This window comes from Winogradskyella immobilis (assembly GCF_021887715.1).
Taxonomy (GTDB): Bacteria; Bacteroidota; Bacteroidia; order Flavobacteriales; family Flavobacteriaceae; genus Winogradskyella; species Winogradskyella immobilis.
On the sequence record NZ_JAIQXX010000007.1, the window covers coordinates 115,343 to 160,941 of the forward strand.

44 protein-coding genes (1 of these 44 cut by a window edge) are annotated in these 45,599 nt (G+C 31.2%); 32 read left to right on the forward strand and 12 right to left on the reverse strand.

All coding sequences use genetic code 11. The features are described from left to right. Nucleotides 1–3,398: the 5' portion of a thrombospondin type 3 repeat-containing protein gene (locus K8Z87_RS07295; RefSeq protein WP_227476834.1), read on the reverse strand. The gene continues 289 nt to the left of window position 1, outside the view; the window shows 3,398 of its 3,687 coding nt (coding positions 1–3,398); its start codon is at nucleotides 3,396–3,398; its stop codon lies off the left edge, out of view. A gap of 141 nt (nucleotides 3,399–3,539) precedes the next feature. Here K8Z87_RS07295 and K8Z87_RS07300 point away from each other — a divergent pair, with 141 nt between their 5' ends. The 19 genes from K8Z87_RS07300 to K8Z87_RS07390 all read left to right on the forward strand — a co-directional run bounded on the left by K8Z87_RS07300 (nucleotide 3,540) and on the right by K8Z87_RS07390 (nucleotide 18,783). After that, nucleotides 3,540–4,472, forward strand: a complete 933-nt coding sequence (locus K8Z87_RS07300; protein ID WP_227476835.1) for a bifunctional riboflavin kinase/FAD synthetase — start codon at nucleotides 3,540–3,542, stop codon at nucleotides 4,470–4,472. Further along, on the forward strand, nucleotides 4,469–5,794 hold the full coding sequence (locus K8Z87_RS07305; RefSeq protein ID WP_227476836.1) for an HTTM domain-containing protein: 1,326 nt from the start codon (nucleotides 4,469–4,471) through the stop codon (nucleotides 5,792–5,794). The genes K8Z87_RS07300 and K8Z87_RS07305 overlap by 4 nt, the downstream gene beginning before the upstream one ends. A gap of 166 nt (nucleotides 5,795–5,960) precedes the next feature. Continuing rightward, nucleotides 5,961–7,232 (forward strand): serine--tRNA ligase, encoded by a 1,272-nt coding sequence (gene serS, locus K8Z87_RS07310; protein WP_227476837.1) that lies wholly within the window; start codon nucleotides 5,961–5,963, stop codon nucleotides 7,230–7,232. A gap of 312 nt (nucleotides 7,233–7,544) precedes the next feature. Continuing rightward, on the forward strand, nucleotides 7,545–9,431 hold the full coding sequence (locus K8Z87_RS07315; RefSeq protein WP_227476838.1) for a tetratricopeptide repeat protein: 1,887 nt from the start codon (nucleotides 7,545–7,547) through the stop codon (nucleotides 9,429–9,431). An 88-nt stretch (nucleotides 9,432–9,519) separates the two neighbouring features. Continuing rightward, entirely contained in the window at nucleotides 9,520–9,843 is a 324-nt protein-coding gene (locus K8Z87_RS07320; RefSeq protein ID WP_227476839.1) for a DUF4286 family protein, read from the forward strand. Nucleotides 9,844–9,903: 60 nt separating this feature from the next. Then, complete coding sequence (gene rsmA / locus K8Z87_RS07325; protein WP_227476840.1) at nucleotides 9,904–10,692, forward strand: 16S rRNA (adenine(1518)-N(6)/adenine(1519)-N(6))-dimethyltransferase RsmA; 789 nt, start codon at nucleotides 9,904–9,906, stop codon at nucleotides 10,690–10,692. 105 nt (nucleotides 10,693–10,797) lie between these two features. Then, nucleotides 10,798–12,171 (forward strand): magnesium transporter, encoded by a 1,374-nt coding sequence (gene mgtE, locus K8Z87_RS07330; RefSeq protein WP_227476841.1) that lies wholly within the window; start codon nucleotides 10,798–10,800, stop codon nucleotides 12,169–12,171. Between the two features lie 12 nt (nucleotides 12,172–12,183). Continuing rightward, the gene (locus K8Z87_RS07335; RefSeq protein WP_227476842.1) at nucleotides 12,184–12,555 is read left to right on the forward strand and encodes a cupin domain-containing protein; all 372 of its coding nucleotides are present in this window, start codon (nucleotides 12,184–12,186) and stop codon (nucleotides 12,553–12,555) included. Nucleotides 12,556–12,651: 96 nt separating this feature from the next. Then, the gene (locus K8Z87_RS07340; protein WP_227476843.1) at nucleotides 12,652–13,680 is read left to right on the forward strand and encodes a 2-hydroxyacid dehydrogenase; all 1,029 of its coding nucleotides are present in this window, start codon (nucleotides 12,652–12,654) and stop codon (nucleotides 13,678–13,680) included. Nucleotides 13,681–13,772: 92 nt separating this feature from the next. Further along, a complete protein-coding gene (locus K8Z87_RS07345; protein WP_227476844.1) occupies nucleotides 13,773–14,189 on the forward strand; it encodes a response regulator transcription factor in 417 nt (138 codons plus the stop codon). A gap of 102 nt (nucleotides 14,190–14,291) precedes the next feature. Next, a complete protein-coding gene (locus K8Z87_RS07350) occupies nucleotides 14,292–14,801 on the forward strand; it encodes a DUF4199 domain-containing protein (protein ID WP_227476845.1) in 510 nt (169 codons plus the stop codon). A gap of 5 nt (nucleotides 14,802–14,806) precedes the next feature. Next, nucleotides 14,807–15,265: a DUF1801 domain-containing protein gene (locus K8Z87_RS07355; protein ID WP_227476846.1), complete on the forward strand. Its 459-nt coding sequence runs from the start codon at nucleotides 14,807–14,809 to the stop codon at nucleotides 15,263–15,265. 35 nt (nucleotides 15,266–15,300) lie between these two features. Beyond that, complete coding sequence (locus K8Z87_RS07360; protein WP_227476847.1) at nucleotides 15,301–15,984, forward strand: DUF2490 domain-containing protein; 684 nt, start codon at nucleotides 15,301–15,303, stop codon at nucleotides 15,982–15,984. A gap of 18 nt (nucleotides 15,985–16,002) precedes the next feature. Beyond that, nucleotides 16,003–16,389, forward strand: coding sequence for a VOC family protein (locus K8Z87_RS07365; RefSeq protein WP_227476848.1), 387 nt, complete (start codon nucleotides 16,003–16,005; stop codon nucleotides 16,387–16,389). Nucleotides 16,390–16,438: 49 nt separating this feature from the next. Beyond that, nucleotides 16,439–16,870 (forward strand): hypothetical protein, encoded by a 432-nt coding sequence (locus K8Z87_RS07370; protein ID WP_227476849.1) that lies wholly within the window; start codon nucleotides 16,439–16,441, stop codon nucleotides 16,868–16,870. Nucleotides 16,871–16,913: 43 nt separating this feature from the next. After that, complete coding sequence (locus tag K8Z87_RS07375) at nucleotides 16,914–17,366, forward strand: NINE protein (protein ID WP_227476850.1); 453 nt, start codon at nucleotides 16,914–16,916, stop codon at nucleotides 17,364–17,366. 113 nt (nucleotides 17,367–17,479) lie between these two features. Continuing rightward, entirely contained in the window at nucleotides 17,480–17,803 is a 324-nt protein-coding gene (locus K8Z87_RS07380; RefSeq protein WP_227476851.1) for an ArsR/SmtB family transcription factor, read from the forward strand. 17 nt (nucleotides 17,804–17,820) lie between these two features. Then, nucleotides 17,821–18,309: a DUF6428 family protein gene (locus K8Z87_RS07385; protein WP_227476852.1), complete on the forward strand. Its 489-nt coding sequence runs from the start codon at nucleotides 17,821–17,823 to the stop codon at nucleotides 18,307–18,309. 45 nt (nucleotides 18,310–18,354) lie between these two features. Continuing rightward, complete coding sequence (locus tag K8Z87_RS07390; RefSeq protein WP_227476853.1) at nucleotides 18,355–18,783, forward strand: arsenate reductase ArsC; 429 nt, start codon at nucleotides 18,355–18,357, stop codon at nucleotides 18,781–18,783. Here the strand turns inward: K8Z87_RS07390 and K8Z87_RS07395 are convergent. The 4 genes from K8Z87_RS07395 to K8Z87_RS07410 all read right to left on the reverse strand — a co-directional run bounded on the left by K8Z87_RS07395 (nucleotide 18,772) and on the right by K8Z87_RS07410 (nucleotide 23,505). Further along, nucleotides 18,772–19,779, reverse strand: a complete 1,008-nt coding sequence (locus tag K8Z87_RS07395; RefSeq protein WP_227476854.1) for a carboxypeptidase-like regulatory domain-containing protein — start codon at nucleotides 19,777–19,779, stop codon at nucleotides 18,772–18,774. The genes K8Z87_RS07390 and K8Z87_RS07395 overlap by 12 nt on opposite strands. Next, complete coding sequence (locus K8Z87_RS07400; RefSeq protein ID WP_227476855.1) at nucleotides 19,769–21,601, reverse strand: GNAT family N-acyltransferase; 1,833 nt, start codon at nucleotides 21,599–21,601, stop codon at nucleotides 19,769–19,771. Before K8Z87_RS07400 ends, K8Z87_RS07395 begins: the two co-directional genes overlap by 11 nt. Before the next feature lie 110 nt (nucleotides 21,602–21,711). Continuing rightward, complete coding sequence (locus K8Z87_RS07405; protein WP_227476856.1) at nucleotides 21,712–22,962, reverse strand: aspartate kinase; 1,251 nt, start codon at nucleotides 22,960–22,962, stop codon at nucleotides 21,712–21,714. Nucleotides 22,963–23,004: 42 nt separating this feature from the next. Further along, complete coding sequence (locus K8Z87_RS07410) at nucleotides 23,005–23,505, reverse strand: GNAT family N-acetyltransferase (RefSeq protein ID WP_407704199.1); 501 nt, start codon at nucleotides 23,503–23,505, stop codon at nucleotides 23,005–23,007. 106 nt (nucleotides 23,506–23,611) lie between these two features. Between K8Z87_RS07410 and fbp the strand changes: the two genes are divergently transcribed. After that, on the forward strand, nucleotides 23,612–24,616 hold the full coding sequence (fbp, locus tag K8Z87_RS07415; RefSeq protein ID WP_227476857.1) for a class 1 fructose-bisphosphatase: 1,005 nt from the start codon (nucleotides 23,612–23,614) through the stop codon (nucleotides 24,614–24,616). 114 nt (nucleotides 24,617–24,730) lie between these two features. On the opposite strand, the gene K8Z87_RS07420 is transcribed toward fbp, so the two are convergent. From K8Z87_RS07420 to K8Z87_RS07440, 5 genes are all read right to left on the reverse strand, one after another. Beyond that, nucleotides 24,731–25,654, reverse strand: coding sequence for a hypothetical protein (locus K8Z87_RS07420; RefSeq protein ID WP_227476858.1), 924 nt, complete (start codon nucleotides 25,652–25,654; stop codon nucleotides 24,731–24,733). Between the two features lie 223 nt (nucleotides 25,655–25,877). Beyond that, nucleotides 25,878–26,477 carry a DUF6705 family protein gene (locus K8Z87_RS07425; protein ID WP_227476859.1) on the reverse strand — a complete coding sequence of 200 codons (600 nt, stop codon included), beginning with the start codon at nucleotides 26,475–26,477 and terminating at the stop codon, nucleotides 25,878–25,880. Nucleotides 26,478–26,493: 16 nt separating this feature from the next. Beyond that, nucleotides 26,494–27,294: a hypothetical protein gene (locus K8Z87_RS07430; RefSeq protein ID WP_227476860.1), complete on the reverse strand. Its 801-nt coding sequence runs from the start codon at nucleotides 27,292–27,294 to the stop codon at nucleotides 26,494–26,496. A gap of 614 nt (nucleotides 27,295–27,908) precedes the next feature. Then, the gene (locus K8Z87_RS07435) at nucleotides 27,909–28,169 is read right to left on the reverse strand and encodes a hypothetical protein (RefSeq protein ID WP_227476861.1); all 261 of its coding nucleotides are present in this window, start codon (nucleotides 28,167–28,169) and stop codon (nucleotides 27,909–27,911) included. A gap of 367 nt (nucleotides 28,170–28,536) precedes the next feature. Next, nucleotides 28,537–28,968 (reverse strand): tellurite resistance TerB family protein, encoded by a 432-nt coding sequence (locus K8Z87_RS07440; protein ID WP_227476862.1) that lies wholly within the window; start codon nucleotides 28,966–28,968, stop codon nucleotides 28,537–28,539. 197 nt (nucleotides 28,969–29,165) lie between these two features. On the opposite strand from K8Z87_RS07440, the gene mfd reads away from it, so the two are divergent. The 3 genes from mfd to K8Z87_RS07455 all read left to right on the forward strand — a co-directional run bounded on the left by mfd (nucleotide 29,166) and on the right by K8Z87_RS07455 (nucleotide 34,840). Beyond that, nucleotides 29,166–32,534 (forward strand): transcription-repair coupling factor, encoded by a 3,369-nt coding sequence (gene mfd, locus K8Z87_RS07445; RefSeq protein WP_227476863.1) that lies wholly within the window; start codon nucleotides 29,166–29,168, stop codon nucleotides 32,532–32,534. After that, complete coding sequence (locus tag K8Z87_RS07450) at nucleotides 32,531–33,409, forward strand: DMT family transporter (RefSeq protein ID WP_227476864.1); 879 nt, start codon at nucleotides 32,531–32,533, stop codon at nucleotides 33,407–33,409. The genes mfd and K8Z87_RS07450 overlap by 4 nt, the downstream gene beginning before the upstream one ends. A gap of 126 nt (nucleotides 33,410–33,535) precedes the next feature. Then, nucleotides 33,536–34,840 carry a TlpA family protein disulfide reductase gene (locus K8Z87_RS07455; protein ID WP_227476865.1) on the forward strand — a complete coding sequence of 435 codons (1,305 nt, stop codon included), beginning with the start codon at nucleotides 33,536–33,538 and terminating at the stop codon, nucleotides 34,838–34,840. Nucleotides 34,841–34,908: 68 nt separating this feature from the next. Here the strand turns inward: K8Z87_RS07455 and K8Z87_RS07460 are convergent, their stop codons facing one another. Next, a complete protein-coding gene (locus K8Z87_RS07460; RefSeq protein ID WP_227476866.1) occupies nucleotides 34,909–35,499 on the reverse strand; it encodes a hypothetical protein in 591 nt (196 codons plus the stop codon). 484 nt (nucleotides 35,500–35,983) lie between these two features. On the opposite strand from K8Z87_RS07460, the gene K8Z87_RS07465 reads away from it, so the two are divergent. The 6 genes from K8Z87_RS07465 (at nucleotide 35,984) to K8Z87_RS07490 (ending at nucleotide 42,007) form a co-directional block, all read left to right on the forward strand. Then, nucleotides 35,984–36,985 carry an NAD(P)H-dependent glycerol-3-phosphate dehydrogenase gene (locus K8Z87_RS07465; RefSeq protein WP_227476867.1) on the forward strand — a complete coding sequence of 334 codons (1,002 nt, stop codon included), beginning with the start codon at nucleotides 35,984–35,986 and terminating at the stop codon, nucleotides 36,983–36,985. A gap of 645 nt (nucleotides 36,986–37,630) precedes the next feature. Further along, nucleotides 37,631–37,846 (forward strand): hypothetical protein, encoded by a 216-nt coding sequence (locus K8Z87_RS07470; protein WP_227476868.1) that lies wholly within the window; start codon nucleotides 37,631–37,633, stop codon nucleotides 37,844–37,846. A 22-nt stretch (nucleotides 37,847–37,868) separates the two neighbouring features. After that, nucleotides 37,869–38,126 carry a hypothetical protein gene (locus K8Z87_RS07475; RefSeq protein WP_227476869.1) on the forward strand — a complete coding sequence of 86 codons (258 nt, stop codon included), beginning with the start codon at nucleotides 37,869–37,871 and terminating at the stop codon, nucleotides 38,124–38,126. A 27-nt stretch (nucleotides 38,127–38,153) separates the two neighbouring features. After that, on the forward strand, nucleotides 38,154–38,393 hold the full coding sequence (locus tag K8Z87_RS07480) for a hypothetical protein (RefSeq protein ID WP_227476870.1): 240 nt from the start codon (nucleotides 38,154–38,156) through the stop codon (nucleotides 38,391–38,393). 93 nt (nucleotides 38,394–38,486) lie between these two features. Further along, nucleotides 38,487–39,281, forward strand: coding sequence for a GLPGLI family protein (locus K8Z87_RS07485; protein WP_227476871.1), 795 nt, complete (start codon nucleotides 38,487–38,489; stop codon nucleotides 39,279–39,281). A gap of 35 nt (nucleotides 39,282–39,316) precedes the next feature. Then, entirely contained in the window at nucleotides 39,317–42,007 is a 2,691-nt protein-coding gene (locus K8Z87_RS07490; protein ID WP_227476872.1) for a carboxypeptidase-like regulatory domain-containing protein, read from the forward strand. A gap of 14 nt (nucleotides 42,008–42,021) precedes the next feature. Here the strand turns inward: K8Z87_RS07490 and K8Z87_RS07495 are convergent, their stop codons facing one another. Beyond that, nucleotides 42,022–42,417, reverse strand: coding sequence for a hypothetical protein (locus tag K8Z87_RS07495; RefSeq protein ID WP_227476878.1), 396 nt, complete (start codon nucleotides 42,415–42,417; stop codon nucleotides 42,022–42,024). Nucleotides 42,418–42,551: 134 nt separating this feature from the next. Here K8Z87_RS07495 and K8Z87_RS07500 point away from each other — a divergent pair, with 134 nt between their 5' ends. The 3 genes from K8Z87_RS07500 (at nucleotide 42,552) to K8Z87_RS07510 (ending at nucleotide 45,472) form a co-directional block, all read left to right on the forward strand. Then, nucleotides 42,552–44,087, forward strand: coding sequence for a M20/M25/M40 family metallo-hydrolase (locus K8Z87_RS07500; RefSeq protein WP_227476873.1), 1,536 nt, complete (start codon nucleotides 42,552–42,554; stop codon nucleotides 44,085–44,087). Nucleotides 44,088–44,181: 94 nt separating this feature from the next. Continuing rightward, nucleotides 44,182–44,787, forward strand: a complete 606-nt coding sequence (locus K8Z87_RS07505) for a Crp/Fnr family transcriptional regulator (RefSeq protein WP_227476874.1) — start codon at nucleotides 44,182–44,184, stop codon at nucleotides 44,785–44,787. 46 nt (nucleotides 44,788–44,833) lie between these two features. After that, nucleotides 44,834–45,472 (forward strand): DinB family protein, encoded by a 639-nt coding sequence (locus tag K8Z87_RS07510; RefSeq protein WP_227476875.1) that lies wholly within the window; start codon nucleotides 44,834–44,836, stop codon nucleotides 45,470–45,472. The last annotated feature ends 127 nt before the right edge of the window (nucleotides 45,473–45,599 follow it).

The following is a 45,599-nucleotide window of genomic DNA, read 5'->3' on the forward strand; positions in this document are numbered from 1 at the left end:
CCTAATCCGTCTGCATCCACATCACTTTGATCTGGATTAAACGTTAATGGGCAATTATCCACATCATCTAAAACTCCGTCTCCATCGTCATCTAAATCACAAGGGTCACCAATACCATCGTCATCTAAATCTTCTTGGTTTATATTTGGTATTAATGGGCAATTATCATCTAAATTTAAAATACCATCTCCGTCTGAATCTTCATCACAAGGATCACCTATTCCATCTCCGTCAATATCTTCTTGATTTGCATTTGCTATTGTAGGGCAATTATCGTCTCCGTTTAATATTCCATCTCCATCAATATCGTCATCACAAACATCTCCAACACCATCATTATCCATATCGCTCTGATCTGTATTGGCAATCATAGGACAATTATCTACAGTATCTGGAATAGTGTCACCATCTGAATCTGGACTAGGTGATCCACAGATTTCAATTGCCCAGCTATTTAATTGACCAATATCTTGACTTGCATTATCAGATATTATTAAACTCCAATCTCCACTAGATACGCCTCCATAAAAATTTGACAAATCACCATCGGGGACAAATGATCCTATAAAAGGTGGTACGCCAGAAGCTATAGAAAATGTTGCTTCTTGGTCAAAGACTGTTCCATTATAATTATCACCACTACCACCATTTCTATTAGACAAAATAATACGGTCACCTGCAGGATTTTCAAGCGACAGGATTAAATCACTTACCCAAGTATGTGTAATGTTAACTGTAACATTAATATCTGTTATTATCACTCCACTATTTACAGCTATTGTAGAGCTTATTCCTGTTGCATTATTATCTGGAATATTTATAGGAGTATCACTAGCATTAAACGTTTGGCATTGAATATCAACTGTGGTAAAATTAGCTTCAGAATACGCTCCTACACCACAAATATTTACTGCTCTTACACGCCAAAAATACATAGTGTTAGAGGCAAGGTTCGTTGCAGTATAATTAGGCATACTTACCGTAGCACTTTCTACAATATTGGCGAAATTAGTATCTAAAGCAATATCTATTTCATAAGTTAATGCATTGGTATCTGCCGACCAACTAAACATGGCATTATTAGCCATAACAGTTGTATCTCCATTTGGCGGACTTATCAGATTAATCGTTCCAAAATTAGCATCAAACACATTGAATTGAACTGCAGTTTCTCTAACGATAGATCCAGACGTTCCTACAATAAAAAACGGATAGTTTCCTAATGCTAAGTTTCCTATGCCTGAAATCGTTAATGTTACATTAGTATTATCTGCAACGGCTGAAGTTTGACTAAATGTTGCCGTAACTCCAGAAGGCAATCCTGTAGTAGAAAAGAAAGTCTCTCCAGTAAATCCTAAAAATCTATTATACGTAAAATTGAAAACAGCATCGTCAGGTGTGCAAACATTTATAATATCATTATCCGCTGTTAGCGTAAATTCTGATTCTTCAATAGATATATCCGTAGTGTTAATTGAAAAGAAAATATTATTATCTCCTTCAACCATAATTCTAGCCGTAGAGACATCGGAGCCTACAGAAGGTATAGATACATTTGCAGACCCATTATTAGGAATTGAAGAGGCTAGTGTAAAAGGATAAGTAAATCCTCCATCTATAGATAATAAAATATTAACGTTTGGTGTATTTACTGATCCTCCATCAGTCCCAGCGACATCCCATGTTATCGTTTGTACAGATCCGGCATTCCAGGTTTCAGTTGTTGTTTGCGAAGTTACTATAAAAGGACCAGCATTGGCATCAACAGTAACGCGCATATCATCTACTGCAGATTGTCCGCCAGTAGGAATATTATCTCTAACTGTTAGTCTAAAATTAAGATCTCTAGAAACGGACACTAAACGTTCCCATGTATCAGAAACTCCTCCGTTAGCAATAATATGATCTAATGTTGGGATATACCTTATAGGATCGTTAGTTCCTCTTCGGCTTCTGACTACAGGTCCAGAAGCGGTAACGTCTGTAGGCACACCTGTAGGTCCTAAATCAAATTGTTCCCAAGTAAATGTATGTGATGCTGTACCATCTACATCAGTAGAAGCTCCAATAAGTTTATACGGTGTTGATGCCGGAATAGTAAAAGAATCTCCTGCCTCTGCTGTAGGAGCTGAATTCCCTGTTGCAGTTAATGTTGCACAGGTACTATTGCCTATTGTGATATTGGTAAAAATTTCTTGTAAACTAATTTGATGAAAATAGTCATCACTGTTATTCTGAACATTTTGTGGAGGGCAAATTCCAGCATAACCCATTATGGTCGTCCCACTTGCAGGTTCAAAAGCCGTTGACGGACTCATATCATTTGGCTGACAACTGCCAGTGTTTCCATTCCATGTATGGTTTGCACCAAATTGATGACCTATTTCATGAGCTGCAAAATCGACATCAAAAGTATCCCCAGCTGGGTTTGCTAATCCGGTTGTTCCTCCTCCTTTATTTGTTGTACATACCGACGCTAAAAATGCTACTCCTCCAGAACCTGTAGAAAACACATGACCAATATCGTAATTGTTAGCTCCTATAATACCATTTATGGTATTAGTACTTGTATTAATTACTGCTGAAGTATTTCCGAAAATTGAGTTCCCACTAGTAGATATCAACTGATCATTATTGGCAATTAAAGGCAATGTAATAGCTAATTCTCTCTCGTACACTCCATTAATTCTAGTTAAAGACACTACAATGGCTGCCATAGCCGAAGCAACTGTACCTCCATGAAAATTAGTATATTCAACACTTGTTCCGATTGCTATTCTATAGGTTCTAAGCATTCCGTCATCCGCATTTCTATTAAATGTTTGTAGACTAGATGTTTCATACTTAGCATCAACGACATCACATTGTAAAACATTAGAACTCGATATATCTCCTTTGTTATATACAACATAAGAGTTATTGGTTGCAAAAGGATCTATAAGTTGAGTTGAAGTGTTACTTGTTAATATCATAGCATGCAACCCTAAAGTGGTAATACTAAATCTAATGGTAGAACTCGCGTCTTTTAAACTCTGACCAACATAAGATCTCAATCCTGTATATTTCTCTTGAAGTTGTGGTTCCATCACTGAAGCTTCTATAATCTTAAAAGCTTCAAACTCTCCATTAGAATTTGGGAAATCTATAGTAACTGCATTGGCCCAACCTTGTGCACTTCGCTTAGGTACATTAGCCAATATTTGCTTTAAGCCTTCAATATCTAATCTGTAATAATTAGCCTTATCGGGTTGTGATTGTCTTGCAAGCACTGTACTTCTTGATGCTACATCTTTAGTTGTTTTTGTCCAAAATCTATTATTCTGAGCAGAACCTGTTAAAAAAGATAATAAGAGTATGGTTACTAAAACAAATTTTAGATTCGTATATGTCTTTTTCATTTCTATTAGAAACTTAAATTCTATTTTTTAATTGTCAATTTACTACTTTTTATAATAATGGTTTCAAAATTTATCATTCAAAATTAATTCTTGCTTTTACCTCAATAACTAAAACAAAATGTAATTTTGTGTTTTATTTTTATGATGTCAAAAGAAAATCAAAATTCACAATCTTCATGCCAGAATAGTGTTGTTACCATTGGCACTTTTGATGGTCTTCATATTGGACATCAAAAAATATTGAACAGAGTTTTAGACATTTCAAGAGTCAAAGATTTAAACGCAACTGTGCTAACATTATTTCCGCATCCAAGGATGGTGCTTCAAAAAGACAGCTCTATTAGGCTGTTAAATACAATTGATGAGCGTATTGCATTATTAAAACAGTTTAACATTAAGTGTGTTGTTGTTAAGACATTTACTAAAGATTTTGCTGACCTATCAGCTAGAGACTATGTAAAAAACATATTGGTAGATGAGTTAAACGTAAAACAAATTGTTATAGGTTACGATCATCATTTTGGCAAAAATAGAAGCGCAAATATTAATGATTTAAAAATGTTTGCTAACGAGTTCCATTTTGGAATTGAAGAAATTACAGCTCAAGATATTGAAGACGTTACAGTAAGTTCTACAAAAATAAGAAAAGCCCTAGATCATGGCAATGTCTCTTTAGCCAATTCATATTTAGGATACACCTACTTTTTAACGGGTACTGTTGTTAAAGGAAAACGTATAGGGCGAACTATTAAATTTCCAACAGCCAATATACATATCAAAGAAGATTATAAACTTATTCCTAAAGATGGTGTTTATGTGGTGTCTTCTATAATTGATACTATTACTGTTTATGGGATGATGAATATTGGAAACAATCCTACGGTAGATGGAAAAGCAAAATCTATTGAAGTTCACTTTTTTAATTTCAATACCGATATTTATAATAAAACTTTAAAAATTGAAATGCATACGCGTCTTAGGGATGAACGTAAATACGACTCTGTAGATCTATTACGCCAACAATTACAGCGCGATAAAGAAGCTTCTTTAAATTATATTGAAACTCTAAAATGAAAACTTTTTTATTTAAACATATAGATAATTCCTCTTTAATTGTTTTCAGAATTATTTTTGGGTTGCTATGTTTTTTAGAATCCGTTGGAGCCATTTTTACAGGTTGGATTAAACGTGTCTTTATAGATCCTGAATTTACATTTACATTTATTGGGTTTGAATGGTTACAACCGTTACCAGGAAATTGGATGTATGCTTATTATGCTATAATGGGCATATTTGGTTTTCTAATCATGATAGGTTATAAATACAGAGCTAGTGCCTTAGCATTTGCAATACTATGGTCTTGCACATATTTAATGCAAAAATCATCGTATAATAATCATTATTATCTTTTAATGGTTTTGAGTTTTATTATGGTCATTTTACCAGCACATCGCTATGCGTCGATTGATGTAAGATTAAACCCAAAATTAAAACGTATATCAATGCCTAACTGGTGCAAATGGATATTTGTAATTCAGCTTTTTATTGTCTACACCTATGCTTCAGCTGCAAAATTGTACCCAGATTGGTTAGATGCTTCTGTTGTTGGTTTATTAATGAAAGGGAAGGCAAATTATCCTATTATCGGAGGTTTGCTTCAACAGCAATATGTACATTACTTTATTGCTTATGCAGGAATTCTTTTTGATGGACTTATCATTCCATTACTACTTTGGAAAAAAACACGCAAATATGCATTTTTTGCTTCTATATTTTTTCATTTATTTAATTCCATAGTATTGCAAATTGGTATTTTTCCATACTTATCTTTAGCCTTTACCTTGTTCTTTTTTGACGCTAAAACCATTCAGAATATCTTTTTAAAAAAGAAACCTTTATATGTTGATTCTGAAATTAAAACTCCGAGATACGCCAAAATATTTCAAATTGGTTTTGTCATTTTTTTTAGTATTCAAGTCGGTTTACCACTTCGTCATTATTTTATTAAAGATAATGTGTTATGGACCGAAGAAGGACATCGTCTATCTTGGCGTATGATGCTACGTAGTAAAAGTGGATCAATCTATTTTACAATTATTGACCGTGCTACAAACAATACCATTCCTATTCGTTTAAAAGATCATTTAAGCGCAAAACAATTAAAAAATCTAGCTACAAAACCAGATATGATTTGGCAATTTTCTCAACGTCTTAAACGACAATTTGCCAAAGAAGGAAAAACAATTTCTATATATGTTAGATCCTATGTTAGTGTTAACGGAAAACGATCTCAACGGTTTATCGACCCTAAAGTAGACTTGGCTGAAATAGATTGGAATTCCTTTTCGCATAGTGAGTGGATTTTACCATCAAAACCAGAGTCTTTATCTCAGTAATTACTTAAATTTCTTTTGTAAAATCTATATTTTGTATCCTAAGAATTCGCAAAATTTAGATATACAGAAGTAGCTAGTTAGTTCGTCCATAAAATTTTTTCATTGTGGTTTTAAAAGCACACAATTAAAAATTTCATGTACTTTTGTAGCTTAAATTTTTTTACTCATGTTACAGGTTCCTTTTATAAGAGACAACAGAGATGATATTGTTAAACGTTTAACCATAAGAAACATTGATGCTGCTAAAATGATTGATGATGTTATTGTCTTTGACGAGCAACGTCGTCAATTACAAACACAATTAGACAATGAAAAAGCTGAGATGAACAATTTGTCTAAAGAAATAGGAAACTTATACAAATCTGGCGAAGCTCAAAAAGCTAATATTTTAAAAGAAAAAACGACTCAATTAAAAGATTCTATTAAAGACTTAGAGCTACAGCTTACTAATAAAGCGGATGCTTTAAATGAGTTACTATATAAAATCCCTAATGTTCCAAACCCAATTGTTCCAACAGGAAATACGGATGATGATAATGAAGAGGTGTTTAGAGAAGGAGAAATCCCTGTATTGTTTGAAGGAGCATTACCGCATTGGGAACTCGCTAAAAAATACGATATCATTGATTTTGAATTAGGTAATAAAATTACAGGCGCAGGTTTCCCTGTTTATAAAGGAAAAGGAGCACGTTTACAACGTGCTTTAATTGCCTACTTTTTAGATAAGAATACGGCAGCTGGTTATACAGAATACCAATTACCGCATTTAGTTAATGAGGCTTCTGGTTTTGGCACAGGACAATTGCCTGATAAAGAAGGACAGATGTATCATGTTACTGGAGATAACTTGTATTTAATTCCTACTGCTGAAGTTCCTGGCACCAATATTTTTAGAAATGTATTATTAAATGCATCTGATTTGCCTATTGGTATTACAGGTTATACACCATGTTTTAGACGTGAAGCAGGAAGTTATGGTGCGCATGTAAGAGGTTTAAATCGTTTGCACCAATTTGATAAAGTTGAGATTTTACGTGTAGAACATCCTTCTAAGTCTTATGAAGCCTTAGATACTATGGTCAATCATGTAAAAGGTATTATGCGAGAGTTGAACTTGCCTTATCGTATACTTCGTCTTTGTGGTGGTGATTTAGGATTTACATCTGCATTAACTTACGATTTTGAATTGTTCTCTACCGCACAAGATCGTTGGTTAGAGATTTCTTCTATTTCTAATTTTGAAACATTCCAAGCCAATCGTCTAAAATTACGTTTTAAAAATAGTGAAGGTAAAAACGAATTAGCACACACTTTAAATGGAAGTTCTTTGGCATTGCCTAGAGTTCTTGCTGGTATTCTAGAAAACTGTCAAACCGAAAAAGGCATTAAAATTCCAGAGGTTCTTATTCCTTATACAGGATTTGAATATATCAATTAAAGTTAGTTTTTTCTTTCTTAATGTCGATTAAGTGTTAAAAAATAACGTTATTCAACGATTTTTTAATATTTATTATTGTTTTTATATTGATTTTTAAGAAGTTAGCATTTCAGAATAAACTAACCTACTTATGAAAAATATAAAACGTATTGTATTACTGGTTTCATTAGTAATGATGGCTAGCAAAATTTTGTTTTAAAACAATAGTAAATAATTATAAATCCATAAAATACCTTAACACCTAGTTAAGGTATTTTTTTTATCAAAACATTCACAATATCTAAACACTTCATTTGTTATATTTACACCACTATGCAATTAAAAAAATCAATTGTTATATATATATGCCTTGTTTTTGTTGGCACATTTAGTTTTGCGCAAAACGTAAAGCCAAAAACTCAAGCTCAAATAGAGATTGAAAAAAAGGCTAAAGAGCTCCAACAACTCAGAGAATTAGAGCGCCAACAAGAAATGCAACAATTGCTAATAGCTGACGGTTATTTTAAAAAAGGGGAGTTTCAAAAAGCACTTTTATCTTATAAAAAATTATACGATAAAAAACCTTTTAGAACAGATTACATCTATAAAATGGTAAGCACTCACCAGCAACTCGAAGATTATGATGCTTCAGAAAAACTTATAGATTCTGCTTTACAAAAAAGAGCAAACCCATCACTTTTAATAGAACTTGGTTACAATTATCAACTTAAAGATAGTATAGATATTGCAAATAAATTATACCAAGAGGCTATTAATTTTATTGACGAAAGAGCTACACATATATATGCTATAGGACAAAGGTTTGAACAACATTCTTTATCAGAACAAGCCATTATGGCTTACGAAAGAGCTGCACCTTTATTGCCCGAACGTAATTTTAGTATTCAATTGGCTCGCATTTATGGAGATCAAGGTAACATAGAAAAAATGTTTTCTAACTACATTGATTATATTGCCTACAGACCAGAAAATTTAAATAATATAAAACGTTCTTTTAATGATTTTGTGTCAGAGAATAAAGACAATGAAAATAATGGTATTCTCAGAAGAACATTACTATTACGTATACAAAAACAACCAGACACTTATTGGTACGAGTTGTTGAGTTGGCTTTATGTTCAAGAAAAACAATACAGTAAATCTTTTGCCCAAGAAAAGGCTTTGTATAGAAGAAATCCTGAAAGCTTAGACCGTATTATCGACTTAGCAATAACAGCAATGAATGATGATCAAAAAGATGTTGCAACTACGATCTTTAATTACATTTTAGAAGCGTCTCAAGATACTGGCACTGTGCTTTTAGCGCACCAATATCTTCTAGAAATAGAAACAGATACTGCTTCTAAAAAAGATCTAAAAGCTATTGATAATAAATACCAAGATCTTTTTAATACTTATGGCAAGTTTGAATCTACCATATCGTTACAATTAGCTTATGGAAATTTTTTAGCCTTCTATTACGACCAACCAGAAACAGCTTCCGCATTTTTAAAGCAAACATCTCAACTAGATGTTTCTCCCTATCAAAAAGCAACCATAAAGTTGAAGCTCGCTGATATATTAGTATTACAAGAAAAATTTAATGAAGCTCTAATTTATTATTCGCAGATACATTCTAATCTTAAAAATAGTACTATAGCTCAACAAGCACGATTTAAGGTTGCGAAAACAAGTTATTATAAAGGAGATTTTGAATGGGCAGAATCACAACTTAAAATTCTAAAATCATCAACATCTCAATTAATAGCTAATGATGCTTTAGATTTAAAATTATTGATTTCAGATAACAAATACGAAGACAGTACACAAACAGCTCTGAAGTATTATGCTAAAGCCGATCTATTAGCGTTTCAGAATAAAACGGATGAAGCTATTTCTCTACTCGATAAAATTTTAACTGAACATAAAGGAGAAAGTATTACCGACCAAACCTTATACCAACAAGCTAAACTGTACGAACAACAGAGACAATACGAGAAAGCTGCTATAAACTATCAAACCATAATTAAAGATTATCGCGAAGATATTTTAATCGATGATGCTTATTATTATTTAGCAGAACTCTACAACAACTATTTGGCAAAACCTGAAGAAGCCAAACCGCTTTACGAAAAAATAATTTTTGAGTACGAAGACAGTATCTACTTTGTAGAAGCCCGAAAGAAATTTAGAATGTTACGTGGGGATGCTATTAATTAGTTACTATTAACTAATATCACTACTTAGTCTCTTGACTAAAAAAATATCTACTTTTGCGTCAAATTATAAAAAGCTAACACCCAAACTAATGATAATATATAACGTCACTTCAAATATAGAAGACAGTGCTCATGATGAGTGGTTAATTTGGATAAAAAAACATATTCCTCAAGTATTAGCTACAGGTAAATTTACAGAAGCAAAACTCACCAAAGTTTTAACGGAGGCCGATATAGAAGGACAAACATATTCCGTACAATATAGAGCGCATAGCAGAGAAGCTTTAGATGCGTATTATAAAGACGATGCAGAACGTTTACGCAACGATGGTCTTCAGCGCTTTGCGGATAAAGTATTATCGTTTAGAACAGAATTAGAAATTATTGATGAGTATTCTGTAAACTTTAATTAAGAGACTGTTTTTAGTTTTCCTACCTTAGTCTTTTAATACGTTTCATTAACTATTGTATTTGTGGCAAACCAACACCAAGTCAGAGCAAAAAAACACCTAGGTCAACATTTTTTAACGGACGAGTCTATTGCGCAAGACATTGCAAATAGTCTTTCTTTAAATGGATATAAACATGTCTTAGAAATTGGCCCAGGCATGGGAGTACTCACCAAATATTTACTTAAAAAAGACGTTACTACTCACGTTATAGAAATTGACACTGAATCGGTAGCTTATCTTAAAGCTAATTATTTAAATCTTGCTGATAGAGTTATTGAACAAGATTTTTTAAAATACAACTTAAATCATGTATTTAAAGATGAGCCTTATGCAATTATTGGTAATTTTCCATACAACATCTCTTCCCAAATTGTATTTAAAACGCTAGAATTAAGACATCAAATTCCTGAGTTTTCTGGAATGTTTCAAAAAGAAGTCGCTTTGCGCATCTGCTCTAAAGAAGGCTCTAAAGTCTATGGTATTTTATCGGTACTAACACAAGCATTTTATAATGCTGAGTATTTATTTACAGTACCACCAACCGTTTTTAATCCGCCACCAAAAGTAGATTCGGGAGTATTATTATTAACCCGAAAAGAAAACTATAGTTTACCATGTGACGAAAAATTATTTTTCAGAGTTGTAAAAACAGCATTTCAACAACGCAGAAAAACATTACGTAACAGTTTAAAAACATTTAATCTGTCGGATAATTTAAAAGCAAATACTATATTTGGGCAACGACCAGAGCAATTAAACGTTTCACAATTTATTGAACTGACGTCGTTAATTGAAAATGACACTAACTAATTAGTAGATCATTGCTAAAACGAAGGACTTAGCAATCTCATCAAATTTTGTTTTTGATGAAGTAAATTCCTTTATTAAGTTGGTAATGATAGTAGAATAAACTTTGTGGAAGAACTTCAAGACAACATACAATTTCAACTCACTGATGCCCTTATTGAAAAGGTAGAAATTCTTGTCGAGGATCAAAACGACAAAGAACTCAAAATCCTTTTAAATGAGTATCATCATGCTGATATTGCAGAAATTCTTGATGAATTAGACCTTGAAGATGCTGTTTATGTCATAAAACTTCTAGATTCTGAGTTAACCTCAGACATCTTAATGGAGTTAGATGAGGATGATAGAGAAGATATTCTTAAAAACCTTTCTGCAAAAGAAATTGCCGAAGAAGTAGAAGAACTAGACACTGATGATGCGGCAGATATCATTGCAGAACTTCCAGAAGAACGACAAGAAGCTGTCTTCTCTCAAATAGAAGACCAGGAGCATAAGGCAGAAATACAAGAACTTCTTACTTACGAGGATAATACCGCTGGTAGTCTTATGGCTAAAGAGCTTGTTAAAGTATACGAGACATGGACAGTTGCTGGTTGTCTTCGTCGTATTAGAGGACAAGCAAAAGAGGTAACTCGTGTCCACTCTATATATGTGGTAGATAAACAAGATAAGCTTATTGGCAGGTTGTCTCTAAAAGATTTAATTGTTGCTAAAAGCGATCAAAAAATCGCTGATATTGCTAAAGATAATGTGGATTTTGCACATGTTAATGACGATGATGAAGATGTTGCAAAAGTAATGACTAAATACGATTTGGAAGCTATTCCTGTAGTTGATGACAATCAAATTTTATTAGGTAGAATTACCATTGATGATATTGTCGATGTTTTAAAAGAAGAAGCAGAAAAAGATTATCAATTAGCTGCTGGTCTTACTGGCGATGTTGAAGCAGATGATAGTATTATAGAATTGACAAGAGCACGTTTACCATGGTTATTTTTAGGCTTAGTTGGTGGTGTCGGTGCTTTTATAATCATGTTTTACTTTGAAGAATATCTTCCTAAGCAAGCTGTAATTCTATTTCTATTCACTCCGTTAATTGCTGCAATGGCTGGTAATGTTGGTGTACAATCTAGCGCCATTATTGTACAAGGTTTAGCTAATGATGATGTAAAAGGCAGTATTAATAATCGCTTAATCAAGGAAATGCTTCTGGCAGCCCTAAATGGTATTATCTTATCCTTATTTCTCTTTTTATTTGTTTGGGGTTGGACTCAAGAATTTAATTTAGCATTAGCCATTTCTATATCTCTTATTGTTGTAATTATTGTTGCCGGACTCATAGGAACTTTTGTGCCTTTGTTTTTAGATAAAAGAGGTATTGATCCGGCGATAGCAACAGGACCTTTTATAACAACTAGTAATGATATTTTTGGTATTGTAATTTATTTATTGATTGCCAAATTAATTCTAGGTATTTAATTTAAAATCAACATGAAAGAAAAAGCAATAAATATAAAAGAAAAACACGGTTTATTTTCAAAGCAATGGCATCCACACCGTATTGCCACAGTAGATAATATGCAAGTGATACTCGCTAAAATTAAAGGTGAATTTGTTTGGCATAGTCATGATGATGAAGATGAACTTTTTCAAGTTGTAAAAGGCACATTATACATGCAATTTAGAGATAGAACAGAAGTAGTTAATGAAGGAGAATTAATTGTTGTGCCTAAAGGAGTTGAGCATAATCCGTCTACTAAAGATGGAGAAGAAGTACATTTATTATTGTTTGAAAAAATGGATACTGCGCATACTGGGAATGTTGAAGATGAAATGACACAAACGGAATATCCTTGGATATAATCTATTCCTGCGAAAGCAGGAATCCACTATATAGTTAATTTCAATTTAAAAAATAGATTCCTTCCCGATAGCTATCGGGATTCGTGGGAAGTTAGCATGAAAATACTACATCTAGATAAAAACCATCCATTACTCATAAATCAACTTAATGATTTGGGTTATACCAATCACGAAGATTATACATCTTCTAAAGAAGTTATTGAAGCTAAAATTTCTGAGTATGATGGCATAATTATTCGTAGTCGTTTTACTATAGATCAACAATTTTTAGATGCAGCAACAAACTTAAAATTTATAGGTCGTGTTGGTGCAGGATTAGAAAATATAGATGGTGATTATGCAGAGGAAAAAGGTGTTGCATTATTCAACGCACCAGAAGGAAATCGTAATGCAGTTGGTGAACATAGTCTAGCAATGTTACTTTCCTTATTTAATAAACTCAATAAAGCCGACAAAGAAGTAAGACAAGGTAAATGGCAACGAGAGGAAAATCGTGGTATAGAACTCGATGGCAAAACTGTTGGTCTTATAGGTTATGGCAATATGGGAAAAGCCTTTGCTAAAAAACTACGTGGTTTTGATGTTGAGGTACTTTGTTATGACATAAAACCTAATGTTGGTGATGCTAATTGTAAACAAGTTACACTTGAAGAATTACAAGAAAAATCCGATGTTTTAAGTTTGCACACGCCACAAACGGAGTTAACTTTAAATATGGTGAATACTAAATTTATCAATGGGTTTAAAAAACCCTTTTGGCTCATTAACACAGCGCGCGGAAAAAGTGTTGTGACAGAAGATTTAGTTAAAGCTATAGAATCTGGTAGAATCTTAGGCGCTGGACTTGATGTTCTTGAATACGAAAAAGCATCTTTTGAGAATTTGTTTAGAGCTACTTTAAAAGATGAAGGTCACCTCGAGCGCAGTCGAGAGGTGTCAAAAGGTCTCGACTGCGCTCGACCAGACAATGAACAAAATAGTTTACCTGATGCATTTCAATACTTAATTTCTTCTGAGAACGTGTTACTTTCACCTCATGTAGCAGGTTGGACATATGAAAGTAAAGAAAAATTAGCGCAAACTATTGTAGATAAAATCAAAACTTTTGTCATTCAGAAAGAGTGAGTTTATTACGAACGATTGAAGAATCTAAAAGAAAAAAGAGGCTTCGTTTCTTTGCATTTCGCTCTGAATGACAAACTTCGTATTTTTAAAACATGAAAAAAACCATTCTTGTTTTTTCATTACTTATCATTGCCTTGATTATTTTTTTTCAATTAAGTCAATACTCCATGGTTTCTGGTAATCTAAGAACCGAAATCGGTATTGCTCTTATTGCTATTGTGTTCTTTATTATTGGAGTTTATATTAATAAAAAAACGCTTCATAAATCCGTAAACACGAATTCTGAAATAGATTATAAAAAAATAGAACAACTCGATATTAGTAAACGCGAATATGAAGTACTTCAAAAAATTGCAGAAGGCTTATCTAACAAAGAAATTGCAGAACATTTATTTCTTTCAGAAAGCACCATAAAAACACATGTATCGAGTTTATTAGTAAAACTTAACGCCAAGCGCAGAACTCAAGCACTTCAAATTGCAAAAGAGATTCATATTATTAGAAATTAGTATTTTTAGACTAAAGTATGACGCAATTGGTACTTTAGTATGAGTCTTTAAAACCGCTTCATTATTAATTTTGAAGTCTATTAATCTTTAATTCTTTTTAAAATGAAAAACACAGTTTTAAAATATGGCCTTTATGGTTTACTAAGTGGATTTATACTATTTGGATTACCATTTATATTCGGAATGGGAGTAGATTTTGATTATGGCGAACTTTTTGGCTATACAGCAATGGTGCTCTCATTATTGTTTGTCTACTTTGGCATTAAACATTACAGAGGCAAGGTAAATAATGGTAAAGTAACGTTAGGTAAAGCTATAGGTATTGGCATGCTCATCGCATTATTTTCTGCTGCCGGAGTTGCAATTTTCGATTATATCTATACCACTCAAATAAACCCTGATTTTGCAACTGAATATTATGAGTATTCTGTAAAAAAAATGGAAACAACATTATCCTCTGAAGAACTAAAAATTAAAAGCGCTGAATTAAAGCAGCAAATGGATGATTATGGCGGATCTGGTTTTATGGCTTTCATTATGTTTATATCTGTGGTAATTATAGGGTTTATTATCTCATTAATTTCAGGCCTTATTCTTCAACGTAAAAATTAAGTATTATGCAATACAAAGCAGATTCTCCAGAAGATTATATCAGTCAGTTACCAGATGAGCGTCAGGCATCAATTAAAAAACTTAGAAAAGTTATTTTAAAAAACTTGCCAAAAGGGTTTGAAGAAGGTATGAATTATAATATGATAGGGTTTTATGTGCCACACTCTATATATCCTGCAGGTTATCATTGTGATACTAAACTGCCTTTACCATTTATAAATATTGCTTCCCAGAAAAACTTTGTTGCAGTTTATCATATGGGCATGTACGCAAAAAAAGAACTGTTAAATTGGTTTACAACAGAATACCCTAAACATTGTAAATACAAATTAGACATGGGAAAAAGCTGTGTGCGTTTCAAAAAGACAGAAGATATTCCTTATGAATTAATAGGGCAGCTGGTAGCAAAAATGTCTTCAGAAGAATGGGTTGATATTTATGAAAAAGCGATTAAGAAAAAATAAGTTCTTTATTTTAGCGGATATAAATCTATCCTTTTATGACTCATAAGATCGCTTTATTATTTATAAGTTTATGTATTACTACTAGTATAAGTTATTCTCAAGATCTAGCTGAAGATCAACTAGGTTCTTGGTATGTTTTTAGTGTTAATACAACATTAGATTCTAAGCTAAAATTAAATACACAAACGCAGTTTCGATATTACCAGTTTATAAAAGAATTACAGCAATTTAAATTTAGAGCAGGATTAGAGTATACATTCCATAAAAACTTTTCGGTTAGAGTCGGTTATGCTTATTTTGAAACTGACCCATCATTTATATCTAACCAGCCACCAAAGTTTATTGAACAACGCATATTTGAAGATCTCAATTTAACCCAAAACATAGGGTTTATAAATGTTCTTCATCGTTATCGTATAGAGCATCGTTTTTTTAATAGAGTTGATGGTAATGATACTGAACATTGGATTAGGTATCTGTTACAGTTAAAGATTCCTATAAACAGAAAATTAGTTGTAGATATCTTTGATGAAGTTTTTTTAAACACAGAAAGCCCTGTTTTTGCTCAAAATTGGCTAGGAGGTGGAATTACCTATAAAACAGATAAGAAAATAAATTTTAGAGTTGCGTATTTTAGAATCAATAGCCCTAATCAAAATTTTAATCGTTTAATATTTCAAACCACTTTAAATTTAGATTTCAAAAAACAACAACTTTAATACAAAAATTAAAAATAGATGAAAAAACGTGTTACAGGTATTGGAGGTTTATTTTTTAAAACAAAAGATCCAAAAGCAAGTAAAGATTGGTACAAAAAGCATTTAGGTTTTAATACAGACGATTATGGTTGTACGTTTTGGTGGAAAGACAAAGAAGGAAACGATTGCAGTACACAATGGAGTCCTTTTGCAAAAGACACCAAATACTATGAGCCTTCTAAAAAAGACTTTATGTTTAACTACAGAGTTGAAAATTTAAAGGAATTATTAGTGACTTTAAAAGAAGAAGGTGTCACAATAGTAGGAGACATGGAAGAATACGATTATGGCAAATTTGGTTGGATACTAGATAATGATGGTAATAAAATTGAACTTTGGGAGCCTATAGACAAAGCATTTTTGTAACAAAAATTAAAATCTTGCTACCTATATAATACACAATACTAATACAGAAATGATGACAGAAAAGCAGGAACATATTGAAGACGATATTTATGACAACTTAAATTCACCTAAACCAACTGAAGAAGATAAAACTGAAAAACTTAAAGCTGAGGCTAAAGAAGCTTTTGAAACTGTAAAAGAAAAAGCTTCAGAAATTGCTAACGATGCAGGAGAAAAGTTAGAGGAATTTGCTGATGTTGCTAAAGAAAATCTATCTGAAGCAAAAATTAAAGCAAAAGAATTAGCTAGTGAAGCTGGAGAGAAGTTTGAAGAATTTAAAGAAGATGCTAAAGAAGTTTTGGGTAAAGTGGCAGAAAAAGCTGATGCCTATTCAGAGGTAGCAAGCGAAAAACTAGAGCATTTTGCCGAAGATGCTAAAGAAACTTTAACAGAAGTCAATGAGAAAGCCAAAGGTTTCTTTAAACGTTTGTTTGGCAACTAATAAAAGTTTTCTGTAAATTTAAACACATTAATAATTCATAATTATGTCTGAAGAAAATAAAAATTTAAGCGACGATCTAAACGATATGATCGGAGATGTAAAAGAAAACGCTAAAAAAGCAGCTGATAAGGCTAGTGAATTAGCAGGAGAGGCAAAGGAAAAAGCTTCTGAATTTGCTGAAGAAGCCAAAGAAACAGCTTCTGAATTTGTAGATAGCGCTAAAGAAACCTTTGATAACGTTACAGGTGACAACAAAAAAGTATTAGCAGGAGTGCTAGGCATTTTATTTGGCTCTCTTGGTATACATAAATTTATATTAGGATATAATAAAGAAGGCATAATAATGCTTATTGCAACCGTTGTAGGATGGTTTTTATGTGGTATTCCTTCAATGATAATATATATTATAGGACTAATTGAAGGTATTATATATCTCACAAAATCAGACGAAGAATTCTACAACACGTATCAAGTTGGTAAAAAACCTTGGTTCTAACTATATAGAATTAAAAGCCTGAAAATTTAATTTAGGCTTTTTTTAAATAATACATAATCGCAATATTGCAATATTACTAAAATTGTTTTATCTTTACACCAAAGTAAACACTAATGGGCGCTTCAAAAAATAGTATTCATTCTAATTATTGTATCGAAGTCGCTGAAATTGCTAAAGTATTTTCGCACCCAGCTCGTGTAGCTATACTGCTTTATATTAGCAAAGAAGACACTTGTATTTGTAACGATATTGTTTCTGAAATTGGATTGTCTCAAGCAACCGTTTCTCAACATCTCGAAGTTATAAACAAGGCTGGCATCATCAGAGGGACTTTTAAAGGCAATAGTAAATGCTATGATATCAATATAGAACGCTTTAAAGACCTTCAAGTTTTACTAAATTCCTTTTTTGCTACAACAAAGGCTAATTGCTGTTAAACTAAACATTAAAAATCATGACTACAGAAAACTTATTAAATATTCTAAAAGATCATCAAGGAAAAACATTGTTGTTTGAATACCTTCCTAACCTTTATGTTGCAGGCAACTATCATATTACAGAGGTAAAACACATTGCTGTAGATTCTGTGGATTGTGGCGCCCAAGCAGATTCTTGGAACGAAACTATCATCCAGCTTTGGGAAAGCCCTTCTGAGTCACCTACTAAAAAACACATGTCTGCATACAAAGCATTGAGTATTCTTAAAAAAGTAGAACGCATGAAAGCTTACGATTTAGAGTCTGAAGTAAAGTTTGAATATAGCAATGCAAATTTTCATACGGCACAACTTTTTGTTAATGATTACATCATACAAGATGGTCATCTAATCTTTAAATTAGCCATTGAAAAAACGGACTGTAAAGCCAAAGAGCTTTGTGGTATTCCTGAAACTGTTGATGCAACGATACAAGCCTCTTGTGAACCTGGAAGCGGTTGTTGTTAACAAATTTCTGCAAAGGCAGAAATCTATTTAATTATTGAAATAAATATGAAAAAGAAGAATATACTCGTTTTATGTACAGGCAACTCTTGCCGTAGTCAAATGGCTCATGGTTATCTAAATCATTTTGCTGCAGATCAATTAAACGTTTATAGCGCAGGTATTGAAACACATGGTTTAAACCCTGGTGCTTTAGCAATTATGAAAGAAGATAATATCTCTATAGATCATCATACATCTAACCATGTTGATGAATATGACGATGTTGACTTTGATTTCATTGTTACGGTATGTGATCACGCTAATGAGAATTGTCCTTATATACCTAGTAAAAACGCTTTAAGATTGCATCACAATTTTTTTGATCCGTCTAAAGTTGAAGGTACAGACTCAGAAAAACATGCTGCTTTTTTAAAAGCTAGAAATGAGATTAAAAGCTATTTTAAAGATTTTGTTGCTGAAAATTTAGTTGGTTAAATCTAACCCATAATCTAAAGGCAATGAATCCGCTAAACGTTGTTTACCCATATTTCCTCCAAATAAGACATTTGGGATAGGGTTGTAGTTTCCGTATTTATCAACATTAAACTTATCCACAGATACTTGTATTACAGATTCTACGATATCATTATAGAAAATACCCAACCTGCTTTCTTTTAGGCTAACTGTTTTAGTGCCAAAATCATCAATAGTATCAGAAATTATAAAATAATCATACGGCTTAACTTTATAGCCTTCTTTGCCAAATATGTAGCCTTCTTCAGTGAGTTGCTTCTCATATAAGGCTCTCATAAAATGTTGTATCGATCCTTTATATGTCTTTGCTCTAGCATTGACAATTTTCTTTTTATTTTTATCATTTAGATCTTTATAGAATGATGTTCCTAAATACACTACAGATCTTGCATTAAAACTTCCTAACGTAATCTCAAAATCAATGATATCAAAACTTATTTCGTATTGTAGATTCTTGTTTCTTACTAATATCGGTGTATTAGACCATGCTGTTATAACGCCTTCGCGTTTATTAAATCTAAGTTTAATATCTTTTTCATTTAAAATTTTACACGATTTAGCATTCTCTGATTTCCCTAAAAATTCATTTCTAAACCATCTCAATTTTATTTCTCTAGACATGCCATCATCTGTGTCAATGACAACAGCGTCTAATTGATTAACCGATTCTTTTAGCTCTATATTTAGTTCTGATTGATTTCTATAATTTGATATTAAAACTTTTTCGTAACCTAAATAAGAAATCACTAAAACCGATTGCACAGCTTCTGTATAATCTATAGAAAATTCTCCACTCTCATTTGTTGTCGTTCCTATTGTGGTATTATCAAAATAAACGGAAACCGTTTCTAATGGTTCTTTAGTCGTTGCATCAACAACTTTACCTGTAAGTGTTTGAGCAAATACAAAACTAACACTGCATAAAAAAAACAAAAATGTAAGCTTATTACTTATCATTGGGTTCCATAAATTTACGCTCTAACTCTGCTTGGAATTCTTCCATTACAGGTCGTACTGTGCTTTCCGGCAAGTCTGCAATTTTTATATACATCAACCCATCTACGGCATTATTAAATAATGGATCTACATTAAATGCTACTAATTTTGCATTTTGCTTTATATACTTTTTAAGTAAAACAGGTAAACGCAATGCTCCTGGTTCTACCTCATCAATAATCTTATCAAACTTGTTTAAGTCGGCCTCAGTAGAATCAAACACAAAATCTTTATCTGCATCTTTAAGTTTTACTTTGAACTCCTTTTTAGGATGAACATATTGTGCCACATACGGATCGTAATAATGTGATTTCATAAACTCAATCATTAAACTTTTAGAAAAGTTTGAAAACTGATTACTTATACTAACTCCTCCGATTAAAAATTTATGCTCTGGATAACGTAATGTTGTATGGACAATGCCTTTCCATAATAAAAATAAAGGCATTGGCTTTTGTTGGTATTCTTTAATGATAAATGCACGGCCTAATTCTATAGATTCGCTCATCATTTTATGCAACTCGGGCTCAAAACGAAATAAATCTTGCAAATAAAATCCATCAATACCGAAACGCTCAAAAATTTTAGATCCTAAACCCATTCTATAAGCACCTGCTAATACTTTCTTTTCGTCATCCCACAAAAACATATGATGGTAATACGTATCAAAAGTATCTAAATCTATGGCCTCGTTTGTACCTTCACCTACTTCTCTAAATGTAATTTCTCTTAGCCTTCCAATCTCTCTTAAAATATTTGGAATATTTTCAGCTGCCGCTAAATAGACCTCGTAATTTTTACTTTTAAGCAACCGACCATCTTTCTCCTTTAAAAGGTCAATTTCTTCAATCATAAGGTGCGAATCTACGGGAGTTACTATCCGTTTTGGCGGTGCTTTTGGTGCTTTTAAAGTCGATTGAATGTTATCTAAAATCTTAAGTTTATCTTCAAAAGCATTAGATAGCATATAGGTTTTCTTTCTTAAAAATTCCGAAAAATCTGCTAGGTTTTGATGGCTTTGTTGATCTTTTACTGAAATTGGTCGTCCTACTCTTACTTTTATAATTCGTCGTTTCTGTGTTAAAAGCTCTGAAGGTAATTTAGCCGTTCTAAGTGTGTCGCTAATTTTTGAAAGCCTATAAAATAATCGACTGTTTTTTGCATGAAAATAAATAGGTACTACTGGTACTTCTGCTTTTTGTATCAATTTCATTGCAGCTTCTTCCCACTCTTTATCTACAACTAGTTTTCCGTCTCTATATGTAGAGACTTCTCCTGCCGGAAAAACACCAAGTGGATGACCATCTCTTAAATGCATAATGGCATTTTTAAATCCTCTTATACTACTAGCGACGTCTTTTCTGTCTTCAAAAGGATTAACTGGCATTATATAAGGTTTCAATGGCTCTATTCTATGCAATAAAAAGTTAGCAATAATCTTAAAATCGTTACGCTGCTCTAGCATTAATTTTAATAACAAAATACCATCAATTCCTCCTAACGGATGATTAGAAATTGTAATGTATGGCCCTTCTTTAGGAAGGCGCTTTAAATCCTCGTCTGGAATTTCAAACTTAATCTGAAACTCATCTAAAATACCATCTAAAAATTCTAATTTTTCTAAATGCTTATTACGGTTATAGATTCTATTTAAGGTAGAAATTTTTAAGATTTTCATCAATATCCAACCTGCAAAAGTACCTAGAAATCCATACTTGTCCGCATTGATTGCTTTAGCAACTTCTTTAGCACTTACTAATCCTGAATGAGATGATTTAGACATAAAACAAATGTAATGAATGTTTGCTCGATAATCGAGGTTTAAATAGTTCTATACTTGCTTCGAAACGTTTCTTTTCCTTTAGATATTTCATGAGTTTTTCAAAAAGATAATCACTTTGTTACCATCTGTACAGTCTCTTGAGTTAATTGTTTTAACAACACTGTTTTATCAGTTTCTAACATTTTAATGGCATTTTCATCATAATGCCTTATAGTATATAGATTAACATTATTGACACATGTTACTTTAAATTTTGCCTTTAAGTGCTGCAACAATTTTTCGAGGTTATTGTATATATTATCTACGCAAACTGAAAAACTAATTGCTGAATTTTGAATGACATCTACTTTCATTTTATAAAAATGTAAAAGTCTAAAAATTTCACTAATATTTTCTTCTACGATGTATGAAAAGTCTAAAGAGGATAATGCAATTAAAGTTTGGTTCTTTTTTACAATAAAACAAGGAATTTCTGGATCTAATGACTTCCCTTTTTTAACACAGGTGCCGTTACCTTCTGGGTCTAAAAATGATTTCACATATAATGGAATCTCTTTTTGTTGTAATGGCTGTAATGTTTTAGGATGAATAACTGAAGCTCCATAAAATGCCAATTCAATAGCTTCTCTATATGAGATTTGATTGAGCAACTGCGCGTGCTTAAAGTGCCGTGGATCTGCATTTAAAACTCCTGGAACATCTTTCCAAATTGTAACGTTATTTGCATTTAAACAATAGGCAAAAATTGCAGCCGTATAATCACTACCTTCTCTACCTAAAGTGGTTGTAAAATTATTAGCATCACTAGCTATAAATCCTTGAGTAATATTTAAAACAGATCTATTAAGATTAGAATTTATATTATTTTGTGTAGTCTCCCAATCTACATTTGCTGTTCTGTAGTAATTATCTGTTTTAATATATTCTCTTACATCTAACCATTGATTATCTAAACCTATCTCCTTTAAATAATGGCTAATAATAGTCGTTGACACTAACTCACCAAAACCAATAGTTTGATCGTAGACAAAGCTATAATCTGGCGATTTATTGGTTTTAAAAAAGTGTGCGAACTCATTAAATAAAAATTTTACGCGTTCAAAAACTTGATGCCTATCATTATCAAAAAGGTTCTTTAATATCTGATTATGAAAATCTATGACATCTTGTAGAGCATCATTTAATTGATTTTTGTCTTCAAAATAAGTTTTAATAACAGATTCAATAGCATTAGTCGTTTTTCCCATTGCTGAGATAATAACGAGTGTGTCTTTATAACCTGTTTTTTTTAAAACGGTTGCTAAATTTTTAACCCCATTTGCATCTTTTACCGATGCTCCACCAAATTTAAAAACTCTCATATTTATTTCCTGCAAATCCCGATAGCTATCAGGAGAAGTCCTTTAATTAATACTACTTATATAATTTTTAATTCCTGCTTCATCTAATTGAACAACATCCCAATCGCGCATTACATTTGCACCTTTTTTTTCATAAAATGTAATTGCGGACTCGTTCCAATCTAAGACTTCCCAACATATACGTTTTACACCTATACTATGGCCGTATTTAACCACTTCATTTAATAATAATGTCCCTAAACCATGTCCTCTAAAAGTTTCATTCACTATTAAATCTTCTAAATGAATTACAGGACCTTTCCATGTAGAATAGCGTGGATATACTAAAGCCAAACCTTCAACATTGTTATCTACTTCTATAACAAAACAAGTAAATTTCGGTTGTTCGCCAAAGCCATCTCGTATTAAATCTTCTATTGTAATTTCTACAGCATCAGGTTCTTTCTCATAATCTGCTAATGCCTGTATTAATTCTAAAACTCTTGGCATATCTGCCTCAGTAGCATGTCTTGGTTGTTCCATATGTGTGAATAAAGTGTGCATCAAATATAACAGAAACTAAGCTTACATTTCAATTTATTTTCCAAACGAAAACGTTTTAGTTGATTAAAAAATCCGATATTTGTGTTCATAAATTAAACACTACTCCATGTCTAGAAGAAATAAAACTTTAGGTGAATTTATTATTGAAAATCAATCGTCTTTTAAGTACACTTCTGGAGAACTTTCTCGTCTTATCAATTCTATTCGTTTAGCTGCAAAAGTGGTCAATCATGAAGTTAATAAAGCAGGTTTAGTTGATATTATTGGAGCTGCTGGCGACACCAATATACAAGGTGAAGATCAGCAAAAACTAGATGTTTATGCTAATGATAAGTTTATTCAAACATTAACCAATAGAAATATTGTTTGTGGTATTGCTAGTGAGGAAGAAGATGATTTTATTGCTATTAATAGCCAGGATGAAAACAACCAAAATAAATATGTGGTTTTAATTGATCCGCTAGATGGGTCTTCTAACATTGATGTTAATGTTTCTGTAGGTACTATTTTTTCTATTTATAGACGTATTACTCCTGTAGGGACTCCGGTTACTATAGACGATTTTTTACAAAAAGGAAATCAACAAGTTGCTGCTGGTTATGTCGTTTATGGAACATCAACAATGTTAGTGTATACAACTGGCCATGGTGTTAATGGGTTTACATTAAACCCAGCTATTGGTACTTTCTATTTATCTCATCCTGATATGGAATTCCCTAAAGATGGCAATATCTATTCAGTTAATGAAGGTAATTATACCCATTTTCCAAAAGGCATAAAAGATTACATAAAGTATTGTCAAATGGAAGAAGGAGATCGTCCATACACTTCACGTTATATTGGGTCTTTAGTTTCAGATTTTCATAGAAACATGATTAAAGGCGGTATTTATATGTATCCTAAAAGTTCTAAAAATGCAAAAGGGAAACTTCGCTTATTGTATGAGTGTAATCCTATGGCATTTTTAGCTGAACAAGCTCATGGAAAAGCTAGCGATGGTTTTACACGTATTATGGATATAGAACCTACTGAATTACATGAGCGTGTACCGTTTATATGCGGCAGTAAAAATATGGTAGAAAAGGCCGAAGAATTTATGCGTAACGCATAAAATGATTGAAGAGTAGTAATAATTTATATTTCAAGGCCTAGCAATTGTTTTCGTTACACGGCTTAAAAATAGAATTCTTGATTAGGAGTTATTTATTATAAGCTGAATGCTAACTTATTTTTTTGTGTTGTAACTTTCGTAGAAGTATCTATAAAAAGAAATAACCTCATTAGTTTCTTTTCTAATAGATTTTACTTCAATAGGCATATTATATTTGTTGTATTTATAAGAAATTAAACTTGTTATATTTTCTGAATTAAAAATTTCTTGCTCTATCAAAAAATTTGACTCATAATAATATTTCTCTCCGTAAAAACGATCCGTACTCCCGTTCTCATCTATAAGCTCAACTTTATAAAATATCTTTTCTCCTTTAGGATTATATTTATTTATAATTCTAGTTTCTAACGTTTTTTCATCATCTTTATAATGCAGTTCAATTTCTTGTTCTTTATAATTCTTCTTGTATATAATAATATTTTCTTGTTCTAAAAAAGGATTTTCAGGATGATACAAATCATAAATTTCAATTTTAGATAATCTTGAAGACGCATCATAAAAATGAAGATGGCTTCTAAACAATCTACCACTATTGTTGTAATATATTATTTCTTTGATTTGAGAACTTACATAATAATTTTTCTTATAAATAGGTATTATCTTTCCATTTCTTGTTTCTCTATTTTTTTGAATTTCTCTTCCTAAACTATCAGTTATAATAGGATAAGTTTTATGTTCTAAATCTTTTAACACTTTGCTTAAAAACTGAATATTTATTAGTGAACTATCCTTTATAGAATTATTCTTTTTAATATTATAAGAATAAACATTCACCTTATTAAAAATTAAGGTATCAAGATTTTTGGGGTTGATAACATCTGCCATTTTAAAGTATGCATCATCCGTTTTATACCTATCATAATATAAACGATGTATTTTATTTATGCTCTTGCATCCAACCAATAGAAGTATTGTAAATAAATAAAAGTAGATTATTGAAACATGAATTATTGCTTTCTTAAAATAGTTGTTCTTCATAACATTTATATATTATGTATATGATTTAGTTTTTAAATGTTTTCTTAAAACATGTTCTATAAATTATAGTTAAGGTAGTTTTGCTATAGCATTGACTATAATTATAAATGTAGAAAACAAAAATGAAGTTAATTATTTGTAACAAAATACCACATAGTCAAAAGCAGTAAAATACTAACTAAATGTAGTTTTTTACTGCTTTTCTCTTTTTAATTAAAGCCTTTTATTCCTTTACCATAGTATATTCACCATTAGGAACTCGTAATTCCTTTGGTGAGCCTTCATGTGGTAATATAATCCCATGAGTAGTAGCTATAGTTGCCGTTATTTGATTAAAATTTATATACCTTAAAACTATGACATGAGTTGTAAGATATGCCCTTAATGGGTCAGCAATGACAAGTTCTATTCGTCTTTCACTTTCATTACAATCTAAACACACAGGTTTAGCATTATTTCTAGTTATGATATTTCCAACAATATTACGGTCATAAGCATCAATAATATTATTATTTAGTGAAGGTATTGTATTAATTATTTCAGTACCATTTTCTACATAACGATATTCTCCAATTAAAAGATCTTCGTAATTATCACCATCAAAATATTGCACTACTTTTCGTAAAACTATTCTAAATGATCTATTTCCTGTATTGAATTCCCATGTACCTACAAATCTACCTAGATCATTATTGATGTCTTTATAATACGCACCATCCGGTGTTTCAGAAGGTGTGGCATCTATATTTACTACTGGTGATTGTGCCCTACAAGATAGAGTCAATATTATAAAAGTTAATAATAATAATAATATATTTTTCATAATTGTGTTTTTTAGTTTATCGACAAGGTTGTGTTTCATTTACAGAATTCTCATCTGCAGATAAAGATAATTTATTCCATTTAATATTATTTACATCTTCAGCGTCCATCTTAAATAAGGACAATCCAACGTCATGGTTATTGCTACTTATAAATTTTAAAAAAGTCTTTTCATAATTTAAAGCTGAAATATCAGGATTATTCCCTCTTGTCAAAGCTTCATATTCTCTTTTAAGCTCTTTATTAAATTTCCTTCTCTCTTTTCTATTGCTTAAAATATTATTTAAATTTTCAAATTTCGCCGAATTTTCAATTTTTAGAGCATAAGTATGAACAATACCAAAAATATTAACTGATAAAACAACTGTGAATATTTCATCTCCACTATTAGCAAAATTCGCAAGGTTTTGCGAATAATTATTTCTAATCGTAACTAATGAAAGAAAATCATCTGCAGAGAACATAGGGTGTTCGTATTGATTTTGACCAAGAGGGTCTGAGTTAGTATTCTTTTGATGAGAATGAATAATACCAAACACTCGTCCATCTCTAGGTGGATAAACATGATTATCAGCACTAGCCTCTAAATCCTTTGCCAAAGGACCATGACCCACTGGCGGTTGGCTAAAACTACCAGAATTAATTAAAGCGTATCCATTTTCAAATGAAGAAACTATCTCATTTGGCATATTCAATAGCGCCTCTCTTATATTTTTATTCTCTCCATTTTCACCAGGAATATCAGAGTGTTGATTATTTGGATCTTTTGGAGTTAATAATTTTTTAAGTTCTTCACAATTACCCTCATCATTCGACATTATTGGAGTAGTTAGTCCTTCCGCACAACCTCCTTCGTCTACAAGAAAAGATGTAGACGACGGTATTTCTTCACACTCATGAGGCTCATTGTTAGAACCATCACCAGGTGTACCGCCACTACTTGTGTTATCTGGATTTTCTTCATCATAAGGATTATCATAAGGATTATAGCCATCACCATCACCTCCAGTATTACTATCTCCAACACATATGGTTTCAACTGTAACAACAGGCTCAGTGATTGGAAGACCCTCTTCATCAAAACACTGTGGATGTTCTTCATCAGGTTTATCTCCTACTAAATCACAAGCAACTTTGTATGTGGTTGTAATAATGTCAAAACAAGTCTCTCCTCTTCTCCCTACATAATTTAAATTCGGATTAACTAATTTTGTTAAGCGTGTTTCTCTAATATGGTATTTTAGAGTCCGTTGTGTTAGTGTATTTACCGCAACATCAGTTCTATATTCAACAAGGTAAGTTCTTTCTACTCCATTAGGTGATAATGAAATGAATATATTACTAACTACATTAGGTTCTGTATTTGAAATAATGGGGAATGTATATGAGCTATAACTGTTATCATAAACAATTTTTGCGACTTTAGATGAATCTATATTGAACTTATTATCACCTCTGTCTCTCTCGATAAGGTATTATCGCTAATAGCTAAAATATTCATCGATTTGTTCAGTAAATCTAGATTCTGAGATTTGTCTTCGGCGAACTCTTTAAAAGAAATCAAATTAAACTTTGTTTTATTTTCATTAATTTCTTCTATGAAAGATTCATCTTTTTGACATCCATAAATGATTAACAAAGCTCCAAAAAGTAGAATTATACCTCTTGGATAATTTTTAAAATAGTTTCTCATAAGCTAATTGATTTAAATGGTTAATAACTCAAAATTATGTTGTTGATATGCATAACCCAATAGATAATGAGTAAACAAGGTCTTTTAATTAGTAAACAGTATCTTAAGGTTAGTGATCTTTTTAAAGTTATAACAATAAAGTATGCCATACTATACGTAAAACTACGTATGACAGGTTGTCAAAACCTCGACATAAAACAATATTGCATCGACAAAGTGTTGAAAATTAAAAGAACATTAAATCTGTTAATTTTTAAAGATTCTAGAAACAACTTCTTTAACCCAAAATATTTATAAATACAACGCATAAAAAAAGCGACGAGCTTTCGCTGTCGCTTTACTATATTAAATGAATAATAGATATTCTCTATTGATTCATATTTTTCATTTCATCCGTAAAGGCTTCTAAATCTAATTTATCATGTGCTAATGTCAATGCTTTATCCGCAATGTATTTTACATTTTTTACATTAAACCCAATCCCTACACAAAGTTTCTCTAATAAGCGAAGTTGTTTAGGACCTTCAATATCATCAGCCCAAACCATACGTGCTAAATCGTATAAACGTTCTATACGTGTATTGTAAGACAATGGTGCATTTAAAGGATGTGTTTTATAATTTTTTAAAATCTGCTTGTATTCAATCTCTGTAATATCTAATCGTGTAGCTAAGCGATCTAAAAATGCTTTCTCTTCTTCTGCAATAACATTATCGCTCATTGCTATTTTTACAATCGCTGCAAAATGATCTTCGTTTCGTTTTTTAAATCCGCTTTCAAATAATTCTGAAAATGACATATCTATAATTTTTAGTGGTGCAAAGATATATCTAATAATAGATTATTTCAATTAATAAGCCCTCAAAAATTTTATATTTGCAATCCAATATTTTGCTTTTGAGTAACGTACAGAAGAAAAAGCTCATTAAACATTATTAAAGGAAAACATTTTTACATATTTAGATATAAACATCGACGCATTTTAAATCTCAATTATTGAGTAAAACATTAATTTCTCAGAACTATTTACAGACTTTGCAAATGCAAAATCTGCAAAATACTATTGCCAATACTGAAGGAAAAACACATTTAAAAGGACTTATCGGCTCCTCACTTTCGATAGTTTTGGCAGAAGCTTTTAAAACTGCAAATAAACCTTTTGTTGTTGTTTTTAATGATAAAGAAGAAGCTGCATATTATCTCAACGATTTAGAGCAGCTTATTAACAGTAAAGATGTTCTTTTTTATCCAGGAAGTTATCGTCGCCCTTACCAAATTGAAGAAACCAACAATGCTAATGTGTTGTTACGCGCCGAAGTATTAAACCGCATTAATTCCAGAAAAAAACCATCACTTATTGTTACTTATCCTGATGCGCTTTTTGAAAAAGTGGTCACCAAACGAGAGCTTGAAAAAAATACTTTAAAAGTAACTGTTGGAGATGATTTGTCTATAGATTTTGTTAATGAGGTATTGTTTGAGTACAAGTTTAAACGTGTAGATTTTGTTACCGAACCTGGTGATTTTTCTGTTAGAGGTGGCATTGTCGATGTATTTTCATTTTCTCATGATGAACCTTACCGAATTGAATTTTTTGGAGACGAAGTGGATAGCATTAGAACTTTTGATGTAGAGACACAACTCTCTACAGATCGTATTAAAAAAGTAAGCATTATCCCTAATGTAGCTAATAAATTTATTGAAGATAAACGCGAAAGTTTTTTGAAATATATGGCTTCAAAAACAGTAGTGTTTTTAAAAAATGCAGATGTTTTATTTTCTAAAATTGAAATGTTTTACGAAAAAGCCACTGAAGCTTTTAATACGCTTTCTGAAGATATTAAACATGCATCACCCGATGAATTGTTTTGTAATTCAGAATTACTAAAGCGTCAGCTTTTAGATTATAATACTATAGAATTTGGTGCTTCGACTTTGCTCAGCAACCATTCGACTTTGTTCAATAATCAGTTAATCGAATTTAATACTAAACCGCAACCTTCTTTCAATAAGCAATTCAATCTTTTAATTGAAGATTTAAATACTAACCACCAACAAGGCATTACCAATTATATTGCCTGTGTTAGTGAGCAGCAAGCCAAACGGTTTCATGATATTTTCGCTTCGAGTGACCTCAACGACCACGAAGAGCAAAAGGTACATTATAAAACAATTGTAATTTCACTCTATCAGGGTTTTATAGATTCTAACAATAAAATAGCTGTTTATACCGATCATCAAATCTTTGATCGCTATCATAAATTTCACTTAAAAAATGGGTATGCCAAAAAACAAGCCATTACTCTAAAGGAATTAACCAACTTAGAGATTGATGATTATGTTACGCATATTGATCATGGTATTGGTAAATTTGGTGGATTACAAAAAATAGATGTTGAAGGTAAAAAGCAAGAAGCTATAAAACTGGTTTATGGTGAGCGCGATGTTTTGTATTTAAGCATTCATTCATTACATAAAATCACAAAGTTTAATGGTAAAGATGGCAAACCTCCTAAAGTATATAAATTAGGAAGCAAAGCATGGAAAACGCTAAAACAGAAAACAAAATCTAGAGTCAAAGAAATTGCTTTTAATCTTATTAAACTCTATGCAAAACGTAAGCTAAAGAAAGGGTTTCAATATGCGCCTGATAGTCATATGCAACATGAGTTAGAGGCGTCTTTTGTTTATGAAGACACACCAGACCAAATCACTTCTACTGCCGATATAAAAGCAGATATGGAAAGTGAACGTCCTATGGATCGCTTAGTCTGTGGAGATGTCGGTTTTGGTAAAACTGAAGTGGCTATAAGAGCTGCGTTTAAAGCTGTTGATAATGGAAAGCAAGTTGCCGTATTGGTACCAACAACCATTTTAGCCTATCAACATTCACGCACGTTTAAAGAACGTTTAAAAGACTTCCCAGTTACAGTAGATTACCTTAACCGATTTAGAACAGCTAAAGAAAAAAGAGAAACTCTTGAAGGTTTAGAAAAAGGACGCGTAGATATTATTATTGGTACGCACCAACTCGCTAATAAAAACGTGAAGTTTAAAAACCTTGGTTTACTCATCGTTGACGAAGAACAAAAATTTGGAGTTGCTGTAAAAGAGCGCTTAAAAACTATAAAAGAAAATGTAGATGTTCTTACTTTAACTGCTACACCAATACCTAGAACATTGCAGTTTAGTTTAATGGCAGCAAGAGATTTGTCTGTAATTACTACACCTCCGCCAAATCGTTATCCTATTGAGAGTCATGTTATTCGTTTTAATGAAGAAACAATTAGAGATGCTGTGAGTTATGAGATTCAGCGTGGAGGTCAAATATTTTTTATCCATAATAGAATAGAAAATATAAAAGAGGTTACTGGTATGATTCAACGTTTGGTGCCAGATGCAAAAATTGGTATTGGACATGGGCAACTCGACGGTAAAAAACTCGAGGAGTTAATGTTGGCTTTCATCAATGGAGAGTTTGATGTTTTAGTAAGTACAACTATTGTAGAAAGTGGTTTAGACGTACCAAATGCAAATACTATTTTTATTAATAATGCTAATAATTTTGGGTTAAGCGATTTACATCAAATGCGAGGACGAGTTGGTCGTAGTAATAAAAAAGCTTTTTGCTATTTCATCACCCCAGAGTATTCTGCCATGACCAATGATGCGCGTAAACGTATTTCTGCATTAGAGCAATTTACAGAACTAGGTAGTGGTTTTAATATTGCTATGAAAGATTTAGAAATTAGAGGTGCAGGAGATTTATTAGGAGGAGAACAAAGTGGTTTTATTAATGATATTGGTTTTGATACCTATCAAAAAATATTAAATGAAGCTATTGAAGAGCTTAAAGAATCTGAATTTGCAGATCTCTATAAAGACGATGGCAAACCAAAACAATACGTTAAAGACATTACTATTGATACTGATTTTGAATTGCTTTTCCCTGATGATTATGTTAATAATATTACAGAACGTCTAAATCTATACACTAAGCTTAATGAGATAAAAACGGAAGAACAATTACTACAGTTTGAAACTGAGATTGTAGATCGTTTTGGCGAGTTGCCAACTCAAGTTTTAGATTTACTAGATAGTGTCCGTTTAAAATGGCTAGCTATAGATCTAGGTATAGAAAAGCTTATTATGAAACAACATAAGTTGATCGGGTATTTTATTCAAGATCAGCAAAGTGCATTTTACCAAAGTAATAACTTTGGACGTGTTTTACAATTTGTTCAAGCTAACCCTAAAGCTTGTAAAATGAAAGAAAAACAAACCAGATCTGGCCTGCGGTTATTACTTACGTTTGAAAACATAAAATCCACAAAAAAAGCACTTAATACATTATCTCAGATATGAATAGTCATATAAAACATGTGTTTTGGCTAACCTTAGCTACGCTCTTTATTAGTACCTCAGGAGCTTTAGGTAAGTTTATTGCCATACCTGCGCCTGTGTTAGTATGGTGGAGATCTGCATTAGCTGCTATCTGTTTATTAGCATTTTGTTTTTATAAAAAAATTTCTCTGAAAGTAAGTGTTAAAGATCAGTTACCCTTTGTTATTAGCGCTGTTTTTATGGGTGCACATTGGATTACCTATTTCTATGCTTTAAAACTATCTAATGTTGCAATTGGTATGCTATCATTATTTACATTTCCAGTAATAACAGCCTTATTAGAGCCTGCTTTTTCTAAGGTAAAATTCGATCCTACACATATTCTACTAGGCACATTGGTTTTAGTAGGCATCTATATTTTAGCTCCTGAATTTAATATAGAAAACAATGATTTAAAAGGCCTTTTATTAGGGTTGCTTTCTGCAGTCTGTTATGCATTAAGAACGCTTATACTAAAACAACATGTCTCAAAATATAACGGAACAGCACTAATGTTTTATCAGGTTTTAATATTAACCCTAATTTTATCTCCGACGCTATATTATATGGATACTTCGGGTATAAAAACACAATTTCCATACGTAATACTATTAGCGGTATTAACCACAGCTATAGGACATACGATGTTTGTTAATAGTTTAACATATTTTAAAGTAAGTACCGCAAGTATTATTGCAAGTGCGCAACCTATTTTTGGAATTATTATCGCTTACTTTTTCTTAAAAGAAATTCCTAACTGGAATACCTTTTGGGGAGGTTTACTAATTATTTCTACCGTAATCATAGAAAGTTTTCGGTCTAGAAAACAACTTCGGAGCAATAACAAAAAGTATTAAAAGAAAACCGTTTTTGGTTTTAAGATAAATCACTAAGTATTTAAATCTCGATTATCGAGAAAAAAGTAAGGTGTAATACCTTTGGCTTAATTTTTGAATATTAAATTTGTATAAAAAATAAATCCAATGAAACAATTAATTTTTGTGATTCTAATTTCTCCTTTCTTAGGGTTTACCCAACAACAGATACATGGGACATTTTCACCCGCTACAGATTTTACATACGCTTTTTTGTATAGAGCCACTACAGATGGAGCAGATTATGTTGAACGTGCAAAGCTAGATAGTCTTGGTAATTTCACTATTAAATTAGATGAATCGGCAGAACCTGGTATATATAAAATAGTCTATGCGGTTCCTCCTGAAGAAAATAATTTCGATTTTATCTATAACGGAAAAGAAGATGTTGCTTTCAATTTTAGTTTTGATAATGGCGTTGAGTTTACTGAATCTATAGAAAATAAACTTTGGAACTCTTACTTAAAGAGTATGGAAATGGTTAATCAAACAATTAGCAATTATTATACAAAAGAAAACGTTGATAAAAAGGGTTTTGATGCTATTTTTAAAACATTAAAAGACACACAATTGGTCTACGAAGATGAAGCCAAAGAAGCTTTAGTTAAAACTTTTATTACATCTAACAAACCTTATATACCTGAAGGATTTCAGGATGTATCTACCTATTCTGAAAATTTAAAAAATACGTATTTTAATAATATAGATTTCAGCAACACATTATTACAAAGTTCTACTTTTATTAGAGACCGTGTTAATGCATTTATTTTTGGTTTATCTTCTTCATCTGACTCTAACTCCTATAAAGAGCTTATTGAAATACTTGTTAATAAGCTTAATAATTATTCTGATGAAATAAAAAGTACGCAGTTAAGATTATTATGGGAACAATTTGCACAACAAGACAATCATGATATTGCCAACTATATTTCGGACAAATACCTTTTTGATATTGCTAAGGCTACAAATGACACCGTTTTAGAGCAAACACTTACAAGTTATAAAAATGTATCTGTTGGGTCTATTGCCCCAGATTTTGAAATTATATCTACACCTAATACACTAAGATTATCCGATTTAAAAGACAGCGACCAATATCTCCTTATTTTTTGGAGTAGTACTTGTGGACATTGCCTTAGTGAATTACCAATGGTCAAAAAATTATTAGAGACGCAACCCAATATAAAAGTGATTGCTTTTGGTCTTGAAGACAATCGCTCTACTTGGGATAAAGAAATTAAAAACTTCCCCGATTTTATTCATGGTATTGGTTTAAATAAATGGGAAAATCCTATAGTAGAAACTTATAGTATTGCAGCAACACCAACATATTTTCTTTTAGATGCTAAAAAGACCATTTTAGCTAAACCATATGATTTTGAAGCCTTGCAAGCTTATTTGACAAAAAAATAAAAGGAGAGTTCTTTTTCAAGAATCCTCCTTTTAACATTATTATTTGCGGTTCAGTAATGTTTTTTAATTTACCTCACTGGTGTTGCTCTACAACCAGATAAGTCTATAGTGGCATACATTGCCCAACTTCTTCCACCAAAATCTTCTCCTTCAGCCCATGCGGTTTCTTGGTCACCATTTTCGTTCTCTACTACAGCATGCGCAGCAATACAAAATTGGTCGCCTAATTCTTCAGCATTAAAATAATAAGATATTTCGTTTACATTATCTTCATGTTCAGAAGCATATTCAAATCGTCCTATTTTTGGGTTTCCAGATCCAGTAGATGGAAAACTTAAATTATCACATGCACTAATACTAAAGTGTACTGCAGATATATCCCAATCTTCATTAGTCTCATAAGAGATTATAATCTCATCTCCATCTATATCAAAAGAAACTACACCAGCATCTATATGTTGACCTGCTATTAATGGTTTTAAAACGCAAGGAAACTCGTCCAAAGTTCCTCTAGAAGCACTCCTTTTAGAGGCTTCCATTGTGTAACTTAAATTACTATAATTATTTTCGGTTTGTTCAATTTCCTCGATAGAACTTTCAGATGTACACGCAGTAGCTAGAAGTGCAGCCGCAGCAAGGATAAAAATAATTTTTTTCATGATTAAGTCAATTTGGGTTCAGTCCAAAAGTATTGTAACGCCTTGTTTCTCTATTAATTAATCGTTAACCAACGTTTTTTTACGACTAATCATATGCGCTTTCGACTAAAGGTGAATTTCTACTGCCAAAAAAGATATTGACTATTCAAAAAGGTTCAAAACAAGAAAACGCTCAGTAAACATATAGCTTAACTGAGCGTTTTGGAAACTAAATAACCAACCAAAATTTAGCTTCTTGTATTCTTTCATTTATAACGTTGAGTTCAAAAAAATCATTGTCAAATAAATCATAATCTATTGTTAATGTTTTAAGGAAATCATTTCCAGAAATCTTGTAGAGTAGTATTAGGTTTAACAATGGCTATACCTTGAGTACAAATTAACTATAATCGATAATTATCCTATACTATACATGAGATACACAAGTCATCTTTGTTTTAAAAAAATCCTGTATTTTTGATACGTTTTAATTATTAGTATATCTATGAAGGATTCTACAAAATATGCTGTTTTTGGTGCAGGAAGTTGGGCTACAGCTATTGCAAAAATGCTTTGCGAAAACCAAACAGAAATCGGTTGGTATATGCGTAGTAAACCTGTAAAAGAACATATTTTAAAAGAACAGCATAACCCTAGTTATTTAAGTTCTGTTGAATTTAATACTGAGCAATTAAAGTTGAGTAATGATATCAATGAGATTGCAAAATATGCAGACGTACTTATATTTGTTATTCCTTCCGCATTTATTTATTCTGAATTGCAAAAACTTACCATAAACATAAGTAACAAAATTGTAGTGTCTGCTGTAAAAGGGATTGTTCCAGAAACCGGATTGTTAGTTGGAGAGCATTTTCATAACGCGTACAATATTCCTTTTGAAAATATTGCTGTTATTGCTGGTCCTTGTCATGCCGAAGAAGTCGCTTTAGAGCGTTTATCTTATCTTACTATTTCTTGTGCGGATGCACAAAAAGCAAAAATGATTGCGCAAAATTTATCTAGCGACTATATTAAAACTAAGATTAGTGATGATATTATTGGCACTGAATACGCCGTAATGCTAAAAAACATATATGCTATAGCGGCTGGGATTGCTCATGGTTTAGGTTATGGAGATAATTTTCAGAGTGTCTTAATGAGTAATGCCATTAGAGAGATGAAACGCTTTATTAAAAAGATGCACAAAATGAAACGCAATATTAATAACTCGGCATATCTTGGAGATTTATTAGTTACCGGTTATTCTGTGTTTTCTAGAAACCGAATGTTTGGAAACATGATTGGTAAAGGTTATACCGTAAAATCTGCGCAGATGGAAATGAATATGGTTGCTGAAGGTTATTATGCTGCTAAGAGTGCTTTTTTACTCAATAAAAACAATGTAAAGAAAACACAACTTCCTATTATTAATGCAGTATATTCAATCTTGTACGAAAACAAAGATCCAAAAAAAGTATTTAAAAAATTAACAGATAAGTTGGATTAGTCAAAATTACTGCAATGACAGGTATTTCATTTTTTAACAGGTTATGAGATAGGGTTTATACAATATTTTGAGAAACAAAAGGAGATCAATACAATTGCTAATACATTTTTTATTACTTTCAGTAAAACTCAAAAGCTAAAATGTACTTGTTAAGAAATTCTTACTTTTATAAGATTTCACTTAAGTTTTTCATCAAAAAAACAAATGATTATCTTTTTTTAGTATTAAAAGTGTTAAAGTTTCTTACAAAAAAACCACAAGATCGTTACGGTTTTTCCGTACTTTCCAGCAAAACAAGCTATTTCAAGCTATCAAACATAATATAATTAATAGATATAATCAAAAAAAAGAATATCTATTTTTTTAAATTTATTTATAAATTTGTTTTGCCTTAAAATACTAACTGTTAGTTTTTTTACAAAGTCTCTAACTTTATTATATAAAGGCACCTTTGGATTGATCATCCAATAAATTATACCAGTACTGGTTTTTTTAAATTTTGTATTTCTGACTTTGTAATTCTGACTTTGTAATTCTGACTTTGTAATTCTGACTTTGTAATTCTGACTTTGTAATTCTGACTTTGTAATTAAATTATTACTAACTCTATCTACTGAACTAAAGTGGATATTAAAATCAAAAATTATGAAAAAAGTATTTTTATGCCTAATATTTTTATTATCATTAAGTTTAATGAGTTTTACAAGCATTGATAAAATTGAAGGTGCGAATTATTTTGAAGAATGTAATATAAAAATTAAAGGAACATTTAATGGCAAACCTATTGATGTGGTTGTAACTGTAGAAGCAGATGATTGCGCTGTAGCAGCTGGTAAAGTACTAAAAGCTCAAACTGAATAATAATCTAAAACATTTTAAAATTATGAAAAAATTATTGCTCATTTTTGCTGTTATCTTTTCAATAACAGCTTCGCCAATTAATCTTGAATCAAATTCAAAAGTTTCTGAACCAATACCTGTTACTGTTTTAGATAATTCTGACTTTAAAGATTGTGAAATTGAAATCAAAGGAACTTACAATGGTATTGAGGTTGATGTGGTTGTAACTGTAGAAGTAGGATGGTTAGGTAGTTGTGCAAAAGCTGCTGGTAAGTTGTTAAGTTCTTTTGCTGGGATATAATAAAAACTCATTTAAAATATTAAAATTATGAAAACATTTTTAACCTTGTTATTAGCAAGCCAATTATCTTTAGGAGCATTTTTTTTAAATTCCGATAAAGAACACATTAATAGTTATGAACAAAGCATATTTGCACCATGTTCTGTTGAAATCAAAGGAACATTTGGTGGAGACGAAGTAGATATAACCGTAACAATTGATGTTAGTGCTATCGAGTGTAAACTATTTAAAGATGGAGTTAAAAAAGCACTAGAAGAAAACAAATAATTTTTACTTCTAAAAAAGCAGGATTTTTGATTTGTGATACTAATTAAAATTCTGCTTTTATCTTCGCTATTCTAATTATAAAAAAATGAAAAAATGAAAATAAATAAATATATCATCCTTTTATGCTTTCTACTTATATCCTCATTTATTATAGCTCAAGCTAACCAAAATATTATTGCAACTTATAAGTATACTAATCTAGGATTGAAACAAGTAAACAATTTAAAACTTTATGTAAACAACAATGAATCATTTAGTATTATAAAAAAAGAAAGTAATATTGAATCTACAACAAGTAATAGCAATGAAAGAGTATTTGATAATGATGAGGAAATAAATCTCAATATAAACGGAGAAGATGAAGAAGGAAGGCAAGTATATAAAAATTTAAAAAATCAAAAACTTATTTTCAGAGACTTTACATCAAAAGACGGAAAACTTTTTCCGTGTGTAGTTGAAGAAAAACTTCCCAGTTTTAAATGGGATCTATCTAACAAAACGAAAAAAATTGGTGAATTTTTATGTAAATCAGCAACTGTAAAATTTAGAGGTAGAGTTTTTCAAGCTTGGTATGCCCCGGAAATTCCTGTTATTCATGGTCCTTGGAAATTTTATGGATTACCAGGAATGATTGTAGAGCTTACTTCTGCAGATGATAATATTGCATTTCAATTAACTAATATTAAAAAAAGTGATAATAAAAATACAGGTATAATAAAAATTCCTTCTAAAGGAGAAAAAATTTCATTTGAAGATTATAAAAACTATGAAAAAAATAGCACAAATGATTTCATTCAAAAATTATATTCAAAATTGCCAAGAGGTGCTAAGATTTCTGTAAAAGAGGGAAAAAGTTATAAACTTGAAGTTTCTTTTGAATCTAATTAACAGATTTAATTTATCCCCATTTTTGAAAGTTGTTTATGAAAAACATTCCCCAAAAATCATTATTACTATTCTTATTATTAATTCCTTATTTATGTATTGGACAAACTCAAACTAAAGTTCTAGTTTCTGGTTTAATTACTAATGACAAAAAAGAACCTATTCCCTATACAAATGTTTTAATACAAGAAAGAGATTCTATAGCTTCTATTATTGGATATGCTTATTCGAACGAAAAAGGAAGATATGAAATACAAGTAGCAAAAAAGGGGAGTTTTGATTTAATTATATCTGCATTAGGATATGAAAAAAAAAACGTCCTTATAAAAATTGCTTCTACATCAAAAGAAGTCATAAAAAATGTAACTTTATTAGAATCTTCTTTTGAGTTAAGTGAAGTGATCATAAAAGCGGATTTGCCTATAAAAGTAAGAGAAGATACAATTATTTTTAATGCTAAAAAGTTTTTAAAAGGAAATGAAATAATTGTCGAAGATTTACTCAAAAACTTACCTGGAGTTACAGTAGACGATGAAGGTAAAATTAAAGTAGGAAGTCAAGAAATAGAAAAGTTGACTATAGACGGGGATAATTTATTTGAAAAAGGTTATAAAATACTCTCTAAAAGCTTACCTGTACACCCAATAGAAACTATTGAATTATTAAAGAATTACTCAAATAATCGATTGTTAAAAGGCATTGAAGATAGTAATAAAGTAGCTATTAATTTAACTTTAAAAGAAGAAGCTAAAAATATTTGGTTTGGTAATGTCACGGTAGGTTATGATACAGGGTTAAACAATAACTATTCTGTACAAGGTAACTTAGCTAATTTTGGAAAGAAAAATAAATATTATTTTTTAACTAATCTTAACAATACAGGCGACGATGTTACAGGAGATATTAATCAGCTTGTAAAACCGTTTCGTTTTAATGAGCCCGCTAGTATTGGGGACAATCAAAGCGTAAATATCCTAAATAACTTATCATCTAGTGTACCTAATTTTAAACAAAGGAGAACAAATTTTAATAATGCAGAATTAGCCTCTCTAAATGCTATTTTTAATCTAAATGATAAGGTTAAATTAAAAACGCTAGGGTTTTTTAATAGTGATGAAAACGATTTTTTCAGAAATAGTATTCAAAACTTTACACAAAATCAAACCAATTTTACAAATACAGAAGATTTTGTTTTAAGAAAACGGAAACATACAGGCTTTGGTAAAGTAGATTTCATTTACAATATCTCCAAAACCAAAAGTTTTGAAGCTACAACAAAATTTAATTATACAGATACTAAAGATAGTTCAGATTTAGTATTCAATACAATTAATACCATTCAAGAATTAGGAATTACTAATACACTCTTTGATCAAAAAATTAACTACTCTAATAAATTTACAGATAAAAAAGTATTTCTTTTAACAGGACGCTATATTAATGAAAGATTGCCTCAAAATTATAGTGTGAATCAGTTCTTATTTCCAGAATTATTTCCAGAAATCACTAATGGAGAGAATGTGAATCAAATTAGCGAAAACAAATATCAATATACAGGTTTTGAAGCTCATTTGTTAGATCGAAAAAAGAATGGGAATTTATTAGAGTTAAAAATTGGAAACGAATTAAGAGTAGATGTTTTAAACACTATCTTTTCAATTAATAATCAAAATACATTGTTATTACAACCAAATGAATTTCAAAACAATTTAGAGTATTCTACTAATGATTTATATATTAAATCTAAATACCTCTTTAAAGTAAAAAAATTAGAGTTTATTTTAAATTTAGGGTTTCACCAACTGTTTAATAATCTAAAATATACAACTACTGAAACAAATGAGTCCCCATTTTTTATAAACCCAAAACTTGAAATTAATTGGAAAATTAATAATGATAATAAAATTTCAGCCTCAACAAGTTTTAATACCACAAATGCAAACGTGATAAGTGTTACAAGTAATTTCGCATTAACAGGTTTTAGGTCATTTTCTCAAGGTACTGGAGATTTTAATCAATTAAGTTCATCAACTTATTCTTTTAATTATCAATTAGGAGATTGGAGTGATCGGTTTTTTGTAAATGCATCTTTTAGCTATAATAAAGACAATGATTTCTTTTCTACCAATACTATAATCTCTCAAAATTTTTCATTATCAGAACGCATTATTATTAATAATCGAGAATTTTTTAATGTATTTACTAATGTCGATTATTATTTTAAACCTATAAGAACTAATATAAAACTTAATTTAGGATATAGTGCCTCTAATTTTAAAAATATAGTTAATAATTCTGATTTACGTGAAGTTAAATCTACAAATTACAATTATGAATTACAGTTGCGTTCTGCTTTTAGTGGTATTTTCAATTATCACGTTGGCACCAAATGGCTATCTAACAAAATAGAGACCACCATAGAAAGTTCATTTACAGATAATATAAGTTTTATTGACTTAACATTTATATTTAATGATAAATTTAATGTTGATTTAGAGAGTGAACGTTATAGTTTTGGAAACTTAGATTCAAATAACATATTCTATTTCCTTGATGTCAGTGCTAAGTATACTATAAAGAAAAATAAATTAGATTTATTTTTAGATGGTAGAAACTTATTTAATACTAAACGTTTTCAAAATTTCTCTATTAGTGATATTGGAAGTTCTACAACAGAGTTCAGACTTCTACCACGATTTGTACTTTTAAAATTACAATATCGATTTTAATCTATCCTTATTATTTATTTCACCAAAATTCCTCTTACATCCATTAACGGAATAGGTTGTAGTGCTTTAAGGTTAACGGTGTTTTTTCTAAACAGATAAGTCTTATCAAACATTTTATTACCTTCAAAAAAAGTGACTTTAAACTGATTATTTAACGCAAATAAATCTTCTTGCATCAACTCTATCTTAGCATAGCTTTTTTTAGGTAGCGTCTCTAATTTTTTACGAAATGTCGATGTTATTTTAGTATCATTATAACCATTAGTTACAATCAATACCATTTCTAAATCTACATCTTTATCATTTATAATGTAGGCATTCCAATCTTGAGATTTATATATAGTATTATACTCATTAACTACAGCAATATAGACTCCTTCTACTTCTGGTATTTCAATATCTTTTTTCATAGTATTTTCTGCAAAAGCAGGAATCTCATTTAATTCAATTGCAAAACTACTAATTTCCATGCTATTGTTAAACATTTGACGGTTTCAATGAAATCCCCTAATTTAGAGGACTAACAACCACTAAAATTTATAAAATGAAACGTGTCTTTTTATTCATCCCAGCTCTATTACTAACCGCTATTGGCTTTTCTCAAGAAAATTATGATGCAGATGCCATTGAAAAAATAAGAAACGAAGGTCTTAATAACTCCAAAGTTGAAGAAATCGCTTTTCAACTCATAGACAAAGCTGGCCCACGTTTAACCAATTCTGATGGTTATGAACGTGCCGCTAATTATGCTGTAAAACAGTTGTCTGATTGGGGTTTAACTAATTCTAAAACTGAAGCTTGGGGAGAATTTGGCCGTGGTTGGGAACTAGAAAAAAGTTATGTAGCCATGACTAAGCCTTATTATATGCCTTTTGTAGCTATTCCAAAAGCTTGGACAGAAAGTACAAATGGCGAAATTTCGGGTAAAGTACTATTCTTAGATATTACAACAGAAGACGATTTTGCAAAATACAAGGGTCAATTAAACGGGGCTATTGTTGCCGTAAAACCTAATGGTAATCAAGGCCCTACTTTTGAAGCCGATGCTTTAAGATATACCGAAGAAGAATTAGAAGAAATTTCTGGACCTCCAGCGGCACGCACAGGAGGAAGCCGTTTTACACCAGAACAAATTGCAGGATTTAGAGCACGTAGAGCATTACGTGGAAAAATCAATACTTTTCTTAAAGACGAAGGTGTCGCGTTAGTCATCAATGGTACTAATGGTAGACATGGCACATTATTTACAAGTAGCCCAAGAGATTACAGAAAAGATACTCCAAAAGGGATTAGTGAATTTGAAATGATGCCTGAACATGTAAATTTAATGGCACGTTTATTTGAAAATGGTGTAGAAGTTGAGGTTGAAGCCGAAGTTAAAACATCATATAAAACAGACGATTTAAGCGGTTATAATGTCATTGCTGAAATTGAAGGTAGCGATCCTAATTTAAAATCGGAAGTCGTAATGCTTGGCGGTCACTTAGATTCTTGGCACGGAGCTACTGGCGCAACGGATAATGCTGCTGGTTGTATTGTAATGATGGAAGCTGTACGTATTCTTAAAGCTACAGGACTACAACCAAAACGTACGGTACGTATTGCATTATGGGGAGGAGAAGAACAAGGCATACATGGGTCTCGTAATTATGTAAAAAATCACTTTGGTGATTCTGAAACCATGGAATTAAAACCAGAGCACAGTAAAGTTTCTGCGTATTATAATATAGATAATGGATCTGGCAGAATCCGTGGAGTGTATTTACAAGGCAATGAGGCTGTACGCCCAATTTTTACGAAGTGGTTTGAGCCTTTTAATGATATTATAGATAATACAACCATTACCGTTAGAAACACTGGTGGAACAGACCATTTAGGCTTTGATGCTATTGGCATTCCTGGTTTTCAATTTATCCAAGATCCGTTAGAATATTGGTCTAGAACACATCACACCAATGTAGATACTTACGAACGTTTAGTTATAGACGATCTTAAACAAATGTCTACCATTATTGCGGCTTTTGTATACAATACTGCACAACGCGATGAAATGTTACCGCGCGAAGAGGTTAAAAAATAGTATTCAGTATATAGAAGATATATGATTACTTCGGTAATCATATTCATTTGTTGTATGCAAGCCGAAAACCAGAACAAGCGAATAATATTTTAGAATGATTTTAAAGCTCAAAACCAAAATTGAAAAAATACTGCAAATGCCAGTTGAGGATTGCGACCTGTATTTTAGCAATAGCAAAGTTCCTTTGAAAATACCTGCGAAAGAATGTTTTCTTAAAGAAGGACAGATTTGCAAAAAAATGGCATTTATTGAGAAAGGAGAATTGAGAATGTTCTACATTACCGAAGAAGGAAAGGAAATTAATGTGGAATTTTTCTTTGAAAATGATTTTGTCGCCTCTTATCAAAGTTTTTTACGTCAAACTAAAAGCAAATATTACATTCAAGCAATTTCGGATTGTGAACTCGTAACCATATCTCATAAAACTCTTCAAAATGCTTATGCAAATTCACCATATTGGCAAAGGTTTGGCAGAATCGTTGCAGAAAGGGTTTTCACTTTAGCCGAACAAAGAACAGAAGGTTTTTTATTCTACAATGCAGAAGAACGATATTTGAATCTTTTGAGAAATAGACCAATTATATTTAAAAAAATACCTCTTTATCATATTGCATCCTATTTGGGAATTGAACCAGAAAGTTTAAGCCGATTGAGAAAAAAATTGACAAAAAAGGTCGAACTTAACATAGGTCAAGAATAAAGGCAAGTTCCATTTCTAATTTTGTAACAAACAAAACAGAATTATAATGGAAACAAAAGAATTATTTGAAAAATTGAATGGAACATTTTCCAAATTAATAAACGAAATTAGCAATGTGGAAAACAATATTTTTTTCCGCAAAGAAAAATCAGAAAAATGGAGTATTGCAGAGGAAATACAACATCTATCCTTATCAATTTTGCCAATTAACAATTTGCTATCACAACCAAAACTTGTAATTGAAAGATGGGGACATTCCAATAGAAAGTCAAGAAATATGGAATTATTTTTAAACGATTACGAAAAGGCAACATTAGGACAGGAATGGAAAGCGTTTCCGCCATTTGTACCAAAAACAGAAAGTGAAAGTCCAAATTATGCTGAGCTTCATTACACAAGCAACCAAAATAAAATTGATGATTTTTACAATTTAACTGGTAAGCAAATCGAATTGGTAAGAGATAGATTTCAGATTGCTAGTTCAGCAAAGAAAAATGACATTATTAAAACACTTAAAGAACAGTCAAGTATTTTGCTTACACTTTCAAAAAAAATGAACGATGATCAAATGGACGATATTCAAATACCATTGCCATATATTGGCTTGGTAACTTTTAGAGAAATCTTGTATTTTACTCTAAACCATACAGAGCATCATTTTAATTCAGTCAAAAAATTATCTTAACAAGAAAACATCTGAATGTAAAAAGGCCAGCATACAACAAAGAACTGAGTTAAAAAACAAGCATTATTGAGCTAATTTTGAAACAAAATTTTCATCATAAGGCAATCCACTTTTTGCTATTGCAAAA

What these genes read in the sequence shown, in the direction of transcription:
- K8Z87_RS07300 (WP_227476835.1), top strand. Translation starts at nt 3,540, where the DNA reads ATGATGTCAAAAGAAAATCAAAATTCACAATCTTCATGCCAGAATAGT.
- K8Z87_RS07305 (WP_227476836.1), top strand. Translation starts at nt 4,469, where the DNA reads ATGAAAACTTTTTTATTTAAACATATAGATAATTCCTCTTTAATTGTT.
- serS (WP_227476837.1), top strand. Translation starts at nt 5,961, where the DNA reads ATGTTACAGGTTCCTTTTATAAGAGACAACAGAGATGATATTGTTAAA.
- K8Z87_RS07315 (WP_227476838.1), top strand. Translation starts at nt 7,545, where the DNA reads ATGCAATTAAAAAAATCAATTGTTATATATATATGCCTTGTTTTTGTT.
- K8Z87_RS07320 (WP_227476839.1), top strand. Translation starts at nt 9,520, where the DNA reads ATGATAATATATAACGTCACTTCAAATATAGAAGACAGTGCTCATGAT.
- K8Z87_RS07335 (WP_227476842.1), top strand. Translation starts at nt 12,184, where the DNA reads ATGAAAGAAAAAGCAATAAATATAAAAGAAAAACACGGTTTATTTTCA.
- K8Z87_RS07340 (WP_227476843.1), top strand. Translation starts at nt 12,652, where the DNA reads ATGAAAATACTACATCTAGATAAAAACCATCCATTACTCATAAATCAA.
- K8Z87_RS07345 (WP_227476844.1), top strand. Translation starts at nt 13,773, where the DNA reads ATGAAAAAAACCATTCTTGTTTTTTCATTACTTATCATTGCCTTGATT.
- K8Z87_RS07350 (WP_227476845.1), top strand. Translation starts at nt 14,292, where the DNA reads ATGAAAAACACAGTTTTAAAATATGGCCTTTATGGTTTACTAAGTGGA.
- K8Z87_RS07355 (WP_227476846.1), top strand. Translation starts at nt 14,807, where the DNA reads ATGCAATACAAAGCAGATTCTCCAGAAGATTATATCAGTCAGTTACCA.
- K8Z87_RS07360 (WP_227476847.1), top strand. Translation starts at nt 15,301, where the DNA reads ATGACTCATAAGATCGCTTTATTATTTATAAGTTTATGTATTACTACT.
- K8Z87_RS07365 (WP_227476848.1), top strand. Translation starts at nt 16,003, where the DNA reads ATGAAAAAACGTGTTACAGGTATTGGAGGTTTATTTTTTAAAACAAAA.
- K8Z87_RS07370 (WP_227476849.1), top strand. Translation starts at nt 16,439, where the DNA reads ATGATGACAGAAAAGCAGGAACATATTGAAGACGATATTTATGACAAC.
- K8Z87_RS07375 (WP_227476850.1), top strand. Translation starts at nt 16,914, where the DNA reads ATGTCTGAAGAAAATAAAAATTTAAGCGACGATCTAAACGATATGATC.
- K8Z87_RS07380 (WP_227476851.1), top strand. Translation starts at nt 17,480, where the DNA reads ATGGGCGCTTCAAAAAATAGTATTCATTCTAATTATTGTATCGAAGTC.
- K8Z87_RS07385 (WP_227476852.1), top strand. Translation starts at nt 17,821, where the DNA reads ATGACTACAGAAAACTTATTAAATATTCTAAAAGATCATCAAGGAAAA.
- K8Z87_RS07390 (WP_227476853.1), top strand. Translation starts at nt 18,355, where the DNA reads ATGAAAAAGAAGAATATACTCGTTTTATGTACAGGCAACTCTTGCCGT.
- K8Z87_RS07395 (WP_227476854.1), bottom strand. Translation starts at nt 19,779, where the DNA reads ATGATAAGTAATAAGCTTACATTTTTGTTTTTTTTATGCAGTGTTAGT.
- K8Z87_RS07400 (WP_227476855.1), bottom strand. Translation starts at nt 21,601, where the DNA reads ATGTCTAAATCATCTCATTCAGGATTAGTAAGTGCTAAAGAAGTTGCT.
- K8Z87_RS07405 (WP_227476856.1), bottom strand. Translation starts at nt 22,962, where the DNA reads ATGAGAGTTTTTAAATTTGGTGGAGCATCGGTAAAAGATGCAAATGGG.
- K8Z87_RS07410 (WP_407704199.1), bottom strand. Translation starts at nt 23,505, where the DNA reads ATGCACACTTTATTCACACATATGGAACAACCAAGACATGCTACTGAG.
- fbp (WP_227476857.1), top strand. Translation starts at nt 23,612, where the DNA reads ATGTCTAGAAGAAATAAAACTTTAGGTGAATTTATTATTGAAAATCAA.
- K8Z87_RS07420 (WP_227476858.1), bottom strand. Translation starts at nt 25,654, where the DNA reads ATGAAGAACAACTATTTTAAGAAAGCAATAATTCATGTTTCAATAATC.
- K8Z87_RS07425 (WP_227476859.1), bottom strand. Translation starts at nt 26,477, where the DNA reads ATGAAAAATATATTATTATTATTATTAACTTTTATAATATTGACTCTA.
- K8Z87_RS07430 (WP_227476860.1), bottom strand. Translation starts at nt 27,294, where the DNA reads ATGTCGAATGATGAGGGTAATTGTGAAGAACTTAAAAAATTATTAACT.
- K8Z87_RS07435 (WP_227476861.1), bottom strand. Translation starts at nt 28,169, where the DNA reads ATGAGAAACTATTTTAAAAATTATCCAAGAGGTATAATTCTACTTTTT.
- K8Z87_RS07440 (WP_227476862.1), bottom strand. Translation starts at nt 28,968, where the DNA reads ATGTCATTTTCAGAATTATTTGAAAGCGGATTTAAAAAACGAAACGAA.
- K8Z87_RS07450 (WP_227476864.1), top strand. Translation starts at nt 32,531, where the DNA reads ATGAATAGTCATATAAAACATGTGTTTTGGCTAACCTTAGCTACGCTC.
- K8Z87_RS07455 (WP_227476865.1), top strand. Translation starts at nt 33,536, where the DNA reads ATGAAACAATTAATTTTTGTGATTCTAATTTCTCCTTTCTTAGGGTTT.
- K8Z87_RS07460 (WP_227476866.1), bottom strand. Translation starts at nt 35,499, where the DNA reads ATGAAAAAAATTATTTTTATCCTTGCTGCGGCTGCACTTCTAGCTACT.
- K8Z87_RS07465 (WP_227476867.1), top strand. Translation starts at nt 35,984, where the DNA reads ATGAAGGATTCTACAAAATATGCTGTTTTTGGTGCAGGAAGTTGGGCT.
- K8Z87_RS07470 (WP_227476868.1), top strand. Translation starts at nt 37,631, where the DNA reads ATGAAAAAAGTATTTTTATGCCTAATATTTTTATTATCATTAAGTTTA.
- K8Z87_RS07475 (WP_227476869.1), top strand. Translation starts at nt 37,869, where the DNA reads ATGAAAAAATTATTGCTCATTTTTGCTGTTATCTTTTCAATAACAGCT.
- K8Z87_RS07480 (WP_227476870.1), top strand. Translation starts at nt 38,154, where the DNA reads ATGAAAACATTTTTAACCTTGTTATTAGCAAGCCAATTATCTTTAGGA.
- K8Z87_RS07485 (WP_227476871.1), top strand. Translation starts at nt 38,487, where the DNA reads ATGAAAATAAATAAATATATCATCCTTTTATGCTTTCTACTTATATCC.
- K8Z87_RS07490 (WP_227476872.1), top strand. Translation starts at nt 39,317, where the DNA reads ATGAAAAACATTCCCCAAAAATCATTATTACTATTCTTATTATTAATT.
- K8Z87_RS07495 (WP_227476878.1), bottom strand. Translation starts at nt 42,417, where the DNA reads ATGAAAAAAGATATTGAAATACCAGAAGTAGAAGGAGTCTATATTGCT.
- K8Z87_RS07500 (WP_227476873.1), top strand. Translation starts at nt 42,552, where the DNA reads ATGAAACGTGTCTTTTTATTCATCCCAGCTCTATTACTAACCGCTATT.
- K8Z87_RS07505 (WP_227476874.1), top strand. Translation starts at nt 44,182, where the DNA reads ATGATTTTAAAGCTCAAAACCAAAATTGAAAAAATACTGCAAATGCCA.
- K8Z87_RS07510 (WP_227476875.1), top strand. Translation starts at nt 44,834, where the DNA reads ATGGAAACAAAAGAATTATTTGAAAAATTGAATGGAACATTTTCCAAA.